At 74.5% G+C, this 56,962-nt stretch carries 58 protein-coding genes (2 of these 58 only partly in view); 53 read left to right on the top strand and 5 right to left on the bottom strand.

Annotation, left to right across the window (positions count from 1 at the left end; translation table 11 throughout):
• The 17 genes from O2W14_RS05075 to O2W14_RS04995 all read left to right on the top strand — a co-directional run.
• Positions 1–144, top strand: the final stretch of a protein-coding gene (locus O2W14_RS05075) for an HIT family protein (RefSeq protein WP_269174993.1). Its footprint begins 453 nt before the window's first position; the window shows 144 of its 597 coding nt (coding positions 454–597); its start codon lies beyond the left edge, outside the window; its stop codon occupies positions 142–144.
• On the top strand, positions 145–798 hold the full coding sequence (gene pgsA, locus O2W14_RS05070; protein WP_269174992.1) for a phosphatidylinositol phosphate synthase: 654 nt from the start codon (positions 145–147) through the stop codon (positions 796–798).
• Entirely contained in the window at positions 795–1,730 is a 936-nt protein-coding gene (locus O2W14_RS05065; protein WP_269174991.1) for a phosphatidylinositol mannoside acyltransferase, read from the top strand. Before pgsA ends, O2W14_RS05065 begins: the two co-directional genes overlap by 4 nt.
• Positions 1,730–2,935, top strand: coding sequence for a glycosyltransferase family 4 protein (locus O2W14_RS05060; protein ID WP_269174990.1), 1,206 nt, complete (start codon positions 1,730–1,732; stop codon positions 2,933–2,935). The genes O2W14_RS05065 and O2W14_RS05060 overlap by 1 nt, the downstream gene beginning before the upstream one ends.
• Positions 2,936–2,996: 61 nt before the next feature.
• On the top strand, positions 2,997–3,521 hold the full coding sequence (locus O2W14_RS05055; protein ID WP_269174989.1) for a hypothetical protein: 525 nt from the start codon (positions 2,997–2,999) through the stop codon (positions 3,519–3,521).
• A 50-nt stretch (positions 3,522–3,571) separates the two neighbouring features.
• Complete coding sequence (pdxS, locus tag O2W14_RS05050; RefSeq protein WP_269174988.1) at positions 3,572–4,483, top strand: pyridoxal 5'-phosphate synthase lyase subunit PdxS; 912 nt, start codon at positions 3,572–3,574, stop codon at positions 4,481–4,483.
• Positions 4,480–5,145 carry a pyridoxal 5'-phosphate synthase glutaminase subunit PdxT gene (gene pdxT, locus O2W14_RS05045; RefSeq protein WP_269174987.1) on the top strand — a complete coding sequence of 222 codons (666 nt, stop codon included), beginning with the start codon at positions 4,480–4,482 and terminating at the stop codon, positions 5,143–5,145. The genes pdxS and pdxT overlap by 4 nt, the downstream gene beginning before the upstream one ends.
• Positions 5,142–5,894, top strand: a complete 753-nt coding sequence (locus tag O2W14_RS05040) for a YebC/PmpR family DNA-binding transcriptional regulator (protein ID WP_269174986.1) — start codon at positions 5,142–5,144, stop codon at positions 5,892–5,894. Before pdxT ends, O2W14_RS05040 begins: the two co-directional genes overlap by 4 nt.
• A 195-nt stretch (positions 5,895–6,089) precedes the next feature.
• Complete coding sequence (ruvC, locus tag O2W14_RS05035) at positions 6,090–6,659, top strand: crossover junction endodeoxyribonuclease RuvC (RefSeq protein ID WP_269174985.1); 570 nt, start codon at positions 6,090–6,092, stop codon at positions 6,657–6,659.
• Positions 6,656–7,285 (top strand): Holliday junction branch migration protein RuvA, encoded by a 630-nt coding sequence (gene ruvA, locus O2W14_RS05030; protein WP_269174984.1) that lies wholly within the window; start codon positions 6,656–6,658, stop codon positions 7,283–7,285. The genes ruvC and ruvA overlap by 4 nt, the downstream gene beginning before the upstream one ends.
• Positions 7,282–8,418 carry a Holliday junction branch migration DNA helicase RuvB gene (ruvB, locus tag O2W14_RS05025; RefSeq protein ID WP_269174983.1) on the top strand — a complete coding sequence of 379 codons (1,137 nt, stop codon included), beginning with the start codon at positions 7,282–7,284 and terminating at the stop codon, positions 8,416–8,418. The genes ruvA and ruvB overlap by 4 nt, the downstream gene beginning before the upstream one ends.
• Positions 8,419–8,563: 145 nt before the next feature.
• Complete coding sequence (gene yajC / locus O2W14_RS05020) at positions 8,564–8,902, top strand: preprotein translocase subunit YajC (RefSeq protein WP_269174982.1); 339 nt, start codon at positions 8,564–8,566, stop codon at positions 8,900–8,902.
• A 14-nt stretch (positions 8,903–8,916) separates the two neighbouring features.
• Positions 8,917–10,578, top strand: a complete 1,662-nt coding sequence (gene secD / locus O2W14_RS05015; RefSeq protein ID WP_269174981.1) for a protein translocase subunit SecD — start codon at positions 8,917–8,919, stop codon at positions 10,576–10,578.
• Positions 10,575–12,041, top strand: a complete 1,467-nt coding sequence (secF, locus tag O2W14_RS05010; RefSeq protein ID WP_269174980.1) for a protein translocase subunit SecF — start codon at positions 10,575–10,577, stop codon at positions 12,039–12,041. The genes secD and secF overlap by 4 nt, the downstream gene beginning before the upstream one ends.
• Positions 12,038–12,616, top strand: a complete 579-nt coding sequence (locus O2W14_RS05005) for an adenine phosphoribosyltransferase (RefSeq protein WP_331253575.1) — start codon at positions 12,038–12,040, stop codon at positions 12,614–12,616. Before secF ends, O2W14_RS05005 begins: the two co-directional genes overlap by 4 nt.
• 94 nt (positions 12,617–12,710) lie before the next feature.
• On the top strand, positions 12,711–15,107 hold the full coding sequence (locus O2W14_RS05000; protein WP_269174979.1) for a RelA/SpoT family protein: 2,397 nt from the start codon (positions 12,711–12,713) through the stop codon (positions 15,105–15,107).
• Positions 15,107–15,388: a hypothetical protein gene (locus O2W14_RS04995; RefSeq protein WP_269174978.1), complete on the top strand. Its 282-nt coding sequence runs from the start codon at positions 15,107–15,109 to the stop codon at positions 15,386–15,388. Before O2W14_RS05000 ends, O2W14_RS04995 begins: the two co-directional genes overlap by 1 nt.
• 19 nt (positions 15,389–15,407) lie before the next feature.
• On the opposite strand, the gene O2W14_RS04990 is transcribed toward O2W14_RS04995, so the two are convergent.
• Positions 15,408–16,052: a class I SAM-dependent methyltransferase gene (locus O2W14_RS04990; protein ID WP_269174977.1), complete on the bottom strand. Its 645-nt coding sequence runs from the start codon at positions 16,050–16,052 to the stop codon at positions 15,408–15,410.
• Between the two features lie 90 nt (positions 16,053–16,142).
• Positions 16,143–16,973: a peptidylprolyl isomerase gene (locus O2W14_RS04985; RefSeq protein ID WP_269174976.1), complete on the bottom strand. Its 831-nt coding sequence runs from the start codon at positions 16,971–16,973 to the stop codon at positions 16,143–16,145.
• A gap of 161 nt (positions 16,974–17,134) precedes the next feature.
• Here O2W14_RS04985 and O2W14_RS04980 point away from each other — a divergent pair, with 161 nt between their 5' ends.
• Genes O2W14_RS04980 through aspS form a run of 4 tightly spaced genes read left to right on the top strand, consistent with a single transcriptional unit; the run spans position 17,135 to position 21,920 of the window.
• On the top strand, positions 17,135–17,818 hold the full coding sequence (locus tag O2W14_RS04980; RefSeq protein ID WP_269174975.1) for an MBL fold metallo-hydrolase: 684 nt from the start codon (positions 17,135–17,137) through the stop codon (positions 17,816–17,818).
• Between the two features lie 37 nt (positions 17,819–17,855).
• Positions 17,856–19,118 (top strand): histidine--tRNA ligase, encoded by a 1,263-nt coding sequence (hisS, locus tag O2W14_RS04975; RefSeq protein WP_269174974.1) that lies wholly within the window; start codon positions 17,856–17,858, stop codon positions 19,116–19,118.
• Positions 19,115–20,140 (top strand): aldo/keto reductase, encoded by a 1,026-nt coding sequence (locus O2W14_RS04970; RefSeq protein WP_269174973.1) that lies wholly within the window; start codon positions 19,115–19,117, stop codon positions 20,138–20,140. The genes hisS and O2W14_RS04970 overlap by 4 nt, the downstream gene beginning before the upstream one ends.
• Positions 20,141–20,165: 25 nt before the next feature.
• Complete coding sequence (aspS, locus tag O2W14_RS04965) at positions 20,166–21,920, top strand: aspartate--tRNA ligase (protein WP_269174972.1); 1,755 nt, start codon at positions 20,166–20,168, stop codon at positions 21,918–21,920.
• Between the two features lie 83 nt (positions 21,921–22,003).
• On the opposite strand, the gene O2W14_RS04960 is transcribed toward aspS, so the two are convergent.
• Both O2W14_RS04960 and O2W14_RS04955 read right to left on the bottom strand, forming a co-directional pair.
• A complete protein-coding gene (locus tag O2W14_RS04960; RefSeq protein WP_269174971.1) occupies positions 22,004–22,567 on the bottom strand; it encodes a DUF559 domain-containing protein in 564 nt (187 codons plus the stop codon).
• 474 nt (positions 22,568–23,041) lie between these two features.
• Positions 23,042–23,917: an aldo/keto reductase gene (locus O2W14_RS04955; protein ID WP_269174970.1), complete on the bottom strand. Its 876-nt coding sequence runs from the start codon at positions 23,915–23,917 to the stop codon at positions 23,042–23,044.
• 66 nt (positions 23,918–23,983) lie between these two features.
• Between O2W14_RS04955 and O2W14_RS04950 the strand changes: the two genes are divergently transcribed.
• The 17 genes from O2W14_RS04950 to O2W14_RS04870 all read left to right on the top strand — a co-directional run bounded on the left by O2W14_RS04950 (position 23,984) and on the right by O2W14_RS04870 (position 39,282).
• Positions 23,984–25,345 carry a replication-associated recombination protein A gene (locus O2W14_RS04950; protein ID WP_269174969.1) on the top strand — a complete coding sequence of 454 codons (1,362 nt, stop codon included), beginning with the start codon at positions 23,984–23,986 and terminating at the stop codon, positions 25,343–25,345.
• A gap of 106 nt (positions 25,346–25,451) precedes the next feature.
• Positions 25,452–25,877 carry a DUF948 domain-containing protein gene (locus O2W14_RS04945; protein ID WP_163612888.1) on the top strand — a complete coding sequence of 142 codons (426 nt, stop codon included), beginning with the start codon at positions 25,452–25,454 and terminating at the stop codon, positions 25,875–25,877.
• On the top strand, positions 25,877–26,167 hold the full coding sequence (locus O2W14_RS04940; protein WP_269174968.1) for a hypothetical protein: 291 nt from the start codon (positions 25,877–25,879) through the stop codon (positions 26,165–26,167). Before O2W14_RS04945 ends, O2W14_RS04940 begins: the two co-directional genes overlap by 1 nt.
• Positions 26,168–26,230: 63 nt before the next feature.
• On the top strand, positions 26,231–28,897 hold the full coding sequence (gene alaS, locus O2W14_RS04935; RefSeq protein WP_269174967.1) for an alanine--tRNA ligase: 2,667 nt from the start codon (positions 26,231–26,233) through the stop codon (positions 28,895–28,897).
• A 65-nt stretch (positions 28,898–28,962) separates the two neighbouring features.
• Positions 28,963–29,256 (top strand): hypothetical protein, encoded by a 294-nt coding sequence (locus tag O2W14_RS04930; RefSeq protein ID WP_269174966.1) that lies wholly within the window; start codon positions 28,963–28,965, stop codon positions 29,254–29,256.
• On the top strand, positions 29,246–29,728 hold the full coding sequence (gene ruvX / locus O2W14_RS04925) for a Holliday junction resolvase RuvX (RefSeq protein ID WP_269174965.1): 483 nt from the start codon (positions 29,246–29,248) through the stop codon (positions 29,726–29,728). The genes O2W14_RS04930 and ruvX overlap by 11 nt, the downstream gene beginning before the upstream one ends.
• Entirely contained in the window at positions 29,725–31,797 is a 2,073-nt protein-coding gene (gene mltG / locus O2W14_RS04920; RefSeq protein ID WP_269174964.1) for an endolytic transglycosylase MltG, read from the top strand. Before ruvX ends, mltG begins: the two co-directional genes overlap by 4 nt.
• A gap of 40 nt (positions 31,798–31,837) precedes the next feature.
• Complete coding sequence (locus O2W14_RS04915) at positions 31,838–32,629, top strand: shikimate dehydrogenase (RefSeq protein ID WP_269174963.1); 792 nt, start codon at positions 31,838–31,840, stop codon at positions 32,627–32,629.
• Between the two features lie 10 nt (positions 32,630–32,639).
• On the top strand, positions 32,640–33,275 hold the full coding sequence (locus O2W14_RS04910) for a prepilin peptidase (protein WP_269174962.1): 636 nt from the start codon (positions 32,640–32,642) through the stop codon (positions 33,273–33,275).
• Between the two features lie 175 nt (positions 33,276–33,450).
• Positions 33,451–34,629: a chorismate synthase gene (gene aroC, locus O2W14_RS04905; protein ID WP_269174961.1), complete on the top strand. Its 1,179-nt coding sequence runs from the start codon at positions 33,451–33,453 to the stop codon at positions 34,627–34,629.
• On the top strand, positions 34,626–35,144 hold the full coding sequence (locus O2W14_RS04900) for a shikimate kinase (protein WP_269174960.1): 519 nt from the start codon (positions 34,626–34,628) through the stop codon (positions 35,142–35,144). Before aroC ends, O2W14_RS04900 begins: the two co-directional genes overlap by 4 nt.
• A complete protein-coding gene (gene aroB / locus O2W14_RS04895) occupies positions 35,141–36,199 on the top strand; it encodes a 3-dehydroquinate synthase (protein WP_269174959.1) in 1,059 nt (352 codons plus the stop codon). Before O2W14_RS04900 ends, aroB begins: the two co-directional genes overlap by 4 nt.
• Entirely contained in the window at positions 36,196–36,630 is a 435-nt protein-coding gene (gene aroQ, locus O2W14_RS04890; protein WP_269174958.1) for a type II 3-dehydroquinate dehydratase, read from the top strand. The genes aroB and aroQ overlap by 4 nt, the downstream gene beginning before the upstream one ends.
• Complete coding sequence (locus tag O2W14_RS04885) at positions 36,627–37,724, top strand: M24 family metallopeptidase (protein WP_269174957.1); 1,098 nt, start codon at positions 36,627–36,629, stop codon at positions 37,722–37,724. Before aroQ ends, O2W14_RS04885 begins: the two co-directional genes overlap by 4 nt.
• Complete coding sequence (efp, locus tag O2W14_RS04880; protein WP_269174956.1) at positions 37,725–38,285, top strand: elongation factor P; 561 nt, start codon at positions 37,725–37,727, stop codon at positions 38,283–38,285.
• 4 nt (positions 38,286–38,289) lie between these two features.
• On the top strand, positions 38,290–38,694 hold the full coding sequence (nusB, locus tag O2W14_RS04875) for a transcription antitermination factor NusB (protein WP_269174955.1): 405 nt from the start codon (positions 38,290–38,292) through the stop codon (positions 38,692–38,694).
• A gap of 252 nt (positions 38,695–38,946) precedes the next feature.
• Complete coding sequence (locus O2W14_RS04870) at positions 38,947–39,282, top strand: hypothetical protein (RefSeq protein ID WP_269174954.1); 336 nt, start codon at positions 38,947–38,949, stop codon at positions 39,280–39,282.
• Positions 39,283–39,453: 171 nt separating this feature from the next.
• On the opposite strand, the gene bldD is transcribed toward O2W14_RS04870, so the two are convergent.
• Entirely contained in the window at positions 39,454–39,999 is a 546-nt protein-coding gene (gene bldD, locus O2W14_RS04865) for a transcriptional regulator BldD (protein WP_269174953.1), read from the bottom strand.
• A 249-nt stretch (positions 40,000–40,248) separates the two neighbouring features.
• Here bldD and pyrR point away from each other — a divergent pair, with 249 nt between their 5' ends.
• The 15 genes from pyrR to O2W14_RS04790 form a co-directional block, all read left to right on the top strand.
• The gene (gene pyrR / locus O2W14_RS04860) at positions 40,249–40,818 is read left to right on the top strand and encodes a bifunctional pyr operon transcriptional regulator/uracil phosphoribosyltransferase PyrR (RefSeq protein WP_269174952.1); all 570 of its coding nucleotides are present in this window, start codon (positions 40,249–40,251) and stop codon (positions 40,816–40,818) included.
• A complete protein-coding gene (locus O2W14_RS04855; protein WP_269174951.1) occupies positions 40,815–41,735 on the top strand; it encodes an aspartate carbamoyltransferase catalytic subunit in 921 nt (306 codons plus the stop codon). The genes pyrR and O2W14_RS04855 overlap by 4 nt, the downstream gene beginning before the upstream one ends.
• Entirely contained in the window at positions 41,732–43,009 is a 1,278-nt protein-coding gene (locus O2W14_RS04850; protein ID WP_269174950.1) for a dihydroorotase, read from the top strand. Before O2W14_RS04855 ends, O2W14_RS04850 begins: the two co-directional genes overlap by 4 nt.
• Positions 43,006–44,166 (top strand): glutamine-hydrolyzing carbamoyl-phosphate synthase small subunit, encoded by a 1,161-nt coding sequence (carA, locus tag O2W14_RS04845; RefSeq protein ID WP_269174949.1) that lies wholly within the window; start codon positions 43,006–43,008, stop codon positions 44,164–44,166. The genes O2W14_RS04850 and carA overlap by 4 nt, the downstream gene beginning before the upstream one ends.
• A complete protein-coding gene (gene carB / locus O2W14_RS04840) occupies positions 44,166–47,477 on the top strand; it encodes a carbamoyl-phosphate synthase large subunit (RefSeq protein WP_269174948.1) in 3,312 nt (1,103 codons plus the stop codon). The genes carA and carB overlap by 1 nt, the downstream gene beginning before the upstream one ends.
• Positions 47,474–48,859, top strand: a complete 1,386-nt coding sequence (locus O2W14_RS04835; protein ID WP_269174947.1) for a dihydroorotate oxidase — start codon at positions 47,474–47,476, stop codon at positions 48,857–48,859. Before carB ends, O2W14_RS04835 begins: the two co-directional genes overlap by 4 nt.
• Positions 48,856–49,731, top strand: a complete 876-nt coding sequence (gene pyrF, locus O2W14_RS04830; protein WP_269174946.1) for an orotidine-5'-phosphate decarboxylase — start codon at positions 48,856–48,858, stop codon at positions 49,729–49,731. Before O2W14_RS04835 ends, pyrF begins: the two co-directional genes overlap by 4 nt.
• Positions 49,728–50,306, top strand: a complete 579-nt coding sequence (locus O2W14_RS04825; protein ID WP_269174945.1) for a hypothetical protein — start codon at positions 49,728–49,730, stop codon at positions 50,304–50,306. Before pyrF ends, O2W14_RS04825 begins: the two co-directional genes overlap by 4 nt.
• On the top strand, positions 50,303–50,806 hold the full coding sequence (locus O2W14_RS04820; RefSeq protein ID WP_269174944.1) for a hypothetical protein: 504 nt from the start codon (positions 50,303–50,305) through the stop codon (positions 50,804–50,806). Before O2W14_RS04825 ends, O2W14_RS04820 begins: the two co-directional genes overlap by 4 nt.
• Positions 50,807–51,022: 216 nt before the next feature.
• Positions 51,023–51,379: an integration host factor, actinobacterial type gene (mihF, locus tag O2W14_RS04815; RefSeq protein ID WP_163612849.1), complete on the top strand. Its 357-nt coding sequence runs from the start codon at positions 51,023–51,025 to the stop codon at positions 51,377–51,379.
• Between the two features lie 46 nt (positions 51,380–51,425).
• Entirely contained in the window at positions 51,426–52,004 is a 579-nt protein-coding gene (gene gmk / locus O2W14_RS04810; RefSeq protein WP_269174943.1) for a guanylate kinase, read from the top strand.
• Positions 52,005–52,087: 83 nt separating this feature from the next.
• Positions 52,088–52,351 (top strand): DNA-directed RNA polymerase subunit omega, encoded by a 264-nt coding sequence (rpoZ, locus tag O2W14_RS04805; RefSeq protein WP_014741310.1) that lies wholly within the window; start codon positions 52,088–52,090, stop codon positions 52,349–52,351.
• Between the two features lie 135 nt (positions 52,352–52,486).
• On the top strand, positions 52,487–53,707 hold the full coding sequence (gene coaBC / locus O2W14_RS04800; protein WP_269174942.1) for a bifunctional phosphopantothenoylcysteine decarboxylase/phosphopantothenate--cysteine ligase CoaBC: 1,221 nt from the start codon (positions 52,487–52,489) through the stop codon (positions 53,705–53,707).
• A gap of 126 nt (positions 53,708–53,833) precedes the next feature.
• Complete coding sequence (gene metK, locus O2W14_RS04795) at positions 53,834–55,057, top strand: methionine adenosyltransferase (RefSeq protein WP_269174941.1); 1,224 nt, start codon at positions 53,834–53,836, stop codon at positions 55,055–55,057.
• A gap of 12 nt (positions 55,058–55,069) precedes the next feature.
• Positions 55,070–56,962, top strand: partial view of a primosomal protein N' gene (locus tag O2W14_RS04790; protein ID WP_269174940.1) — the 5' portion only. Its footprint extends 138 nt past the window's final position; the window shows 1,893 of its 2,031 coding nt (coding positions 1–1,893); its start codon is at positions 55,070–55,072; its stop codon lies off the right edge, out of view.

The raw sequence follows: 56,962 nt of genomic DNA, 5'->3' as shown, positions 1-56,962 counted from the left end.
CTGCACCAGCACGCGGTGCCCCGCTGGGGCGGCGACACCAACTTCATGCCGGTGATCGGGCTGACCCGGGTGCTCCCGCAGGTCCTCGCCGAGACCCGGGCGCTGCTGGCCGCCGCGTGGCCGGCGACCGGCCGGGGGGCCTGAGTGCTCGGGGTCAACCTGCGCCCGGCCGTCGCCCGCTTCTGGGCGCCGGTGGTGCGCGGCCTGCTCAAGGTCGGGGTCACCGCGAACACCGTCACGCTCGTCGGCACGGTCGGGGCCATCGCCTCGGCGGTGTTCGGCATCGGCACCGGCCACCTGTTCTGGGGCGCGCTGGCGGTCACCTTCTTCGTGCTGCTGGACATGCTCGACGGCGCGCTGGCCCGGGCCCGGGGCGGCGGCTCGGTGTTCGGCGCCGTCCTGGACTCCACCGGTGACCGCGCCGCCGACGCCGCGATCTTCGGCGGCCTGGTCTGGTGGTTCTCCGGCGCCGGGGACAACCGGCTGCTGGTGCTGCTCGCCCTGCTGTGCCTGGTCCTGGGCGTGCTCACCTCCTACGTCAAGGCCCGCGCCGAGGGCGTCGGGCTGTCCGCCGACGTCGGGATCGTCGAGCGCACCGAGCGGCTGATCCTGGTGCTGGTCGGCACCGGCTTCAGTGGCCTGGGCATCCCCTACGCGGTGCACGTCGCGCTGTGGGTGCTGCTGGTGGGCAGTGCGGTGACCGTCGCGCAGCGGTTCACCGCCGTCCGGCGGGAGTCCCGGGGCATGCAGCTGCCCAGCCGCCCCGCCGGCGAGTCCACCGGCCGACCCGCGTCGTGAGCCGCGCCGGGCAGCTGCGCGACCGGCTGGCCGACGGCGGCTACGCGGCCGGCTGGCGGGCCGTGCGGGTGCTGCCCGAGCCGGCGGCCCGGGCGCTCTTCGCCGCCGGTGGCGCCCTCGCCGCACGCCGCGGCGGGCGCGGGGTGCAGCAGCTGCGGGCCAACCTCGACGTGGTCACCGGCGGCCGGCTGGACGACGCCGCGCTGGCCGACCTCACCCGGCGCGGCATGCAGTCCTACGCCCGCTACTGGCAGGAGGCCTTCCGGCTGCCCACGCTGGGCACCGCGCGCATCCTCGCCGGCTCGGACCTGCGCGGCCGCGAGCACCTGGAACGCGCGGTCGCCGAGGGCCGCGGCGTCGTCCTCGCCCTGCCCCACAGCGGCAACTGGGACGCCGCCGGGGTCTGGCTGGTGGACTTCCTGGGCGGGGAGTTCCTCACCGTCGCCGAGCGCCTGCGCCCGGAGTCGCTGTACCGCCGCTTCGTGGCCTACCGCGAGCACCTGGGCATGCGGGTGGTGCCGCTGACCGGCGGTGAGCGCCCCAGCGCCACCGTGCTGCGGGAGTGGCTGGCCACCGGTGGGACGACGTGCCTGCTGGTCGACCGCGACCTCTCCGGCAGCGGCGTCCCGGTCACCTTCTTCGGCCGGGCGACGACGATGCCCGGTGGCCCGGCGCTGCTGGCCGCCCAGACCGGGGCGGTGCTGCTGCCGGCGGTGTGCCGGTTCGACGGCGCCGGCTGGCGCTTCACCGTGCACCCGCCGGTGCCGGTCGACGGGCCGGGTCGGCTGCGGGACCGGGTGACCGCGGGGATGCAGCAGGTCGCCGACGCCTTCGCCACCTCGATCGCCGAGGCGCCCGAGGACTGGCACGTGCTCGGCCGGATCTGGCCCGGGGTCGGCCCCGGCGACCGTGCGCCCGCGGAGGCGCCCTGATGCGGATCGGGCTGGTCTGCCCCTACCAGTGGGACGTCCCCGGCGGCGTCCAGTACCACGTGCGCGACCTCGCCGAGACCCTTCGCGGCCTGGGCCACCACGTGGAGGTGCTCACCCCCGCCGAGCACGAGGAGAACCTGCCCGCCGAGCACGTGACCTGGGCCGGGCGGGCGGTGCCGGTGCCCTACAACGGCTCGATGGCGAGCATGCAGATCGGGCTGGTCTCCGCCGCACGGGTGCGCCGCTGGCTGCGCGAGGGCGCCTTCGACGTCGTCCACGTGCACGAGCCCGCCTCGCCGTCGGTGTCGCTGCTGGTCTGCATCGTCGCCAAGGGGCCGATCGTGGCGACCTTCCACGCCGCGACCACCCGGTCGAAGTTCCTCGCTGCGCTGGGACCGTGGGTGCGGCCGTGGCTGGAGAAGATCGGCGGCCGGATCGCGGTGTCCGACTTCGCCCGCCGGGTGCAGGTCGAGCACCTCGGGGGGGACGCGGTCGTGATCCCCAACGGCGTGCACGTGCCCGCCTTCGCCGCGGGCCCCCTGCTGCCGACCGCCGACCCCGCGGTGCCCACGATCGGCTTCCTCGGCCGCTACGACGAGCCGCGCAAGGGGCTGCCGGTGCTGCTGGACGCGCTGCGGCAGGTCGTGCGCGAGCACCCCGGTGCCCGGCTGCTGGTGGCCGGCCGCGGCGACCCCGACGCGCTGGCCGAACTGGTGGGGGAGGACCTCCGCGGGCACGTGACCCTGCTCGGGGAGCTCACCGAGGCGGACAAGGCGGCGTTCCTGCGCTCGGTCGACGTCTACTGCGCACCGAACCTGCTGGGGGAGTCCTTCGGGGTGATCCTGCTGGAGGCGATGGCCGCCGGGGCCCCGGTCGTGGCCAGCGACCTCGACGCCTTCGGCCGGGTGCTGGCCGGCGGCACCGCCGGGGTGCTGGTGCCCCGCGGGGACGCCGACGCACTGGCCGCCGCCGTCAGCGGGCTGCTCGCCGACCCGGCCCGCCGGGCCGAGCTCACCACGGCCGGCCGGGCGGTCGTCGCCGAGTACGACTGGTCGGTGGTCGCCCAGCGGGTCCTCACCGTCTACGAGACCGTCGCCCCGCCCGGGGGTGCTGGGGTCACCGGCTCCGCCGCGGACGACGCGGCGCTGCTCGGCGAGGTCGTGGGCCCACCGCACGGCCCGTTCCGCCGCCGCGTGCGCCGGTGACACGCGGTCGCACGACCAGGAGAGCCCGCAGGCACGGCCGGGCTGGCTAGCCTGGGCGGTCATGACCCCCGGGACCTGGCTGCTGCTCGTCGCCGCGGTCCTGGTCGTGGTCCACCTGCTGTGGACCGGCTGGACGCTGATCCGGCTGCGCCGGCTCGCCGGCCGGGTGCGCCGGGCCGGTGAGGTGCTCGACGCCGCGCTGCTGCGCCGGGCCGAGCTGGCCGCCGCCCTCGCCCGGGAGCGCGCCGACGTCCTGGGCGCACCGCTCGCCGCCGGGCTGGCCGACGCCGCGACCGCCTCGCGCACCCCGGCGGCGGGGGACCGCGAGGCCGCGGAGAACCAGCTGGGCCGGCTGCTGGGCCGGGTGCCGGCCGGGGCGCTGCCCCCCGAGCTCGACGAGGCCGCCGTCCGGGTGGGGCTGGCCCGGCGCTTCTACAACGACGCCGTCCGGGACACCCGGGCGCTGCGCCGCCGCCGGCTGACCCGGGTGTCCCGCCTGCACGCCCGCCGGCCGCTGCCGCGCTACTTCGACATCGACGACGGGCTGGACGCCGTCCTCTCCGGCGGCCCGTCCGCCGGCAGCTGAGCCGGCCGTAGGCTGGGGCGTTCCCGATCGACGACCAGCGAGGCAGCCACGTGTCCCAGCAGCACAGCGAGTCCAGCGACACGTCCACCGGCACCGTCCGGGTCAAGCGCGGCATGGCCGAGCAGCTCAAGGGCGGCGTCATCATGGACGTCGTCAACCCGGAGCAGGCCAAGATCGCCGAGGACGCCGGCGCGGTCGCGGTCATGGCGCTGGAGCGGGTCCCGGCCGACATCCGCGCCCAGGGCGGCATCGCGCGGATGAGCGACCCGGACATGGTCCAGGGCATCATCGACGCGGTCTCCATCCCGGTGATGGCCAAGGCCCGGATCGGCCACTTCGTCGAGGCGCAGGTGCTGCAGGCCCTCGGCGTCGACTACATCGACGAGTCCGAGGTGCTGACCCCGGCCGACGAGGCCCACCACATCGTCAAGACCGACTTCACCGTGCCCTTCGTGTGCGGCGCGACCGACCTGGGCGAGGCGCTGCGCCGCATCTCCGAGGGCGCGGCGATGATCCGCTCCAAGGGCGAGGCCGGCACTGGCAACGTCGTGGAGGCCACCCGGCACATGCGCGCGCTGCGCGCCGGCATCCGGCGGCTGACCACCCTGGACGACACCGAGCTGTTCGTCGCCGCCAAGGAGCTGCGCGCCCCGCACGACCTGGTCGTGGAGGTCGCCCGCACCGGCAAGCTGCCCGTCGTCCTGTTCACCGCCGGTGGCCTGGCCACCCCGGCCGACGCCGCGATGATGATGCAGCTGGGCGCCGAGGGCGTGTTCGTCGGCTCGGGCATCTTCAAGTCCGGCGACCCGGCGCAGCGGGCGGCTGCCATCGTGCAGGCCACCACCTTCTTCGACGACCCGGCCGTGATCGCCAAGGTCTCCCGCGGGCTGGGCGAGCCGATGGTCGGGATCAACGTCGACACCCTGCCGGAGTCCCAGCGCTACGCGGCCCGCGGCTGGTGAGTGCGCCCACCATCGGGGTGCTCGCGCTGCAGGGCGACGTCCGCGAGCACCTGGCGGTGCTGCGTGGGCAGGGCGCGCAGGCGGTGACCGTGCGGCGCCCGGCGGAGCTGGCGGCGGTCGACGGGCTCGTCGTCCCGGGTGGGGAGTCCACCACCATGGCCAACCTGGCGTCCCGGTCCGGGCTGCTCGGGCCGCTGCGCGAGGCGGTCGCGGCCGGGCTGCCCACCTACGGCTCCTGTGCCGGGATGATCATGCTGGCCGACACGGTGCTCGACGCCCCCGCCGGCCAGCAGACCATCGGCGGGCTGGACGTCACGGTGCGCCGCAACGCCTTCGGCCGGCAGGTCGACTCCTTCGAGACCGAGGTCGAGGTGGCCGGCGTCCCCGGGGGTCCCGTGCACGCCGTCTTCATCCGCGCGCCGTGGGTCGAGGCGGTCGGTCCGGGGGTCGAGGTGCTCGGCCGGGTCGTGGGCGGAGCGGCCGACGGTAAGATCGTCGCCGTCCGCCAGGGTCACCTGGTGGCCACCAGCTTCCACCCCGAGCTCACCGGCGACCCCCGGGTGCACGCGATGTTCGTGGAGCTGGTGCGGGCAGCCCGTGCCCGCGGTCTGGGTTCCGACGGCGCCACTGCAGGCGCCGACAGTGAGGGGAGAGCTTCGTGAGCGGCCATTCCAAGTGGGCGACGACCAAGCACAAGAAGGCCGGGATCGACGCCAAGCGCGGCAAGCTCTTCGCCAAGCTGATCAAGAACATCGAGGTCGCGGCCCGCACCGGCGGCGGTGACCTGCAGGGCAACCCGACGCTGTTCGACGCCGTCCAGAAGGCGAAGAAGAGCTCGGTGCCCAACGACAACATCGACCGCGCCGTCAAGCGCGGGTCCGGTGCCGAGGCCGGCGGCGTCGACTACCAGGGCATCACCTACGAGGGCTACGCCGCGGCCGGGGTCGCGGTGCTCATCGAGTGCCTCACCGACAACAAGAACCGGTCGGCGATGGAGGTGCGCACCGCGATGACCCGCAACGGCGGCACCATGGCCGACCCCGGCTCGGTGTCCTACCTGTTCTCCCGCAAGGGCGTCGTCGTCGTGCCGGCTGCCGGCCACACCGAGGACGACGTGCTGATGGCCGTCCTGGACGCCGGTGCCGAGGAGGTGCGCGACCTCGGCGACACCTTCGAGGTCGTCAGCGAGCCCGGCGACATGGTCGCGGTGCGCACCGCCCTGCAGGAGGCCGGCATCGAGTACGACTCCGCCGACATGGGCTTCGTGCCCAGCGTGCAGGTCGAGCTGGACGCCGAGGGCGCGGCCAAGGTGTTCAAGCTCATCGACGCCCTCGAGGACCTCGACGACGTGCAGAACGTCTACGCCAACTACGACGTCTCCGACGAGGTCATGGAGACGATCGACGCCTAGGCCGCGTGCAGGGGCCCAGTGCGAGCTCGCGAGTGCTGGGTGGCACGGGGTCCTTCGTCTCGCCCCCACCCTTCGCAGGCTCAGGGCGGGACCCTGCGAGGGGGCCGGGCCGACGGGCGTGTCGGGGACCGTTTCGTCAGGGACGCCGGTTAGCGTTGGTTCGAACACGTGTTCGCGCTGATCGGTGGAGGTCTCATGCGGGTGCTCGGCATCGACCCGGGACTGACCCGGTGCGGGTGGGGTGTGGTCGACGGGCGTCCCGGCGTCCGGCCCACGGCGATCGGGGTCGGGGTCATCCGCACCCACCCCGACCTGGACCTGGAACTGCGACTGCTGGAGGTGCACACCGCCGTGACCGCCCTGCTGCGGCAGCACCGCCCGGAGGCCGTGGCCATCGAGCGCGTCTTCACCCAGAACAACAAGGGGACGGCGACCGGCACCGCCCAGGCCGCCGGTGTCGCCGCGCTGGCCGCGGCGCAGGCCGACCTGCCGGTCGCCTGGCACACCCCCAGCGAGGTCAAGGCCGCCATCTCCGGCAACGGCCGCGCCGACAAGGACCAGGTCACGATGATGGTCACCCGGGTCCTCGGGCTCACCGAGGCGCCCAAGCCCGCCGACGCCGCCGACGCGCTGGCGCTGGCGGTCTGCCACGTGTGGCGCGCCCCGGCGCAGGCCCGGCTGCGGGTCGCCGCGCTGGCCGGCGGCATCGGCGCACCGGTCCCGGCGTCCCGGACGCTGCCGCGCTGGCAGGGGGTGTCCCGGTGATCGCCAGCGTGAGCGGCCGCGTCGCCGCGGTCTCACCCGACGGCGCCGTGGTCGAGGTCGGCGGGGTGGGCCTGGCCGTGCAGTGCACGCCCGGGACCATCGCCCGGCTGCAGGTCGGCGAGCAGGCCCGGCTGGCGACCAGCCTGGTGGTCCGCGAGGACTCCCTGACCCTCTACGGCTTCGCCGACGACGACGAGCGCCAGCTGTTCGAACTGCTGCAGACCGCCAACGGCGTGGGCCCGCGGGTCGCCCAGGCCGTGCTGGCCATCCACCCGCCGCGCGAGGTGCGCCGGGCGGTGTCGATGGGCGACCTCAAGGCACTGATGCAGGTGCCCGGCATCGGCAAGAAGGGCGCCGAGCGCCTGGTGCTGGAGCTCCGCGACCGCCTGGGCGTCACCACCTCCGACACCTCCCTCGACGGCCCGGCCCTGCCCGGCATCGCACCCGTCCAGCCCTGGCGCGACCAGCTCGGCCAGGCGCTGGTCGGGCTGGGCTGGAGCACCAAGGAGGCCGACATCGCCGTCCTCGAGCTCGTGCCGGCCGCCGACGCGCAGATCGCCGAGACCGGTGGCGTCGAGGTCGGCGTCCTGCTGCGGCAGGCCCTGCGGATGCTGGGCCGCTCATGAGCTCCTTCGACCGGGGGCTGTCGGCCGCCGACGCCGGTCCGGGCCGGTACACCGCTCCCGACTGGGACGACGCCGTCGACCCGCGGGCCGGTGACGAGGAGCGGGTCGTGGAGTCCGCGCTGCGGCCCCACTCGCTCGCGGACTTCATCGGCCAGCCCAAGGTCGCCCGCCAGCTCGACCTGGTCCTCGAGGGCGCCAAGCGCCGCGGCCGGCCGCCGGACCACGTGCTGCTGTCCGGCCCGCCCGGGCTGGGCAAGACCAGCCTCGCGCTGATCATCGGCTCCGAGCTGGGCACCGCGGTCAAGATCACCAGCGGCCCGGCGATCGAGCGCTCCGGCGACCTGGCCGCCATGCTGTCCAACCTGGCGCCCGGCGACGTCCTGTTCATCGACGAGATCCACCGGATCGCCCGGCCCGCCGAAGAGCTGCTGTACATGGCGATGGAGGACTTCCGGGTCGACGTCGTGGTGGGCAAGGGCCCCGGCGCGACGGCGATCCCGCTGGAGATCAACCCGTTCACGCTGGTCGGGGCGACCACCCGCGCGGGCCTGCTCACCGGCCCGCTGCGCGACCGGTTCGGCTTCGTCGGCCAGATGGAGTTCTACGACACCACCGACCTGCAGAAGGTCATCGCGCGCAGCGCGGACCTGCTGGGGGTCGAGCTGACCGCCGACGGCTCGGCCGAGATCGCCGGGCGCTCCCGCGGCACGCCCCGCATCGCCAACCGGCTGCTGCGCCGGGTGCGCGACTTCGCCGAGGTCCGGGCCGACGGGCGGGTCACCCTGGAGGTCGCCCGGGCCGCGCTGGCCCTCTACGACGTCGACGACCTGGGCCTGGACCGGCTGGACCGCTCGGTGCTCGACGCGCTGGTGACGAAGTTCGGCGGCGGGCCGGTGGGCGTCGCGACGCTGGCCGTGGCCGTGGGGGAGGAGCCGCACACCGTCGAGGAGGTGTGCGAGCCCTTCCTGGTGCGCGCCGGGCTGCTGGCCCGCACCCCGCGCGGGCGGGTCGCCACCGAGGCCGCGTTCCGTCACCTGGGGCACGCCGTCCCGCGCGGTGGGGTGCCGCTCAGCGGCGGCACAGGCGACCGGCCGTCGGCCGGGCCTGGCGACTCCACGCTCTTCGACGCCTAGACTCCGACGCGCTGGCGCGCCCGGCTCGCCGGGGCGCTCCGCCCGGCGGAGCCCGTGGACGTGTGCCGGCGCCGATGTACCCGAGCGGCCCGATGACGGGTCGCACCCACCGCGCGACCTGCCGCGGTAGAGAGGCTCACCAGTCGTGGAATACCTGCCGTTGATCGTGCTCGTCCTGCTGTTCGGCCTGCTGATCGTGCTGCCCGCCCGGCAGCGCAAGAAGATCCAGGCCAACGCCGCGGCGATGCAGGCCGCGCTCACCCCGGGCACCCCGGTGATGCTGACCAGCGGCATCCACGGCACCGTCGCCGCGCTCGGCGCGGACACCGTCGACCTCGAGGTCTCCCCGGGGGTCGTCATCACCGTCGCCCGCCCGGCGGTGCTGGAGGTCCGGAAGCCGCTGGACGCGGGCACGACCGGGGGCAGCACCGCGGCCACCGGGTCCACCGACGGCGACGGCGACCCCGCCGACCGCGCCCGCTGAGCCGGGCACCCCTCATGGCAGCCCGACAGATCCCCGCCCGGCGGTACTTCGCCGCCTTCCTGCTCATCGTGGTGGGCCTCTACGCGCTGATCTTCCTCACCGGGGACCGGCGCACCCCGCAGCTCGGCCTGGACCTCCAGGGCGGGACGACGGTCACCCTCACCGCCCGCACCCCCGACGGCCAGCCGCCGGAGTCCGCCGACCTCGAGCTGGCCCGTCAGATCATCGAGCAGCGGGTCAACGGCCTGGGCGTCGCCGAGGCCGAGGTGGTCACCGAGGGCAGCAGCAACATCGTCATCTCCGTGCCCGGTGACAACGGCGACCGCGCCCGCGAGCTCGGCGCCACCGCCCAGCTCCGGTTCCGCCCGGTCGTGGGCGGCCCGGAGGCGGCCGCCCCCGCCGCCGACCCGTCGGCCACGCCCACCGACTCCGCCGCCCCGACGGACCCGGCCGCGCCCACCGACTCCGCCGCCCCGACCGACTCCGCTGCGCCCACGGACACCGCCGCCCCGACCTCGGGTGCCCCGGCGACCGACGGCGGTGCGGTGACCGACCCCTCGGCTCCCGACCCGAACGCGCCCGTGGTGACGCAGGAGCAGGCGCAGGCCGAGTTCGCCACGCTGACGTGTGACACCACGACCACCGAGGTCGACCGGCCCCAGGACCACATCGCGGCCTGCTCCGACGACGGCACCGCCAAGTACCTGCTGGGCCCGGCGGTCATCGAGGGCACCGACGTCTCCAACGCCACCGCCGGCACTGAGCAGGGCACCGGCGAGTGGATCGTCAACCTCGACTTCACCGGCGCCGGCTCGACGGCCTGGGCGGAGTTCACCACCGCCAACGTCGGCAACAACGTGGCCATCACCCTGGACGGCCGGGTCGTCTCCGCGCCGACCATCAACTCCGCGATCAACGGCGGCACCACCCAGATCTCGGGCAGCTTCGACCAGGAGTCGGCCACGGAGCTGGCCAACCAGCTCAAGTACGGCGCCCTGCCGCTGACCTTCAGCCAGGCCACGGCACAGTCGATCTCCACCGAGCTGGGCAGCGAGCAGCTGCGGGCCGGCCTGATCGCCGGCGCCATCGGCGTCGCCCTGGTGTTCGTCTACGCGCTGCTGTACTACCGCCTGCTCGGCCTGGTCATGATCGCCAGCCTGCTGCTGTCGGCGGTGGTCGTCTACGGCTGCCTGGTGCTGCTGGGCCGGGAGATCGGCTTCGCGCTGAGCCTGGCCGGCATCGCCGGGTTCATCGTCTCCATCGGCATCACCGCGGACTCCTTCGTCGTCTACTTCGAGCGGCTCAAGGACGAGGTGCGGGAGGGGCGGACGCTGCGCAGCGCCACCCCGCGGGCCTGGGTGCGGGCGCGCCGGACGATCCTGTCCGCCGACGCCGTCAGCTTCCTGGCCGCGGCGATCCTGTACTGGCTGGCCATCGGTGACGTGAAGGGCTTCGCGTTCACCCTGGGCATGTCCACGGTCCTCGACCTCGTCGTCGTCTTCCTCTTCACCCACCCGCTCATGGCGGTGCTCAGCCGGGTCAAGAGCTTCGGCACCAACCGCTTCTCCGGCCTGGGCCAGGTCGACCACAGCCGCCGTCCGGGGTCACCGACCCGGGGCGACCGGCAGCTGGTCGGTGCCGGCACCGGCAGCAGCACGAACGGGAGCAACCGATGACCACCCCCCGCGAGCCCGGTTCCACCGGGTCCACCGCCTTCGGCGGCGGCGACCTGCCCGCCCCCACCGGCGGGCCCGGCCAGCAGCCGACCGGGACCGAGGAGACGGCGGTCCCGGTCGGGACCGCCGCCGACGAGGTCGTCGACGAGGCCGAGGTGCTGCACGAGGCCGCCGACGAGAGCACCGGCGACCAGGCGCTGGCCGACGCCGGCCTGCCCGCCGAGGGGGAGTCCGGCCGCCGGGCGCCCTCCCGTGCGTCGCTGGCCCACCGGCTCTACAACGGCGAGGCCGGGCTGGACGTCGTCGGCAAGCGGCGCTTCTGGTTCAAGGTGACCGCGGCCGTCGTGGCGCTGTGCGTGCTGCTGATGGTCGTCCGCGGCTTCAACTTCGGCATCGAGTTCGCCGGCGGCAACAGCCTGCGGGTGCCGGCCACCTCCGAGCAGCTCACCGAGGTCCGCGAGGCCGCCGAGGGCGCCGGGGCCGAGGTCTCCAGCGCCCAGGTCGTCGGCGGCAACTCGGTGCTGCTGCGCACCGAGGCCCTCGACCCCGCCACCGAGGAGTCCGTCGTCGCCGCCGTGGCGCAGGCCGCCGGCGTCGCGGAGACCGAGGTCAGCCCGCAGGCGGTCAGCGCCGACTGGGGCGGTGACGTCACCAACAAGGCGCTGCTGGCCCTGGTCGTGTTCCTGGTCGCCGTGGTCGCCTTCCTGGCGATCCGCTTCCGGCCCACCATGGCCGTGGCCGCGATCGTCGCGCTCGTGCACGACATCGTCGTCACCGCCGGCGTCTACGCCCTGATCGGCTTCGAGGTCACCCCCTCGACGGTGATCGGTCTCCTGACCATCCTCGGGTTCTCCCTCTACGACACCGTCGTGGTCTTCGACAAGGTCGACGAGAACACCAAGGACCTCACCAAGAGCGCCCGGTCGACCTACGGTGAGGCGGCCGACCTGGCCGTGAACCAGACGCTGATGCGGTCGATCAACACCTCGGTGATCGCGCTGCTGCCGGTGGCCGGGCTGCTGTTCGTCGGCGCCGGCCTGCTGGGCGCGGGCACGCTCAAGGACCTCGCGCTGGTGCTGTTCATCGGCCTGGCCGCCGGCACCTACAGCTCGATCTTCCTGGCCACCCCGGTCCTGGCCGAGCTCGAGGAGCGCAAGCCGGAGAACATCGCGCTGCGCAAGCGCGTGCTCGCCCGCCGGGCCTCCGAGGCCCGCACCGGTGGCGCCCGCCCGGCCGGTCCGGTCGCCAGCGCCCGCCGTGGTGGCGGGGCCACCGCGGCCCGCCGGTCCGCCGTCCCGGTCGCCGAGCGCCCGGACTCCCTGCCCGAGCGTCCCGAGGCCGACGTCGTGATCGAGTCGCCGTCCTCGGTGCAGCGGGAGACCGGCACCACCCGCGGTGGGACGACGGCGCCCCGGCCCGGGCAGCGTCCTGGCACCCGCCCGTCGGGCCGGAAGCGCCGGTGACGACGGCGGAGCTGCCGGTCGAGGAGCTCATCGCCTCGCTGGCGGTCGACGTCCCGGACTTCCCGGTCCCCGGGGTGGTGTTCCGGGACCTGACCCCGGTGTTCGCCGACGCCGGTGCCTTCCGCCGGGTCGTCGACGCGCTCACCACGCCCGCCGACCTCGACCCGCGGGCCGCCGCGCTCAGCGGGTCCGACGGCGGTCCCGGCTTCGACGTCGTGGCCGGCGTCGAGGCCCGCGGCTTCCTGCTGGCCGCCGCGGTCGCCCTGGACGCCGGCACCGGCGTGGTCCCGGTGCGCAAGGCCGGCAAGCTGCCCCGGGAGGTCGTCTCGGCCGAGTACGACCTGGAGTACGGCACCGCCACGCTGGAGCTGCACACCGACTCCATCCGGCCCGGGCAGCGCGTGCTGGTCGTCGACGACGTGCTGGCCACCGGCGGGACGCTCGAGGCGGCCGTCGCCCTGGTGGAGCGGCTCGGCGGGGTGGTGACCTCGGTCGCGGTGGTGGTCGAGCTGGCCGCCCTCGGCGGGCGCCAGCGGGTCGCCCCGCACCCCGTCCACGCGCTCTGGCGGACCTGACCTGCACCCCCCGCCGGGTGAGCACCCGGCGGGGGGCCGGAGGCCGCGTCTAGCATGGGAGGGAACGACCCTCCTCAACAGTGCAGGAGCACCCGTGGCCTCAGACGTCGTCGTTCCCCGGACGTCGGACGCGCCCCCGACAGCGGAGACCGCGCCCCGGGTGACGCTGCCCGAGCGGCCCGCCGTCCGCCGTCCCGACGACGTCGTGCCGGAGCCGGGCGGGGAGAACGAGACCGTCCCGCGCCGCCGCGTCCGTGACCGGCTCGCCCGCCGGATCGTCGCCGGACAGCGTTCCACCGGCATCCGGCCGGTGCTCGAGCCGCTGGCGGCCCTGCACCGCGCCAGCCACCCCAAGGCCGACCTCGCGCTGCTGCAGCGGGCCTACGACGTCGCCGAGGAGGCGCACGCCGAGCAGAGGCGCAAGAGCGGCGACCCCTACATCACCCACCCGCTCGCGGTGGCCACCGTGCTGGCCGGGCTGGGCATGGACACCACGACGCTGGTCGCCGCGCTGCTGCACGACACCGTCGAGGACACCGGCACCACGCTGGAGTCGATCACCGCCGACTTCGGCCCGGAGGTCGCCCACCTCGTCGACGGCGTCACCAAGATCGACAAGGTCAAGTTCGGCGACGGCGCGCAGGCCGAGACCATCCGCAAGATGATCGTCGCGATGTCCCGCGACCCCCGGGTCCTGGTCATCAAGCTCGCCGACCGGCTGCACAACATGCGCACGCTGCGGTTCCTCCCGCCGGAGAAGCAGGAGAAGAAGGCCCGCGAGACGCTGGAGATCCTCGCGCCGCTGGCCCACCGGCTGGGCATGAACACCATCAAGTGGGAGCTGGAGGACCTCGCGTTCGCCACGCTCTACCCCAAGCGCTACGACGAGATCGTGCGGCTGGTGGCCGAGCGGGCGCCCTCCCGCGACACCTACCTGTCCGAGGTCACCTCGTCGGTCACCGACCAGCTCAAGGCCGCCAACATCCAGGCGACGGTCACCGGCCGGCCCAAGCACTACTACTCGATCTACCAGAAGATGATCGTGCGCGGTCGCGACTTCACCGACATCTGGGACCTGGTCGGCATCCGCATCCTGGTCGAGTCGGTACGCGACGTGTACGCCGCGCTGGGCATCATGCACGCCCACTGGCAGCCGGTGCCCGGCCGCTTCAAGGACTTCGTGGCGATGCCGAAGTTCAACATGTACCAGTCGCTGCACACCACGGTGATCGGCCCGCAGGGCAAGCCCGTCGAGCTGCAGATCCGCACCTTCGACATGCACCGCACCGCCGAGTACGGCATCGCCGCGCACTGGAAGTACAAGGCCAAGGCCGGCGCGAAGACCGAGGTCACGCCCGCGCCCGGTGCCCCCGGCGACGACATGCTGTGGCTGCGCCAGCTGCTGGACTGGCAGCGCGAGGCCCAGGAGCCCGGCGAGTTCCTGGAGACCCTGCGCTACGACCTCGGTCCGCAGGAGGTCTTCGTCTTCACGCCCAAGGGCGACGTGATCAGCCTGCCGGGGGAGTCGACCGCGGTCGACTTCGCCTACGCGGTGCACACCGAGGTCGGGCACCGGTGCATCGGCGCCCGGGTCAACGGCAACCTGGTCTCCCTGGACAGCAAGCTGTCCAACGGCGACGTCGTGGAGGTCTTCACCTCCCGCTCGCCCACGGCCGCCCCGTCGAAGGACTGGCTGGCCTTCGTCGGCAGCTCCCGGGCGCGCACCAAGATCCGCCAGTGGTTCACCAAGGAGCGCCGCGAGGACGCCGTCGAGGCCGGCAAGGACGCGCTGACCAAGGCGATGCGCAAGGCCGGGCTGCCGCTGCAGCGGCTGATGGGCGGGGAGTCCCTGGCCACCCTGGCCGCCGACCTGCACTACCCCGACATCAGCGCGCTCTACGCCGCGGTGGGGGAGAACCAGGTCTCGGCGCACTCGCTGGTGGAGAAGCTGCTCATCGCCCTGGGCGGCACCGAGGGCGCCACCGAGGACATCGCCGAGACCGCGATCCCCACCAAGCGCACGGTCGCCCGTACCGCCGGCGGCGACCCGGGCGTCGTCGTCCACGGCATGACCGACGTCTGGGCCAAGCTCGCCAAGTGCTGCACGCCCGTGCCCGGGGACGACATCCTGGGCTTCGTCACCCGTGGCGGCGGCGTGAGCGTGCACCGCACCGACTGCACCAACGCCGCGGACCTGCAGCGTTCGCCGGAGCGGCTGGTCGAGGTCGACTGGGCGTCCTCGCCGGGCTCGGTCTTCCTGGTCGCCATCCAGGTCGAGGCGCTCGACCGGCACCGGCTGCTGTCCGACGTCACGAAGGCGCTGGCCGACGAGCGGGTCAACATCCTCTCCGCGTCGGTGCAGACCAGCCGGGACCGGGTGGCGATCAGCCGGTTCACCTTCGAGCTGGCCGACCCCGCACACCTGGGCGCGGTGCTGCAGACGGTGCGCAACGTCGACGGCGTCTTCGACGTGGAGCGCGTCACCGCCTGATGGAGGTCCGGCCGGTCGACCCCCGGGACGTGTCCTGGGAGGTCGACCGGCCGCGCTACCGCGTCCACTTCTGGCGGGAGACGGCAGACCCGGCCGGCGGCCCCCCGGGTCGAGCGTGTGACGAGCAGGAGCTCGCCGGTCCGGACGTCGACGCGACCACGGTGCTCGCCTGGGCCGCGGAGCAGGTCGTGGAACGGGGTGCCGACTGGTGCGAGGTGTTCGCCGTCGTCGACCGGACGCCCGGCGGGCGCGGGCTCGTGCGGCTGACGCCGTCCCGCTGACGGTCGGGGCGCCGGTGGGTCAGCCGAGCCGGGTGGCGATGACGGCGTACAGCGGGTCGCCCAGGCCCGGGCGGGTGCGGAGCTGCACGGTCGGCTCGTCGAAGCGGTCGCTGCGGCGGACCAGCTCGGAGATGACGGCGCCGTGCTGCTCGTCGTCGGTGGCCAGCCAACCGCGCACGGCCTTGGTCGGGAAGCAGCGGTTGGAGAAGGTCACCGCCAGGACCCCGCCCGGGCGCAGCACCCGGCCCACCTCGGCCAGCACCTCGACCGGCCGGGTGAGGTAGTCGATCGACACGCAGCACACGGCCGCGTCGACGTCGGCGTCGGGCAGCGGGACGGTCGGGTCGGCGTTCAGGTCGTGCACCAGCCGCTGGGTGGCGGCGGGGTTGGCGGCCAGCTCCTCGGCGTTCATCCCGAGCACGACCAGCTCGGCCGGCGGGGTGCGGAAGTGCGACACCCACGACGACATCAGGTCCAGCACCCGGGTCGGTGCGGGCGCGGACCCGTCGATGCCCAGTTCGGCGTACAGCTCACCGACCGCGGTGATCGCGGCGTCGTCGATGTGGGTCACCAGCCGCGGGCGGTCGTAGAACCGGGTGTCCGGGGTGTCGTCGCTGCGGTCGAAGAAGCCCGGGGGGAAGCCCGCGTACGGGTCGGCGTCCATCCGCCCAGTGTGCGGTCCCGGACGCACGAGGGCCGGACGCGCGAGGGCCCGGCCTCCGGGTGGAGACCGGGCCCTCGGGCGGTGCGTCGGCTACTGCTGGACGGTCATCGTGATGATCGTGACCGGCTCGGCCGGTGCGCCGTCGGCGGCGCCGCCCTCGATGCCCTTGGCCGCGATCGCGTCGAGCACGCCCAGCCCGGCCTCGTCGATGGTGCCGAAGACGGTGTAGTCCGGGGGCAGCTGGCTGTCGGCGTAGACCAGGAAGAACTGGCTGCCGTCGGTGCCCGCGCCGGCGTTGGCCATGGCCAGCGTGCCGCGGCCGTAGGTCTCCCCGCCGGTGACCTGGGTCGGGAAGGAGTAGCCCGGGCCGCCGGTGCCGGTGCCGGTCGGGTCGCCGCACTGCAGCACCTTCAGGCCCTCCGAGGCGGTCTCCCGGTGGCAGGGCGTGCCGTTGAAGAACCCGGTCGTCGCCAGGTGCACGAAGCTCGCCGCGGCGCAGGGGGCGCCTGCCTGGTCCAGGCTCAGCCCGATGTCACCGGCGCTGGTCGCCATCGTGAGCGCGGCGGTGCCGCTGCCGGGCACGTTCGGCGCGGGCGTGCCGGCCGAGGTGCCCGAGTCGTCGGCGGTGAACGTGCAGGCCACCGTGCCGTCGGCGTTGGTGCTCGGTGCGGCCGCGGCGCTGGTCTCCGGGGCCTGCGACGACGGGGCGGCCGACGTCGAGGGGGCCGCGGCCGCGTCGTCGTCGTCCCCGCCGGCGACGCTGGTGATGGCGAAGATCGCCCCGACGACGGCCAGGACGGCGATCACGGACAACGCGGCGAGCAGGTTCCGGTGGCGCTTGCGGGCGAGCTGCTCACGCCGCTCCAGCTGGCGCTGCAGTCGTCGCTGGGCGGCCTCGCGGGCCTGCTTGTTGCTCGGCACGTCTCTCGGGCTCCTCGGGGTGGCGCGCTGGGGAAGGCGCTCGGGGGCGGGCGGTGCGCACCCATGGCGCCCCGCGGTGTCGAGTGCGCAGTGTAGGTCCGCCGCCTGTCCGCTCCCTGGCAGCGCCACCTGCGCCGATGGCGCCCGCGTAGCCTGCACGGGTGCTCATCCGCTCGTTCCCCGCCGGCGCGTTCGGCACCAACTGCTACGCCGTCGCCCCCGGTCCCGGGACCGAGTGCGTCGTCGTCGACCCGGGGATGGACGCGGTCGAGCCGCTGCGGGAGATGCTGGCCGCCGACGGGCTCAAGCCGGTCGCCGTCGTCCTCACCCACGGGCACCTGGACCACACGTTCTCCGTGCTCCCGGTCTGCTCCGGCTACGACATCCCCGCCTACCTGCACCCGGCCGACAGCGGGATGCTGTCCGACCCCGCGCGCTGGCACGGCCCGCAGCTGGCCCCGCTGATCACCGGCGTCGCGCTGCCCGACCCCGACGAGGTGCGCCCGCTCGACGACGGCGCGGTGCTGTCGCTGGCCGGCGTCGAGCTGACCGTCCGGCACGCACCCGGGCACACCCGGGGCTCGGTGGTCTTCTCCCTGGACCTGGGGGAGGCCCCGGGGCTGCTGGCCGGGGACGTGCTGTTCGCCGGCTCCGTGGGCCGGGTCGACCTGCCGGGCGGGTCGTGGGACGACATGCTCGGCTCGCTGCGCGACGTCGTCCTGCCGCTGGACGACGCGACGGTCGTCCTCCCCGGGCACGGGCCGGCCACCACGATCGGGCGCGAGCGCGCCACCAACCCCTACCTGGCGCAGGCCGCCGCGGCCCCGAGGGGCCGGGGCCTGTGACCGGGCCGGACCCACGAGCGAAGCGAGTCATCCCACAGTGAGCACGTTCAGCGCGCCCAAGGGCACGTTCGACACCCTGCCGCCGGCCTCGGCGGAGTTCCTCGCCGTCCGCGACACCCTCGTCGCCCCGCTGCGGCGGGCCGGCTACGGCTACATCGAGACGCCGACGTTCGAGGACACCACCGTCTTCGCCCGCGGGGTGGGGGAGTCGACCGACGTCGTCTCCAAGGAGATGTACACGTTCACCGACCGCGGTGGCCGGTCGCTCACGCTGCGCCCCGAGCTCACCGCCGGGCTGATGCGGGCCTTCATCGAGCACCGGCTGTACTCCGGGGCGCTGCCGGTGAAGCTGTGGAGCGTTGGGTCGGTCTTCCGCTACGAGCGCCCGCAGGCCGGCCGCTACCGGCACTTCACCCAGGTAGACGTCGAGGCCCTGGGCGTCGACGACCCGGCCCTGGACGCCGAGATGGTGGCGCTGGCCGCGCAGGGTTACCGCGACCTGGGGCTGACCGGGTTCGAGCTGCTGCTCACCTCGCTGGGCGACGAGACCTGCCGCCCGCAGTACCGCGAGCTGCTGGTCGCGTTCCTGGCCAAGCTCGACCTGGACGAGGAGACCCGGGCCCGCGCCGCGCTCAACCCGCTGCGGGTGCTCGACGACAAGCGGCCCGAGGTGCAGGCCCAGCTCGCCGACGCCCCGCTGATGGTCGACCACCTGTCGGACTCCACGCGGGCGCACTACGACGCGGTGCGCCAGCACCTCACCGACCTCGGTGTCCCCTGGACCGAGGCGCCGCGGCTGGTGCGCGGGCTGGACTACTACACGAAGACGACGTTCGAGTTCGTCCACGACGGGCTGGGCGCACAGTCCGCGATCGGCGGCGGCGGGCGCTACGACGGGCTGTCGGCGGCGCTCGGCGGGCCGGACCTCTCCGGCATCGGCTACGCCGTCGGCGTCGACCGCACGCTGCTGGCCATCCGCGCCGAGGGGCTCGACGTCGTCACCTCACCCGGGGTGCAGGCGTTCGTCGTCCCGCTGGGTGCTGCGGCCAAGAGCTACGCCGTCCGGCTGGTCGGGCAGCTGCGGGCGGCCGGCGTCTCCGCCGACACCGTCTACGGCGACCGCGGGCTCAAGGGCGCGATGAAGGCCGCCGACCGCTCCGGCGCCACGCACGCGGTGGTCGTCGGTGATCGGGACCTGGCCGAGGGCGTGGCCCAGCTGCGCGACCTGCGCACCCACGAGCAGGTCGCCGTCCCCCTGGGTGAGCTGTTCGACCGCGTGCGTGCGACGGTGGAGGCGTGACAGTCACCGACGGCATCGCCGAGTCCTCGAACACCCCGCTGGAGACCCGGCCGCTCGGCCGCACCGGCGCCGACGTGTCCGTCGTCGGCCTGGGCACCTGGCAGCTGGGCGGCGACTGGGGCGACGTGTCCAGCGAGGACGCCGCCGCCGTGCTGGACGCCGCCCTCGACGCCGGGGTGACCCTGCTCGACACCGCCGACGTCTACGGCGACGGCAAGAGCGAGGAGCGGATCCGCCAGTCGCTGGCCGCCCGCGGCGAGCGCCCGTTCGTGGCCACCAAGGCCGGCCGCCGCGCCGACCCGTTCACCGCCGAGCAGTACACGGCCGAGAACCTGCGCGCCTGGATCGACCGCTCGCGACGCAACCTCGGTGTCGACACCCTGGACCTGGTGCAGCTGCACTGCCCGCCGCCGGCCGTCTACTCCGACCAGCGCGTCTACGACGCCCTCGACGCACTCGTCGCCGAGCAGGTCATCGCCGCCTACGGCGTCTCGGTCGAGACCGTCGAGGAGGGCCTGACCGCCCTGCAGCACCCCGGCGTCCAGTCGATCCAGGTCATCCTGAACATCTTCCGACGCAAGCCGCTGGAGGAGCTGCTGCCCGCCGCCGCGCGCGCCGAGGTCGGCATCCTCGCCCGAGTGCCGCTGGCCAGCGGCCTGCTCACCGGCAAGTACACCGTCGACACCACCTTCGGCGCCGACGACCACCGGAACTACAACCGCAACGGCGAGGCCTTCGACGTCGGTGAGACCTTCTCCGGCGTGCCGTTCGACGTCGGTGTCGCCGCCGCCCGCGAGGTCGCCGAGATCGCCGGTCCGGACGTCGAGACCGCCGCGTTCGCGCTGCGCTGGGTGATCGACCAGCCCGGCGTCACCGCGGTGATCCCGGGGGCCCGCAACGTCAAGCAGGCACTGGGCAACGTGGCCGCGGCCAACCTGCCCTCGCTGACCGACAGCCAGCTGGCCGACCTCGAGCGCGTGTACGACGAGCGCATCCGCGCCTCCGTGCACGACCGCTGGTGACATCCCCTCTCTGAAAGGCACTCCCTTGCTCCGCACCCACGACGCCGGCGCGCTGCGCGCGACCGACGCCGGCACCACGGTCACCCTCGCCGGCTGGGTCGCCCGCCGGCGCGACCACGGCGGGGTCGTCTTCCTCGACCTCCGCGACGCCTCGGGCTACGCCCAGGTCGTCGTCCGCGAGGAGGAGGCACACGCGCTGCGCAACGAGTACTGCGTGCTGGTGACCGGACAGGTGCAGACCCGCCCGGCCGGCAACGAGAACCCCGAGCTGCCCACCGGTGCGATCGAGGTGGTCGCCACCACGCTGGAGGTGCTGTCGGCGTCGGCTCCGCTGCCGTTCCCGATCGAGACGGCGCAGGCCGCCGGTGACGACGTCCGCTACAAGTACCGCTACCTGGACCTGCGCCGGCAGGGCCCGGCGTCGGTGCTGCGGCTGCGCAGCGAGATCAACCGGATCGCGCGGAACGTGATGGCGGAGAAGGGCTTCGTCGAGGTCGAGACCCCGTCGCTGACCCGCTCCACCCCCGAGGGCGCCCGCGACTTCGTCGTCCCGGTGCGGCTGCAGCCGGGGCACTGGTACGCCCTGCCGCAGTCGCCGCAGCTGTTCAAGCAGCTGCTGATGATCGGCGGCCTGGAGCGGTACTACCAGATCGCCCGCGCCTTCCGGGACGAGGACTTCCGCGCCGACCGCCAGCCGGAGTTCACCCAGCTGGACTTCGAGATGAGCTTCGTCGACCGGGACGACGTCCTGGCCGTTGCCGAGGACGTCGTCCGCGCGCTGTGGGCGCAGCTCGCCGACTACGAGTTGCCGGCGATCCCGCGGATGACCTACCGCGAGGCGATGGACCGGTTCGGCTCCGACAAGCCCGACCTGCGCTTCGGCATCGAGCTCACCGAGCTGACGTCCTACTTCGCCGAGACGCCGTTCCGGGTGTTCCAGGCGCCCTACGTCGGGGCGATCGTGATGCCCGGCGGTGGCTCCCAGCCGCGGCGGGCGTTCGACGCGTGGCAGGACTGGGCGCGCTCGCGTGGGCACAAGGGCCTGGCCTACGTCACCATCGCCGAGGACGGCACGCTCGGCGGCCCGGTGTCGAAGAACATCTCCGAGGCCGAGCGCGCCGGGCTGGTCGAGGCCGTGGGCGCGAAGCCCGGTGACTGCGTCTTCTTCGCCGCCGGCGCGCGCCGCGGTGCGCAGGAGCTGCTGGGCGCCGCGCGCAACGAGGTGGCCAAGCGGCTGGAGCTCATCGAGCCGGGCTCGTGGTCGTTCCTGTTCGTCGTCGACTTCCCGATGTTCGAGGAGACCGAGGACGGTGACTGGACGTTCATGCACCACCCGTTCACCTCGCCCACGCCGGAGTTCCGCGACAGCTTCGAGGCCGACAAGGGCGCCGCGCTGTCCGACGCCTACGACCTGGTGTGCAACGGCAACGAGCTGATGAGCGGCTCGGTCCGCATCGCCGACGCCACGCTGCAGGAGCGGGTGTTCGCCGCGATCGGGATGTCGACGGAGGAGGCCCGCGAGCGCTTCGGGTTCTTCCTCGAGGCCTTCGACTACGGCCCGCCGCCGCACGCCGGTGCCGCCCTCGGCTGGGACCGGCTCACCGCGCTGCTGGCCGGCGTCGACTCGATCCGCGAGGTCATCGCCTTCCCGAAGACCGGCGCCGGCTACGACCCGCTGACCGGTGCCCCGACGCCGATCAGCGACGCCCAGCGCACCGAGGCCGGCATCGACTTCGTCCCGGAGACCGAGCCCGAGACCGCAGTCGAGCCCACCGCCTGAGCCGATCGCCCGAGTGGGCAGTTGCTGTCGCCGTCCGCGGCACGTCCGACCGTGTCGGCTGCAGCACCTGCCCACTCGGCGTCTCACCACCGCGCGCCCCGACTGCGTAGGGCGCCTGCGATCCGGTCGAGGACGACGGCGCGCTGCCGCAGATGGCGGTCGGCGAAGCGCAGCACCAGCCAGCCGTCGGCGGCCATGAGCGAGTAGCGGTCGACGTCCCGGCCGAACTGCTCGCGCTCGGCGTGCTGACGGCCCTCGTACTCGACGAGCACCTTCCACCGGCGGTGTCCCAGGTCGCCGTGCGCCACCACGCGACCGTGCCGGTCATGGACCGGCACCTGCGGTTCGAGGTCCGGCAGTTCGCTGTCGAGCACCCACCAGCGGATCAGGCTCTCCGGCCGGGACGCCGCCCGTGGGTCCAGCGCGGGTGCGCACCGGCGAGCGCGGACGATCCCGCGGGGTGAGCACCCGGTGATCCGCTCGCCGAGCCCTGCGGCGTCCAGGTGGCCGGCTCGGTAGAGGGCGTCCCCGACGGCGACCAGTTCGTCGTCGGGGAGCGTGGCCGCGAGGTCGAGCCAGGTCCGGGCGCCGCTGGTCAGCCGCAGCCCGCCACGCTCGACCACGTCACCGGGTCCCAGTTCGCTCATGTGGCTGCGCAGCCGTTGTCGCCGTGGGCGGTGGCTGCCCGGCGGTACGGTCACGTGCACCGGCCACACGTGCGGGACCGGAGCGCCCAGCAGCGCGGCGGCCGTGCCGTGGCTGAACGCAGTGCCCGCCGGCAGCAGGGGGCTGAGAGAGCGAGCGGCGGCGTCCAGGGTGAGCGGCACGGCGCGGGAGACGTACGCACCCCGGCTGACCCGCACACCGTCGTCCCGCAGCTGTGCGCGCGTCAGTCCTGCCGCCCGGGCTGCGTGGACGGTGTACGTGGGTGCGAGCCTGCTGACGACCATCCGCCGACGATCGTTCGTCGCTGACCTGCGGTGGAACCAGGGGCCTCGATCTGTGGATGAGGGTCTCCGCTGTGTAGATCGCCAGCCGAGTGGACAGTTGCAGTCGCTGTAACGAGCGTGTCGTCGCGTATCGACGACTGCAACTGCCCACTCGGCGGCGGGCGGTGCGGGTCAGGCTGCGTTCAGGCGGGCGAGGTGCTCGGCCGACAGCTGGAGGTCGGCGCCCTTCGCGCTGTCGGTGATGGACTCCGGGCGGCTGGCACCGGGGATGGGCAGCACGACGTCGGCCTGGGCCAGGTGCCACGCGATGGTCACCTGGTGCACCGAGACGCCGAGCTCGTCGGCGACGGCACCGAACTCCGCGGCCGTCGAGCCCAGCGACTTGGCGGCACCGACACCGCCGAACGGGCTCCACGGCAGGAACGCCAGGCCGACGGCGGCGCAGTGGGCGAGCTCGTCGGCCGAGGAGCGCCAGCCGGGGGAGAACTGGTTCTGCACGCTCACCAGCGCGTCGCCCACGATCGCCCGGGCGGAGTCGATCTGGCCGATGTCGGCGTTGGAGATGCCGGCCATCCGCACCTTCCCGGCGTCCACCAGCTCGCGCAGCGCGCCCATGGTGTCCTCCCACGGCACGGTGGGGTCGGGCCGGTGGTACTGGTACAGCCCGATCTGCTCCACGCCGAGCCGGCGGAGCGAGCCCTCGCAGGCGCTGCGCAGGTAGGCCGGCGACCCGTCGATCTCCCAGTCGCTGCCCCGGCGGGTGTGCCCGCCCTTGGTCGCCACCAGGACGCTGTCGGTGGAGCCGCCGTAGGAGGCCAGCGCCCGGGCGACGGCCTCTTCGTTGTGGCCGAACTCCCGCTCGTCGGCGGCGTAGGCGTCCGCGGTGTCGATGAGGGTCACCCCGGCGTCGAGGGCCGCGTGCACGACCGCCTCGGCGTCGGCGGGGGAGGGGCGGTCGGACTTCGTGGACAGGGGCATGGCGCCCAGGCCGACCGCGCCGAGGGAGACGGTGCCGACGGTGGCGTTGCCGATCGTGCGCTGCTGCATGGGGAGGCCTTCGCGCTCGGGATCAGGTGGTCGGGGCTGTCGTGCCCCGCGGGTAACTTCGCAACCGTGACCGCAGGGGACGCCGGGCTGTTCGGCGAGGGGCTGTTCGCCGACGCCGAGGCCGACCCGGCGGCGGCACCGGTCGACTGGGGCGCCCCGCTGGCGGTGCGGATGCGCCCGCGCTCGCTGGACGAGGTGGTCGGCCAGACGCACCTGCTCGGCCCGCGCGCCCCGCTGCGCCGGCTGGTCGAGGCCGACGAGCCGATGTCGCTGGTGCTCTACGGCCCGCCCGGCACCGGCAAGACGACCCTGGCGCACGTCATCTCGCTGGCCACCAAGCGCTCCTTCGTGCAGCTCTCGGCACTGGACGCCGGGGTGAAGGAGGTGCGGGCGGTCATCGCCACCGCCAAGCGCGAGCTCACCCACGCCGGCCGGCGCACCGTGCTGTTCATCGACGAGGTCCACCGGTTCTCCAAGACCCAGCAGGACTCGCTGCTGTCCGCCGTCGAGGACCGGATCGTCAGCCTGATCGCCGCGACCACCGAGAACCCGTTCTTCTCCGTGGTCAGCCCGCTGCTGTCCCGCAGCCTGGTGCTGGCCCTGCAGCCGTTGGGCGACGACGACGTCCGGGCGGTGCTGCGCCGGGCGCTGACCAGCGACCGCGGCCTGGCCGGCGCCGTGACGCTCACCGAGGAGGCAGAGGAGCACCTGCTCCGGGTGGCCGGGGGCGACGCCCGCAAGGCGCTGACCGCACTGGAGTCCGGCGCCGGGGCCGCCCGCGCCATCGGCAGCACGGTGCTGGACCTCGCCACGCTGGAGACCGCCGTCGCCCAGGCGGCGGTGCGCTACGACCGCTCCGGTGACCAGCACTACGACATCGCCAGCGCGCTGATCAAGAGCATCCGCGGCAGCGACGTCGACGCCGCCCTGCACTACCTGGCGCGGATGGTCGAGGCGGGGGAGGACCCGCGCTTCATCGCCCGCCGGCTGGTGATCTCGGCGAGTGAGGACATCGGCATGGCCGACCCCACCGCGCTGGTCACCGCGGTCGCCGCCGCCGACGCGGTGGCCTTCATCGGGATGCCCGAGGGGCACTTCCCGCTCGCCCAGGCCGTCGTCCACCTGGCCACCGCCCCGAAGTCCGGGGCGATCACCGTGGCGATCGGGGAGTCGGTGGCCGACGTCCGCGCCGGGCTGGCCGGGCCGGTGCCCCCGGGGCTGCGCGACGCCCACTACGCCGGGGCCAAGAAGCTCGGCCACGGCGCGACCTACGTCTACCCGCACGCCCACCCCGACGGCGTCGTGCCGCAGCAGTACCCGCCGGACGCCCTCGTGGGCCGCGACTACTACCGGCCCACCGGCCGCGGCGCGGAGTCCCAGATCGGTGCGCGGCTGGCCAAGCTCCGGGCGATCGTCCGCCGTCGCTGACCGCCGTCCCCGACGGCGACGCCCGGCCGGGACGTCGGCGGCTAGTGTTGCGCGACCGGTGGACACCCGCCGGGGCCGTGCACGAGACGACGAAGGGGACCCTCGAGTGTCCGCAGGAGAGATCGCTGGGCTGATCGCAGCCATCGCCGTGGTGCTGCTGGTCGTCCTGTTGGCGGTGCCGCTGCTCAAGCTCGGGCGCACGCTGGACGAGACGACGCTGACCATCCGGCAGGTCCGGGAGCAGAGCCAGCCCATCCTCAGCCAGGCGTCGACGACGGTCACCCACGTCAACGCCAACCTCGAGCGCGTGGACGACATCACCGGCAACGCCGCCAACGTCTCCTCCAACGTGGCCGCGCTGACGTCGGTCTTCGCCGCCACGCTGGGCAGCCCGCTGATCAAGGTCGCCGCGTTCAGCTACGGCGTGCGCACCGCGGCCAAGAAGAAGCGCGAGGGTGCGGCCCTGGCGACCGCCCAGCGGTCGGCCAAGGACGAGCGCCGCTCCCGTCGTGAGTCGCGGCGGGCCGCCTGATGCGCCGGCTGTTCTGGCTCGCCATGGGCATCACCATCGGCGCCCTCGTCGTGCGCAAGCTGTCCCGCACCGCGGAGAAGCTGACCCCGCAGGGCATCGCCGGCCAGCTGGCCGAGGGCCTGCGCGACCTGGCCGACGCGATCGGTGACTTCGGCGCCGACGTCCGCGCGGCCGCCGCCGCCCGGGAGGACGAGCTGCGCTCGGGCACCGGGCTCGACGCCCCGCTGCCCGACCGCGACGCGCTGCCCGACGCGCTGCCCCGCCGCGGCGCGCACGCCGCGGACAGCTGAGCCCCTCCACCCACCCCGCGGCCCGGTCCTCGACGGGCCGGGCCGCGCTCGCAGGAGACCCCCATGCAGACCGCTGAGATCCGCCGCCGCTTCCTGGCGCACTTCGAGCAGCGCGGGCACACCGTCGTCCCCAGCGCCTCGCTGGTGTCCCCGGACCCCTCGCTGCTGTTCACCGTCGCCGGGATGGTGCCCTTCATCCCGTACCTGACCGGCCGGGAGCCCGCGCCCTACCCGCGGGCCACCAGCGTGCAGAAGTGCGTGCGCACCCTCGACATCGAGGAGGTGGGCAAGACCACCCGGCACGGCACGTTCTTCCAGATGAACGGCAACTTCTCCTTCGGCGACTACTTCAAGGCCGAGGCGATCGCCTTCGCCTGGGACCTGGTCACCGGCGCCGTCGCCGACGGCGGCCTGGGCCTGGAGGCCGACCGGATCTGGCCGACGGTCTACCTCGACGACGACGAGGCGTTCGAGGCGTGGCGGGCCTACGTGCCGGCCGAGCGGATCCAGCGCCGCGGCAAGGACGACAACTACTGGGACACCGGTGCGGCCGGCCCGGCGGGCCCCTGCTCGGAGATCCACTACGACCGCGGCCCGGCCTACGGCCCGGACGGCGGCCCGGCGGTGGACCCGACCGGTGACCGGTTCCTGGAGATCTGGAACCTCGTCTTCATGCAGTACGAGCGGGGGCCGGGGGAGGGCAAGGACTACCCGATCCTCGGCGAGCTGCCGAAGAAGAACATCGACACCGGCATGGGCCTGGAGCGGGTGGCCTTCCTGCTGCAGGGCGTCGACAACATGTACGAGATCGACCAGGTCGCCCCGGTGCTGCACCGCGCCGCCGACCTCGCCGGCGTGCGCTACGGCGCCGACCACGAGACCGACGTCCGGCTGCGCGTGGTCGCCGACCACGTGCGCAGCGGGCTGATGCTCATCGGCGACGGCGTCACCCCCGGCAACGAGGGCCGTGGCTACATCCTGCGCCGGCTGCTGCGCCGCGCGGTGCGGTCGATGAAGCTGCTCGGCGTCGACGAGCCGACGCTGCCCGAGCTGCTGCCGGTCTCCCGCGACGCGATGGGCGCCAGCTACCCCGAGCTGGTCACCGACTTCGCCCGCATCTCCGGCACCGCGTACGCCGAGGAGGAGGCGTTCCGGCGCACCCTCGTCGCCGGGACGACGCTGTTCGACACCGCGGTGAGCACCGCGAAGAAGGCCGGCACCCCGGCGCTGTCGGGGGAGCAGGCGTTCTCGCTGCACGACACCTACGGCTTCCCGATCGACGTCACCCTGGAGATGGCCGCCGAGCAGGGCGTGACCGTCGACGAGGCCGGCTTCCGCGCCCTGATGAAGGAGCAGCGCGACCGCGCCCGCGCCGACGCCCGCGCCAAGCGCACCGGCTCGGTCGACGTCCTGGCCTACCGCCGGCTGCTGGCCGAGCACGGCCCCACCGACTGGCGGGCCTACGACGCGCTGCACACGCAGTCGCGGGTCCTCGCCGTGGTCGATGAGGACGACGCCGGCGAGCCGGTCGTCGGCCCCGGCGAGCTCACCCGCGTGGTCCTGGACCGCACGCCGTTCTACGCCGAGTCCGGTGGCCAGGTCGCCGACGCAGGCGAGCTGACCTGGGACGGCGGCCGCGCCGAGGTCATCGACGTCCAGCGCCCGGTCAAGGGCCTGGTCGCCCACCAGGTGCGGGTGCTCGAGGGCGAGCTGCGCGCCGGCACCGAGCTGCACGCCCAGGTGGACCGCGAGTGGCGGCTGTCGGCCTGCCAGGCGCACTCGGGCACCCACGTGGTGCACGCCGCGCTGCGCCAGGTGCTCGGCCCGCAGGCCCTGCAGTCCGGCTCCTACAACCGGCCCGGGTACCTGCGGCTGGACTTCGCCTGGCAGGGCGCGCTCACCGCCCAGCAGCGGCTGGACATCGAGGACGTCGCCAACGCCGCCGTCCGCGCCGACCACGGCGTGCGCGCGCTGTACATGACGCTGCCCGAGGCCCGCGAGTTCGGCGCGATCGCGCTGTTCGGCGAGACCTACGGCGAGCAGGTGCGCGTCGTGGAGATCGGCGGCGAGTGGTCGCGTGAGCTCTGTGGTGGCACCCACGTGCGCGGCAGCGCCCAGATCGGCACCCTCGCGCTGACCGCGGAGAGCTCGGTCGGCTCCGGCGCCCGCCGCGTCGAGGCCGCCGTCGGCCTGGAGGGCTTCCGGTACCTGGCCCGCGAGCGCGACCTGGTCCGCCAGCTGGCCGACCTGCTCAAGACACCGCAGGACGGGATCGTCGACCGGGTCAGCGGCATGCTCGGCCGGCTCCGCGACGCCGACCGCGAGCTCGCCGACCTGCGCGGCAAGCAGACGCTGGCCGCCGCCGGTGACCTCGCCGCGTCGGCGGAGGACATCGGCGGGGTCGCCGTCGTCACCGCCTCGCCGGCCGGCCTGTCCGGCGGTGACCTGCGCGGTCTCGCCCTCGACGTCCGCGGCCGCCTCGGTGAGCAGCCCGCCGTCGTCGTGCTGGCCTCGGCCTCCGATGGCAAGGTGGCCCTCATCGCCGCGGTCAACCCCGCGGCGCAGCAGCGCGGACTGTCGGCCAACGACCTGCTGAAGGCGGCCTCCCCGGCCGTCGGCGGTCGTGGCGGTGGCAAGGCGGACGTCGCCCAGGGCGGCGGCACCGAGCCCGACGGCATCCCCGCCGCGCTGGCGGCGGTCGAGCAGACGATCGGAGTGGCCACGACGTGAGCGGTACTGACGGCACGGACGAGGGACCGGCGGAGCAGCGGACCAGGAGGTCCGGGCGGCCACCGGTGCCCGCACCCGTGCCGTCGGCGACCGACGCCGGCGACGGGCAGCACCGCACCGAGCGGGTGCCCTTCCCGCTGCCCCCGATGCAGCTGGGGGGCGCGCAGCGTCCCGGTGAGCCGCGACCGGCCGCGCCGCGCACGGAGCAGCTCCCGGTGCAGCCCGCCCGCGACCCGGGCGCGCCACCGGCGGCACCGGAGACCGGGCAGCTGCGGCTCGGCGCGTACCCGCCCCGCGTGCCCGACGCCGATCGTCCCCGGCCGGCGGCCCTGGACGAGGCCGACGACGATGACCGCTGAGGACGCCGCACCGGCCTGGCTGCCGGGCCGCCGGCTGGGCGTCGACGTCGGCACGGTGCGGGTCGGGGTGGCCGTCTCCGACACCACCGGGATGCTCGCCAGCCCGCTGGTGACCCTGCGTCGCGCCAAGGACCAGAGCGACTTGGACCGCCTCGCTGAGCTGGTTGTGACAGAAGAGGTGGTGGAGGTGGTGGTGGGACTGCCGAAGCACCTGTCCGGTGCGTCGGGCGCGTCGGCAAGAGATGCCAGTGCATACGCTGAAGCCCTGGCCAGTCGCATCGGGGAGGTCCCGGTGCACCTCGTCGACGAGAGGCTCTCCACCGTGACCGCTGCGAGTCACCTGCGCGCCGGGGGCATCACCGCCCGCAACCAGCGCTCGGTCATCGACCAGGCAGCCGCGGTGGTCATCCTGCAGAGCCACCTCGACGGGCGACCACGGACCGGCCACGACGCCAGGGGGCCCCGCTCATGACGGACCCGGAGCAGCCGCGCGCCCGCGGCCGCCACTCCTCAGCCGACGGCGGCCGGTCCGCCGCCGAGCTGCTCGCCACCTGGAACGGCGCCTCGACGGTGCAGCTCACCGACGACCACGCCGACGCCACCCGGCGCCGCCGCCGTGCCCCCGAGACCGAGGGCACCGGAGTCCAGGTGCTCCCCGGACGGTCCGCCGTCGACGTCGCCGACGTCGAGATCACCGGGCTCGACGCCGCGGGCATGGCCGACATCGGCCTGGCCGCCGCCGGCCTGGACGTGAGCTCCTTCGGCCTCGGCCGACCCGGCGCCACCCGCCGTCCGCTGCCGCCGGCCCCCGCGCCCGCGCAGACCTCGGTCGGCTTCGTCCGGGCCGCCGCCCCCCGCACCACCGAGATGTCCGCCGCCGCGCCCGCGGTGCCCGCCGTCGTCGCCGGCGACCCGACCGGTGCCGTCCCCGTCGGTGGCCGCCGCGTCCCCGCCCCCCGCCCGACGACCGAGCGCAACCCTGCCGACCGGTCCGGCGGGGCGCCCGCCCGAGACGCCGCGCCCGCCCACCAGCCCGTCGTGACCGGGGCGGCCTCGCTGGCCGCGCTGTTCGCCGAGACGCACCCGACCGGTGGCCACCCGCGGCAGCGGTTCGACGACCTCGCCACCCAGGCACACCCGGCACCGGCCGGCGACCTGCGCGCGATCGACCCGCACGACGAGCACGACTCGCACGACGACTGGTCACCGGCCGACCTCCGGCACCACGACGACCGCGACCACGGGCACGACGACCACCCGTACGACGACCACCGGTACGACGAGCACGGTCACGACGACCACACCGGTCCGGCGACGGTGTTCGACGAGACCGGTGGCCTCGAGGTCATCGCCGGGGACCACGACGACCACCACCACGACGACCACCACGACGACCACCACGACGACCACCACGACGACGGCTCCTCCGGTGGCCGTGGCGGCCGCGGTGGGCGTGGTGGTCGTGGCGGCAGCGGTGGGCGCGGCTCCGGCCGGCCCCGTCGCCGGCGCCGCGGACCGGTGATCGTGGTCCTGTCGCTGCTGGTGCTCGTCGGGATCATCGCCGGCGCCGTCGTCGGCGGCCGGACGCTGTGGAACACGCTCAACCCGATGGCCGAGGACTACCCGGGCGCCGGTACCGGCACCGTGCAGGTGCGGGTCAACGACGGCGACTCGCTGCGCACCATCGGCACCACGCTGGTCGGCGCCGACGTCATCGCCTCCACCGGGCCGTTCGAGGACGCCGCGGCCGCCAACCCGGCCGCCGCCGGCATCCAGCCCGGCGTCTACGACCTCCGGTCGCAGATGTCCGGCCAGGCCGCGCTGGAGCTGCTGCTCGACCCGACCTCCCGCGTGGTCAGCCGGGTGACCGTCCCCGAGGGGCTGACCGCCACCGCCGTCCTGCAGCGGCTGGCCGACGGCACCGAGATCCCGCTCGCGGACTTCGAGGCCGCGCGCGCGGACACCGCGGCGATCGGCCTGCCTGCCTACGCCAACGGGCTGGTCGAGGGCTTCCTGTTCCCGGCCACCTACGACATCGAGCCCGGCCAGACCGCCGTGCAGGTGCTCAGCCAGATGGTCGCCCGCACCGACCAGGTGCTCACCGGCCTGCAGATCCCCGCCGACCAGCGGCTGCGGGTGCTGACCGAGGCCAGCATCGTGCAGGCCGAGGCCGGCTCCGTCGAGGACATGGGCAAGGTCGCCCGGGTGCTGGACAACCGCATCGCCCAGGGCATGCGGCTGCAGCTGGACACCACGGTCAACTACGCCAACGGCAAGGCCGGCGTGACCACCACGGCCGAGGACCGGGCCAACCCCTCGCCCTACAACACCTACGCCAACGACGGGCTCCCGCCCGGCGCGATCAGCAACCCCGGTGAGGACGCCATCAAGGCGACCCTGAACCCGACGCCGGGCGACTGGCTGTTCTTCGTCGTGACCAACCCGGACACCGGCGAGACCCGGTTCGCCAACACCGGCGAGGAGCACCAGGCCAACGTGCTGCTGTTCCAGCAGTGGCTCCGGGACAACCCGGGCAACTGAGGTCGCACCAGGTGACACCAGCTCCCGCGGGCGGGCCGGCATGAGGGCAGCAGTCCTCGGCCGGCCCGTCGGCCACTCCCTGTCCCCGCTGCTGCACCGGGCGGCCTACGCCGCGCTCGGGCTCGACGACTGGACCTACGACGCCCTCGACGTGGGTGCCGAGGACCTCCCGGTGCTGCTGGCCGGGCTCGGCCCGGAGTGGCGCGGCTTCTCGGTCACCATGCCCTGCAAGCAGGCGGCCGTCGCGGTCGCCGACGAAGTCGAGCTGCTGCCCCGGCTGCTGGGTGCGGCGAACACCCTCGTGCGCGCCGGCACCGGGTGGCGCGCAGAGAACACCGACGTCGCCGGCGTGGGCATGGCGCTGCAGCTCGGTGGCGTCGAGCAGGTCGAGCACGCCGCCGTCCTCGGTGCCGGCGGGACCGCGGCCGCCGCGGTGACCGCGCTGGCGTCGCTGGGGGCGCAGCACGTCGACGTCGTCGTCCGGGAGCCGGCCCGCGCCGCAGACCTGCTGCGGGTGCTCGGCGCGCTCGGGGTGACCGCCGACGTGCAGCGGCTGGACCGCACCGGCACGCTCACCGCCCCGGTCGTGGTGAGCACCGTGCCGGTGTCCGGGCAGCCCGCCGTCGCCGAGCTGGCCTGGTGGCGCGGGCAGACCGTGCTCGACGTCCTCTACGCCGGCTGGCCCACCCCGCTCGCGCAGCGGGTGGCCGAGGCCGGGGGCCGCACCATCAGCGGGCTCGAGGTGCTCTTCTGGCAGGCCACCGCCCAGGTCGAGCTGATGACCGGTCACCCCGCCCCGATCGAGGCCATGCGCGCCGCGCTGGACGCCTGACCCCAGCGCCGTGACCTGGCTGTTCGCGGCCGTGGGGCTGGCGCTGGGCCCGTGGCTGGCCGCCGTCACCGTCCGGCTGGCCACCCGGGACCCGGCGGCGCGGCCCGCACCTGCCCGGGTGCTGCTCACCTGCCTGCTGTCGGCCGCGGCGGTCGGTGCCGCGCCGGTGCTGGCCGGGGACCGTCCCGCGGTGCTGGCGCTGGCCTGGTTCGGGGGAGCGGCCGTCGTCCTGGCCGGGGTCGACCTGGCCAGCCACCGGCTGCCCGACCGGGTCACCTTCCCCGCGGTCGCAGTCTGTGCCGCCGTGCTGGTCGTCGACGCGGCCGTCGTCGGTCCGTGGGGTGCGCTGCTGCGGGCGGTGGCCGCAGGGGCGGGCGCGTACCTGCTGGGCACCGCCGCCCGGCTGGTGCAGCCGCGTGGGTTCGGCGGCGGGGACGTGAAACTGCTCGGCCTGATCGGGCTGGTGCTCGGCCGGTCCGGCTGGGACGTCCTGCTCACCGGGGTGTTCGCCGGCCTGCTGATCGGCGCCCTCGGCTCGCTCCTGCTCATGGCGCTGGGCCGCGCCGGCTGGCGCACTGCGGTCGCCTTCGGCCCACCCCTCCTCGCCGGCACCTACGTCGCCCTGGCCCTCGCCGCACCGTCCTGACCGGCCCCCGGCGGAGGCTCTGGCTCTCGGCCCTCGCGGGCCCGCCGCTGTCGGCCCCTCGCTGGGCGCGCCTGTCTCGGCCCCTTGCAGGCCTGCCGCTGTCGGCCCCCTCGCAGGGGCCCGGCCTGAGCCTGCGAAGGACGGGGGGCGAGGGGGTCCTTCTAGGATCGTGCGCATGTTGCGTTGGCTGACCGCAGGCGAGTCCCACGGGCAGCAGCTCACGGCGATCATGGAGGGGCTGCCCGCCGGTGTGCGGGTGCAGACCACCGACCTCGACGCCCAGCTCGCCCGCCGCCGGCTGGGCCACGGCCGCAGTGCGCGGATGAAGTTCGAGGAGGACGTCGTCACCCTCACCGGCGGCGTCCGGCACGGGGTGACCCAGGGCGGGCCGATCGCGGTCCAGGTCGGCAACACCGAGTGGCCCAAGTGGTCCAGCGTGATGTCCGCGGACCCGGTGGACGCCGAGGTGCTGGCCGGCCAGGCCCGCAACGCCCCGCTCACCCGCCCGCGCCCGGGCCACGCCGACCTGCCCGGCATGCAGAAGTACGGCTTCGACGACGCCCGCCCGGTGCTGGAGCGCGCCAGCGCCCGGGAGACCGCGGCCCGGGTCGCGCTCGGCACGGTCGCCCAGGCGTTCCTGCACCAGGTGCTCGGCGTCCGGGTGGTCAGCCACGTGGTCGGCATCGGCCCGGTGACCGTCCCCGACGGTGTGCTGCCCGGCCCCGAGGACAACCCGCGGCTCGACGAGGACCCGGTGCGCTGCGCCGACCCGGAGACGAGCGCGCGGATGACCGCCGAGATCGACGACGCCCGCAAGTCCGGCGACACCCTGGGCGGCGTGGTCGAGGTCGTCGTCCACGGGCTGCCGCCGGGCCTGGGCAGCCACGTGCACTGGGACCGGCGGCTGGACTCCCGGCTGGCCGGCGCGCTGATGGGCGTGCAGTCGGTGAAGGCCGTCGAGATCGGCGACGGTCTGGGCACGGCCCGCCGCCGCGGCTCGGTCGCCCACGACGAGATCGACGTCGCCGACGGGCAGCTGTCCCGGCGCACCGACCGCGCCGGGGGCATCGAGGGCGGCATGACCAACGGCGAGGTGCTGCGGGTGCGCGCGGCGATGAAGCCGATCAGCACCGTGCCCCGCGCGCTGGCCACCGTCGACACCGCCACCGGCGAGGCCGCGGTGGCGATCAACCAGCGCAGCGACGCCTGCGCCGTCCCGCGCGGCAGCGTGGTGATGGAGGCGATGGTCGCCCTGGTGCTCGCCGACGCGGTGCTGGAGAAGTTCGGCGGCGACTCGGTCCCCGAGACCCGCCGCAACGTGCAGGGCTACCTCGACGCGCTGACCTACCGGTGACCGGCCCGGTGCTCGTGGTCGTCGGCCCGCCGGCGGCGGGCAAGACGACGGTGGGCACGGCCGTCGCCGCCGCGCTCGGCGTCGGCTTCCGGGACACCGACGCCGACGTCGAGGCCGCCACCGGGACGACGGTGGCCGACCTGTTCGTGACCCACGGGGAGCCGCACTTCCGGGAGCTGGAGGCCGCGGCCGTCGCCCGGGCGCTCGCCGAGCACGACGGGGTGCTGGCACTGGGCGGGGGAGCGGTGCTCAGCCCGGCGACCCGGCAGCTGCTCGTCGCGTCCGGCCGCACCGTCGTCTGGCTGGACGTCGACGTCGCCTCCGCCGCCTCCCGGGTGGGCCTGTCCCGGGACCGGCCGCTGCTGGCGGTCAACCCGCGCGCCATGCTGCGCACCATGCTCGAGGCCCGCGCTCCGCTCTACGCCGAGGTGTCCACCGTGACCGTCCCGACCGCCGGCCGCCCCGTCGACGACGTCGTCGCCGACGTGCTCGCCGCCGTGCAGGCCGCCGCGTGACCGCGCACCGGATCACCGTGGCCGGCGACCGGCCCTACGACGTCGTCATCGGCCCCGGTGTGCAGGTCGAGCTCGGGCTGGTGCTCGACGGCACCGCGCGTGCTGCGGTCGTGCACAGCCCTGCGCTGGCCGCCGCCGCGGGCGCGGCGGTGGAGACCCTGCAGCAGTCCGGGATCGCCGCCGAGGCGGTCGTCGTGCCCGACGGCGAGGCGGCCAAGACCGCCGAGGTCGCTGCCCGGACCTGGGAGGAGTTCGGCCGGCTCGGGCTCACCCGCTCCGACGCCGTCGTCGGCATCGGTGGGGGAGCGGTCACCGACCTCGCCGGCTTCCTCGCCGCCACCTGGCTGCGCGGCGTCCGCGTCGTGCAGGTGCCCACCAGCCTGCTGGGCATGGTCGACGCCGCGGTCGGCGGGAAGACCGGCATCAACACCGCGGCCGGCAAGAACCTGGTCGGCGCCTTCCACCCGCCGATCGCCGTCCTGGCCGACACCGACTCCCTCGCCGGCTTGCCCGCGGCCGAGTTCCGCTCCGGTCTGGCCGAGGTCGTCAAGTGCGGCTTCATCGCCGACGGCCGGGTGCTCGACCTGCTGGAGGCCGACCCGACCGGTCGCGCCGACACCGCCGAGCTCATCGCCCGCGCCGTCCAGGTCAAGGCCGACGCGGTCGGCGAGGACCTCTACGACACCGGCCGCCGCGAGTTCCTCAACTACGGCCACACGCTCGCCCACGCCATCGAGCGGGTCGAGGACTTCCGCTGGCGGCACGGCGAGGCGGTCGCGGTGGGCCTGGTGTTCGCCGCCGAGCTCGCCGTCCAGGCCGGGCGGCTGTCCCGCACCGACGCCGACCGGCATCGGGCGCTGGTCGAGGCGATGGGCCTGCCCACCCGCTACGCCGGCGACTGGGCGCAGCTGCAGGCGGTCATGCGGCTGGACAAGAAGGCCCGCGGTGCCTCGCTGCGGTTCGTCGTCCTCGACGGGCTCGGCCGCCCCGGCATCCTGACCGACCCCGACCAGGCCTGGCTCGACGCCGCCTGGGCAGCAGTGGAGGACGCATGACCATCCAGGTGCTCAACGGTGCCAACCTCGGCCGGCTCGGCACCCGCGAGCCGCTGATCTACGGCGACACCACGCATGCGCAGTTGGTGGAGATGATCCAGGCCGCCGCCGCGGAGCTGGGGCTGGACGTCGTCGTCCGGCAGACCGACTCCGAGGCCGAGCTGCTCGGCTGGGTGCACGACGCCGCCGACGCCGGCGACCCGGTGGTGGTCAACCCCGGCGGCTGGTCGCACACGTCGGTCGTGCTGCGCGACGCGCTCGCCGGGCTGACCGCCCCGTTGGTCGAGGTGCACATCAGCAACATCCACGCCCGCGAGGAGTTCCGGCACCACTCCTACGTCTCCGCCGTCGCCGACGGCACGATCGTCGGCCTGGGTGTGCAGGGCTACGAGCTGGCCCTGCGGTACCTGGCCGGGAAGGCAGCCCGATGAGCGAGCGCGAGGCCGGACGCCGGGAGCGGCTGCGGGCGACCGCAGCGGCGAACGGTCTGGACGCCGTCCTGGTGACCAACCTGCTCAACGTGCGGTACCTGACCGGGTTCACCGGCTCCAACGGCGCGCTGCTGGTGCGCACCGACGGCCGCGACCTGCTCGGTACCGACGGCCGGTACACCACCCAGGCCGGCGCCCAGGTGCCCGACGTCGAGCTGCTGATCGACCGGGCCACGATGCCGGCGCTGGCCCGCGCCGCGCTGACCGGCGGGGCGACCCGGCTGGGCTACGAGTCCCACGTGGTCACCGTCGACGAGCTGCGCGGCCTCGAGGGGCTGATCGGCGAGGCCGGCCGCGCCGTCGAGCTGGTGAGCGTCCGGCGCACCGTCGAGACGCTGCGCGCGGTCAAGGACGAGACCGAGGTCGAGGCGCTGCGCCGGGCGTGCGCGGTGGCCGACCAGGCGCTGGCCGAGCTGGCCGCCGAGGGGGCGCTGCGCCCGGGCCGCACCGAGCTGGAGGTGGGTCGCGAGCTCGACGCCCGGATGCTCACCCTCGGCGCGCAGGCGCCCAGCTTCGAGACGATCGTGGCCGCCGGTGCGAACTCCGCGATCCCGCACCACCGCCCGGACTCCACCGAGCTGCGGGACGGCGACTTCCTCAAGCTGGACTTCGGCGCCACCGTCGACGGCTACCACTCCGACATGACCCGCACCCTGGTCCTGGGCCACGCCGCGGACTGGCAGCGCGAGGTGTACGAGCTCGTCGCGGCCTCCCAGGCGGCCGGCCGGGCAGCCCTGGCGGTGGGCGCCGACGTCACCGCGGTGGACGCCGCCGCCCGCGACGTCATCGTCGCCGCCGGGCACGGCGAGCAGTTCACGCACGGCCTCGGGCACGGGGTGGGGCTGGAGATCCACGAGGCTCCGGGCATCTCGGCGCTCGGCGCAGGTAGTCTGGCCGCTGGCATGGCCGTCACCGTGGAGCCCGGGGTGTACCTGCCCGGCCACGGCGGTGTCCGGATCGAGGACACCTTGATCGTCACGGACGACGAGCCCGAGTTGTTGACCCTCACGAGCAAGGAACTCCTGGTCCTCTAGATGGCTACCACCAACGACCTCAAGAACGGCACCGTCCTGAACCTGGACGGCCAGCTGTGGACCGTCACCGACTTCCAGCACGTGAAGCCGGGCAAGGGCGGCGCCTTCGTGCGCACGACCCTGAAGAACGTGCTGTCGGGCAAGGTCGTCGACCGCACGTTCAACGCCGGCCTGAAGATCGAGACGGCCAACGTCGACAAGCGGTCGATGACGTTCCTCTACGCCGACGGCACCGACTACGTCTTCATGGACGGCGACACGTTCGAGCAGATCTACGTGCCCGGCACCACCCTGGGCAGCGGCTCGGACTACCTGCTGGAGAACACCGAGGTCACGGTGGCGGTGCACAACGACACCCCGCTGTACGTCGAGCTGCCGGTCACCATGGAGCTCGTCGTCCAGCACACCGACCCGGGCCTGCAGGGCGACCGCTCCACCGGCGGCACCAAGCCCGCGACGCTGGAGACCGGGGCGGAGGTCCAGGTCCCGCTGTTCATCACCACCGGCGAGAAGCTGAAGATCGACACCCGCGACGGCCGCTACCTCGGCCGGGTCAGCTGACCTCGTGGCAGCCCGCACCAAGGCACGCAAGCGCGCGGTCGACGTCCTCTACGAGGCCGACCTCCGCCGCAGCGACCCGCTCGCCGTCCTGCGCGACCGGGTCGCCGACGGCAACCCGCCCGTGCCCGACCACGCGGTCCGGCTCGTCGAGGGCGTCGTGGAGCAGCAGACCCGGATCGACGAGCTGATCGAGGCCCACGCCTCGGGCTGGTCGCTGGACCGGCTGCCCGACGTCGACCGCGCGATCCTGCGCATGGCGGTCTACGAGCTGCTCTGGGTCGACGACGTCCCCGACGCCGTGGTCATCGACGAGGCGGTCGAGCTGGCCAAGACGCTGTCCACCGACGACAGCCCGTCCTACGTCAACGGCGTCCTCGGCGGCATCGTCCGCGCCGAGATCCCCACGTAGCCCGACCGCTGAACGCCCACGGCCCACTCCGGCTCCCGGAGTGGGCCGTCCGCGTTCACGGGAAGCCGACTGGACAGTTGCTGGCGCCGACACGGGCGGACGCGCCGCAGTCGGCCACGGCAACTGCCCACTCGGCAGGCCCCGTTGGACAGGAACTCGGTGTCGTGGAGGCGACGCCGCTGCCATGATCGGCGGATGGCCAAGCGGCGAGCCCGGTCGCGAGTCCCCGACCCACCGTTCCGTGAGCCGTACGTGGGTCCACCCACGGTGATCGACGTCCAGGTCGACGTCGGGTACTCCTCGATCCTGGTCAACCGGTCGCCCGGCGTCGCCGGCGTGTGGGAGATGACGCCCGAGGAGCTCGGCCTCTCGGAGGAGCTGTCGCAACGGCTCACCGGGTGGCTGGACGGCTGGCACGTCCTCTCCAACCGGTGGATCAACGACCTCCCCGAGACGGAGGGGAGCCGCCGCGCCGAGGAGGAGTCGGGTCGCGAGCTGGTGACGCTCGCCTTCGACGTGCAGCACGCGCTCGCGCCGGATGTGGAGGTGACGCTGTTCGGTCTGCCGCCGGGAGACCATCGGCGCTGAGGCCACCCTCTGCCCGCCGGTCGGTACGCCGGTGAGTTCTGCGATCTCGTGGCCTCGGGGGCCAGGTGGCCACGAGATCGCAGATCTGACGCGTCGACCATCCAGCGGCGGCCTGCAACGCGCGAGAGGCCCCACCCGCGGTGCGGGTGGGGCCTCTCGGGGTCGCTGGGGTCAGCGCGGGGTGCGGCGGCGGTCGCCGTAGCTGGCCGCCTCGTCCTCGTCGGCGTCGGCGTAGATGCTGCCGTCGGCGCCGGGGGACAGCACGCCCCACTCGATGAGCCGGGTGGTCAGCTCGTCGGGGCTCATGTCGTAGATGATCGCCAGCGACTTGAGGTCCTCGGCGCGGATCGACAGCACCTTGCCGTTGTAGTCGTGACGCTGCGCCTGGATGGTGGAGGCGTACCGGGCCAGCGGGCCGGCCTCGTCGGCGGGCAGCGAGCCCAGCGACTCCAGGTTCAGCACGATCTTGGTGCTCTTGGTCACCGCCGAGCTGGGGCGCGGGTCGGGCAGCAGCTCGGAGACCGGGACGCCGTAGAACACGGCGAGCTCGGACAGTCGCTGCACGGTGACCGCGCGGTCGCCGCGCTCGTAGGAGCCGACCACGACGGCCTTCCATCGGCCGTGGGACTTGTCCTCCACGCCCTGCAACGACAGCCCCTGCTGGTTGCGGATGGCTCGCAGGCGGGCGCCCAGCGCCCTGGAGTAGTCGGTGCTCATGACCCTCTGCTCACTGACTGTCGTCGGTTCGGAAGCGTTCTGGTCACGGAGAGTACGTGGATTCCGGGAGCGGCGACAGTCAGGCGACCCGAACGGGGGATCCCGCTACACAGAGCGCCCGCATCCGGCGGATTGGGAGCCTCCGGGCGGGGTGCAGTACGGTCGTTGCCGGTCCCACCCGCCGTCGGCCCAGGCCGGGGGCGGGATCTCCTTTAACGACCCGTCCCGTGAGGCGGGGAAGGAGGCTTGATGACCATGTCATCAGAGCTGCCCGCACCACCCGTCCCGCCGCTGCTGAGCGCCGAGGACGTCGCCCGCGTCGTCGACCGCGTGGCCCACCAGCTCATCGAGAAGGCCGCGAGCCACCTGGCCGACCTGGTCCTGGTCGGCATCCCGACCCGCGGCGCCCCGCTGGCCCGCCGGCTCGCCGCCCGGATCGAGGCCTTCTCCGGCACCCCCGTCGACGTCGGCACCGTCGACATCACCCTCTACCGCGACGACCTGCGGCTGCGCGGCGTCCGCGCGCTGGAGGACACCCGCCTCCCGGATTCCGGCATCGACGGCCGGCTCGTCGTCCTCGTCGACGACGTGCTGTTCTCCGGCCGCTCGGTCCGCGCGGCGCTGGACGCGCTGCGGGACCTCGGCCGGCCCCGCGCGGTGCAGCTCGCCGTCCTGGTCGACCGCGGCCACCGCGAGCTGCCCATCCGGGCCGACTACGTCGGCAAGAACGTGCCCACCTCGCGCACCCAGAAGGTCGAGGTCCACCTGGCCGAGATCGACGGGCTGGACGAGGTCCTGCTCACCGGGGGCGAGGCGTGAGGAAGCACCTGCTGGAGGTCGCCGACCTCGACCGCGCCGACGCCACCCTGGTGCTGGACACCACCGCCCAGATCGAGCAGGCACTGGCCGGCCGCGAGGTCAAGAAGCTCCCGACGCTGCGCGGCCGCACGGTGGTCAACCTGTTCTTCGAGGACTCCACCCGCACCCGGATCAGCTTCGAGCTGGCCGCCAAGCGCCTGTCCGCCGACGTCATCAACTTCTCCGCCAAGGGCAGCAGCGTCTCCAAGGGCGAGAGCCTCAAGGACACCGCGCTGACCCTGGAGGCGATGGGCGCCGACGGCATCGTCGTCCGGCACTCGGCGTCGGGTGCCCCGCACCGGCTCGCCCAGTGGGTGCAGGGCAGCGTGGTCAACGCCGGCGACGGCACCCACGAACACCCCACCCAGGCGCTGCTCGACGCCTACACGATCCGCCAGCGGCTGGGCCGCCTCGACGGCGTGCGGGTGGCTGTCGTCGGCGACGTGCTGCACTCCCGGGTCGCCCGCTCCAACGTCGGCCTGCTCACCACGCTGGGCGCCGAGGTCACCCTGGTCGCCCCGCCGACCCTGCTCCCGGTCGGCGTCGAGACCTGGCCGGTGACGGTCAGCTACGACCTGGACGCCGTCCTGCCCAAGGCCGACGTGGTGATGATGCTGCGCGTGCAGGCCGAGCGGATGAACGCCTCGTTCTTCCCCAGCGCGCGGGAGTACAGCCGCCGCTACGGCCTGGACGGACGCCGGATGGCCGTGCTGCCCGACGACGCGATCGTCATGCACCCGGGCCCGATGAACCGCGGGATGGAGATCGCCGCCGAGGTGGCCGACTCGCCCCGCTCCACGATCGTCGCGCAGGTCGGCAACGGCGTCAGCGTGCGCATGGCCGTCCTGTACCTGCTGCTGGGAGGCGCACCCGAGTGACGCTCATCAAGAACGTGAAGCCCTACGGCGAGGAGGCCGTCGACATCCGCATCACCGACGGCCGGATCACCGAGATGGCCCCCGGGCTGGACGGCGATGACGTCCTGGACGGCGCTGGCCTCATCGCGCTGCCGGGCCTGGTCGACCTGCACACCCACCTGCGCGAGCCGGGCCGGGAGGACGCCGAGACGGTGGAGACCGGCTCCCGCGCCGCTGCCCTCGGCGGGTTCACCGCGGTCCACGCGATGGCCAACACCGACCCGGTCGCCGACACCGCCGGCGTGGTCGAGCAGGTGTGGCGGCTGGGCCAGGAGGCCGGGCTGGTCGACGTCGTCCCGGTGGGCGCGGTGACCGTGGGCCTGGGCGGCACGCAGCTGGCCGAGCTCGGCGCGATGGCGGACTCCGCCGCCCGGGTGCGGGTGTTCTCCGACGACGGGCACTGCGTCGCCGACCCCGCGCTGATGCGCCGCGCGCTGGAGTACGTCAAGGCCCTGGACGGCGTCGTCGCCCAGCACGCCGAGGAGCCGCGGCTCACCGTCGGCGCGCAGATGAACGAGGGTGAGCGCTCCGCCCGGCTCGGCCTCACCGGCTGGCCGGCCGCGGCCGAGGAGGCGGTCATCGCCCGCGACGTCCTGCTGGCCCAGCACGTGGGGGCCCGGCTGCACGTCTGCCACGTCTCCACCGCCGGCTCGGTCGACATCCTGCGCTGGGCGAAGGCCCGTGGTGTGCAGGTGACCGCCGAGGTCACCCCGCACCACCTGCTGCTGACCGACGAGCTCGCCGAGACCTACGACCCGGTCTACAAGGTCAACCCGCCGCTGCGCACCGACGCTGACGTCCAAGCGCTGCGGGCCGGGCTGGCCGACGGCACGATCGACGCCGTCGCCACCGACCACGCCCCGCACGCGGTGGAGGACAAGGAGAGCGAGTGGGCCGCCGCCCGCCCGGGGATGCTCGGGCTGGAGCAGGCGCTGTCGATCGTGGTGCAGACCATGGTCGAGCCCGGGCTCCTGAACTGGCGCGGGGTGGCCGACCGGATGTCGGTCCGCCCCGCCGCGATCGGCCGGCTCGAGACCCACGGCCGCCCGCTCGCCGTCGGCGAGCCGGCCAACCTGCTGCTGCTGGACCCCGCGCACTCCGCGGTCGTCGACCCGGCCGCGCTGGCCAGCCGCAGCCGCAACAGCCCCTATGCCGGCCGGGAGCTCCCCGGCCGGGTGGTCGCCACGTTCCTCCGGGGCGTGCCGACCGTGCTCGACGGAAAGGCACAGAAGTGACTGAGGCACTGCTCGTCCTGGAGGACGGGCGCACGTTCCGCGGCGAGTCCTACGGCGCGACCGGCACCACGGTCGGCGAGGCGGTGTTCTCCACCGGGATGACCGGTTACCAGGAGACGCTCACCGACCCCAGCTACGCCGGCCAGATCATCACGATGACGGCGCCGCACGTGGGCAACACCGGTGTCAACGGCGAGGACGACGAGAGCCGCCGCATGTGGGTGGCCGGCTTCGTCGTCCGCGACCCCGCGCGACGCCCGGCGAACTGGCGCGCCACCGGCAGCCTGGACGACGAGCTCGTGGCCCAGGGCGTGGTCGGCATCAGCGGCATCGACACCCGCGCGCTGACCCGGCACCTGCGCGACCGCGGCGCCATGCGCGCGGGCATCAGCACAGAGCTGGACCAGGCGGAGCTGCTGGCCCGGGTGACGGCGAGCGACTCGATGACCGGCGCGGACCTGGCCCCCGGCGTCAGCGCGAGCGAGCCCTACGTCGTCCCGGCGGTGGGGGAGAAGCGGTTCACCATCGCCGCCCTCGACCTCGGCATCAAGACCGCCACCCCGCGCTACCTGGCCGAGCTCGGCGTGGAGACCCACGTCCTGCCGGCCACCGCGACGGCCGAGCAGCTGCTCGAGGCCGGCATCGACGGCGTCTTCGTCTCCAACGGCCCCGGCGACCCGGCGGCCGCCGACTACGCGGTCGCGGCGGTGCGCGGGGTCCTGGAGGCCCGGCGTCCGCTGTTCGGCATCTGCTTCGGCAACCAGATCCTCGGCCGCGCGCTGGGCCTGGGCACCTACAAGCTGCGCTTCGGCCACCGCGGGCTCAACCAGCCGGTGCTCGACCGGGTCAGCGGCACCGTGCGGGTCACCAGCCACAACCACGGCTTCGCCGTCGACGCCCCGCTCGACCGGCCCACCGACACCCCGTTCGGGCCGGTCGAGGTCAGCCACGTGGGCCTCAACGACCAGGTGGTCGAGGGCCTGCGGCTGCTGGAGACCCCGGCGTTCAGCGTGCAGTTCCACCCCGAGGCGGCGGCCGGTCCGCACGACGCCAACCCGCTGTTCGGTCGCTTCGTCGACCTGATGGAAGCCAACAAGGAGGGCAGCGCGGTGACGCCTGCACCCGTCGTCGAGTCGAGCACGGGGGAGAAGGCCTGATGCCCAAGCGCGCCGACCTGCAGCACGTCCTGGTCATCGGCTCCGGCCCGATCGTCATCGGCCAGGCCAGCGAGTTCGACTACTCCGGCACCCAGGCCTGCCGGGTGCTCAAGGCCGAGGGGCTGCGGGTCAGCCTGGTCAACAGCAACCCGGCGACGATCATGACCGACCCCGAGGTCGCCGACGCCACCTACATCGAGCCGCTGACCCCGGAGTTCGTCGAGCGGGTCATCGCCAAGGAGCGCCCGGACGCGGTCCTCGCGACCCTCGGTGGGCAGACCGCGCTGAACATCGCCATCGGCCTGTTCGAGAACGGCGTGCTGGACAAGTACGGCGTCCAGCTCATCGGCGCCGACGTCGAGGCGATCAACCGCGGTGAGGACCGGCAGCGGTTCAAGGACATCGTGCGCTCGATCGGCGCCGACGCCCCGCGCTCCACCGTGTGCGGCACGGTCGAGGAGGCGCTGGCCACCGCCGAGGAGGTCGGCTACCCGGTCGTCATCCGGCCCAGCTTCACCATGGGCGGGCTGGGCTCGGGCATCGCCACCGACGAGCCGATGCTGCGCCGGATGGCCGGCCACGGCCTCGCCGACTCCCCGGTCCACACCGTCCTGATCGAGGAGTCGGTGCTGGGCTGGAAGGAGTACGAGCTCGAGCTGATGCGTGACCGCAGCGACAACGTGGTGGTCATCTGCTCGATCGAGAACATCGACGCGATGGGCGTGCACACCGGTGACTCGGTGACCGTCGCCCCGGCAATGACCCTCACCGACCGCGAGTACCAGCAGATGCGCGACGTCGGCATCGCCGTGCTGCGCGAGGTCGGCGTGGAGACCGGCGGCTGCAACATCCAGTTCGCCGTGCACCCCGAGACCGGCCGCCTCGTCGTCATCGAGATGAACCCGCGGGTCTCCCGGTCGAGCGCGCTGGCGTCGAAGGCCACCGGCTTCCCGATCGCGAAGATCGCGGCCAAGCTGGCCATCGGCTACACCCTCGACGAGATCACCAACGACATCACCGGGGTCACCCCCGCGTCGTTCGAGCCGTCGCTGGACTACGTCGTGGTGAAGATCCCGCGGTTCGCCTTCGAGAAGTTCCCGGGTGCTGACCCGCGGCTGACCACCACCATGAAGAGCGTCGGTGAGGTCATGGCCATGGGCCGCAACTTCACCGAGGCCCTCGGCAAGGCGATGCGCTCCACCGAGACGACGGCCGCCGGGTTCTGGACCGACGCGGCCGAGCCCGCCGACGCCGCTGCGCTGGTCGACAAGCTGCGCACCCCGGTCGACGGCCGGCTCTACACCGCGCAGCGGGCGCTGGCCGCCGGGGCGACGGTCGCCGAGGTGTCGGCGGCCAGCGGTTACGACGAGTGGTTCGTCGACCAGATCGCCATGGTCAACGAGATCGGCGAGCAGGTCCGTGCGGCTCCCTCGCTGACCCCGGAGCTGCTGCGGCTGGCCAAGCGGCACGGCCTGTCCGACCGGCAGGTCGCCGCGCTGCGGCCCGAGCTGGCCGGTGAGGACGGCGTCCGGGTGCTGCGCTGGCGCCTCGGGATCCGGCCGGTCTACAAGACCGTCGACACCTGCGCCGCGGAGTTCGCCGCCCGCACGCCGTACCACTACTCCTCCTACGACGAGGAGAACGAGGTCGAGCCGCGCACCAAGGCGGCGGTGCTGATCCTGGGCTCCGGGCCCAACCGGATCGGGCAGGGCGTGGAGTTCGACTACTCCTGCGTGCACGCCGTCATGGCCCTGCAGGACGCCGGCTACGAGGCGGTGATGGTCAACTGCAACCCCGAGACCGTCTCCACCGACTACGACACCGCCGACCGGCTGTACTTCGAGCCGTTGACGTTCGAGGACGTGCTGGAGGTCGTCGAGGCCGAGCGCGCCGCCGGCCCGGTCGCCGGGGTCATCTGCACCCTCGGTGGGCAGACGCCGCTGGCGCTGGCGCAGCGGCTCAAGGACGCCGGCGTGCCGGTGCTGGGCACCTCGCCGGAGGCCATCGACGCCGCCGAGGACCGCGGCGAGTTCTCCCGGGTGCTGTCCGACACCGGGCTGCTCGCGCCCAAGCACGGCATGGCCACCACGTTCGCCCAGGCGCAGGACATCGCCGCCACCATCGGCTACCCGGTGCTGGTGCGCCCCTCCTACGTGCTCGGCGGGCGCGGCATGGAGATCGTCTACGACGACGCCACGCTCGAGTCCTACATCCGCAAGGCCACCGACGTCAGCACCGACCACCCGGTGCTGGTCGACCGGTTCCTCGAGGACGCCATCGAGATCGACGTCGACGCGCTCTACGACGGCACCGACCTGTACCTGGGCGGGGTCATGGAGCACATCGAGGAGGCCGGCATCCACTCCGGCGACTCGGCGTGCGCGCTGCCCCCGATCACCCTGGGCGGGGCCGACCTGCGCGGCATCCGGGCCGCCACCGAGGCGCTCGCCGCCCGGATCGGCGTCCGCGGGCTGATGAACGTGCAGTACGCGCTCAAGGACGACGTCCTGTACGTGCTGGAGGCCAACCCCCGCGCCAGCCGCACGGTGCCGTTCGTGTCCAAGGCGACCGCCGTCCAGCTGGCCAAGGCCGCGGCCCGGATCGCGGTGGGGGAGACCATCGCCTCGCTGCGCACCGCAGGCGTGCTCCCGGCGACCGGCGACGGCACCGACCTGCCCGTCGACGGGCCGATCTCGGTGAAGGAGGCCGTGCTGCCCTTCCACCGGTTCCGCACCGTCGAGGGCCAGGGCGTCGACACGATCCTGGGGCCGGAGATGAAGTCCACCGGCGAGGTGATGGGCATCGACGCCGAGTTCGGCACCGCCTTCGCCAAGTCCCAGGCCGCCGCCTACGGCGACCTGCCCACCTCCGGCACGGTGTTCGTGTCGCTGGCCAACCGGGACAAGCGGGCGGCGATCTTCCCGGTCAAGCGGCTGGCCGACCTGGGCTTCCGGGTGCTGGCCACCGAGGGCACCGCGCAGGTGCTGCGCCGCAACGGCGTGGCCTGCGAGGTCGTCGGCAAGTTCTCCGACGGCCCGGGCAACTGCGTGGAGCGGATCCAGTCCGGCGAGGTCGACCTGGTCGTCAACACCCCGTTCGGGACGCCGGGCAACGGCGGCCCGCGGCTGGACGGCTACGAGATCCGCGCGGCCGCGGTGGGCATGGGCATCCCGTGCATCACCACCGTGCAGGGCATGGCCGCCACCGTGCAGGGCGTGGAGGCGCTGCGCCGGGGTGACCTCGGCGTGCGCAGCCTGCAGGAGCTCCACCAGGTGCTGGCCGACGCGCAGGCCGCCAAGGCGCGCGGATGACCGATCCCTCCGCCTCGGGGGCGGGAGTGGCCACTCCCGTCCCCGAGAGGACGGCGGTGGTGGCGGAGCTGCAGCGGGAGCTGCGGGCCGCCGGGCTGACCGGCTCGGTGCTCCGCGGTCTGGCCGCTGCCGCCGTCGCCCGGCTGGACGGCGCGGTCGAGCCGGCTCCGCCGTCCTGGGCGGACGAGGTGACCACCCGGCTGGACTCCGGCGCGCTGGACGACGGCGACCTGCCCGCGCTGGTGCGGCTGCTGGCCACCACGGGCCAGCACCGGCTGCTGGCCCGCACCGGCGTGCGCTTCCCGGCCTACGCGCTCACCGACGACGTGGCCGCCGCGCGCGTCGGCCCGCCCGGCCCCCGGCTGCCGGTCCGCCCGCGGGCCACCGGCAGCTGGGAGGTGCTGGGCCGGCGGGTCGGCTTCCCGATCGGGGTGCCGGCCTGCCCGATGACCGGCACCGCGGCGTGGGTGCAGTACCTGGCCGGGAACGGCTTCAACGTGCTCACCTACAAGACCGTCCGCAGCCGCGCGCACGCCGCCAACGCCTTCCCCAACTGGGCGTTCGTGCCCGGGGTGCGGGAGCCGTTCGGGCCCGGTGCGCCGCCGGTGGTGCGCGCCGACCCCTCGGACTGGGTGACGCCCGGCGACCCGGCGGTGACCAGCACCAACTCCTTCGGCGTGCCCTCACCGGACCCCGGGGTGTGGACCGAGGACGTCGCCGCCGCCGTCCGCTGCCTGGCCGAGGACCAGTTGCTGCTGGTCAGCGTCATGGGGGAGGACGACGGCGAGGGGCCGGCGCAGCTGCAGGCGGTCGCCGACGACTTCGCCCGCACCGCGGTGCTGGCCGAGGCCGCCGGCGCCCCGGTCGTGGAGCTGAACCTGTCCTGCCCGAACACCCTGGGCTCCGGCGGCGGCGTGCGGCCGCCGATCTGCCGGGACGCCGAGCTGACCACCGCCATCGTCGAGACCACCCGGCGGGCGCTGTCGTCCAGTACCGGCCTGGTCGCCAAGCTGTCCTGGCTCGACGGCCCGGCGCTGGCCGGCCTGCTGCCGCGGATCGCGCCGCACCTGGACGGGGTGGCGGCGATCAACACCGTGCAGTGCGCGGTGCAGCGCGCCGACGGGACGCCCACCTTCCCCGGCCGCCCGCTCGCCGGGGTGTCCGGCCGGGCGGTGCGCGACCTGGCGCTGGAGTTCACCGCCCGGCTGCTGGAGCTGCGTGCGGCCGGCGGCCACCGCTTCGACGTCCTGGCGATGGGCGGGGTGACCGACCCGGCGAGTGCCGCGGCGCTGCTGGAGCTGGGCGCGGCCGGCGTGCAGAGCGCCACCGGCGCCTGGGCCGACCCCTACCTCGCCCGGGCCTGCGTCGAGGAGCTGGCATGACCGACCCCTTCGGCACGCGCCTGGCCGCCGCCGTGGCCGCCCGGGGCCCGCTGTGCGTCGGCATCGACCCGCACCGGGAGCTGCTGCTGGAGTGGGGCCTGAGCGACGACGTCGACGGCCTGCGCCGGTTCACCGACCTCGTGGTCGAGGCCCTGGCCGGGCACGTCGCCGTGCTCAAGCCGCAGCTGGCCTTCTACGAGCGGCACGGGTCGCGCGGCCTGGCCGTGCTCGAGGACGCCGTCGCGTGGGCCCGGACGGCCGGTGCGCTCGTGCTGCTGGACGCCAAGCGCGGCGACATCGGCTCGACGATGGCCGGCTACGCCGACTACCTGCGCCCGGACCACCCGCTCGCGGCCGACGCGCTCACCGTCAGTCCCTACCTCGGCCCCGACTCCCTGGAGCCGGCCCGCCGGACAGCCGAGTCGCACGGTGGCGGGCTGTTCGTGCTCGCCCGCACGTCCAACGCCGATGCGGCGACCTTCCAGTCCGCGATGGTGGGGGAGCGCAGCGTGGCCCAGACCGTGGTCGACACCGTCGGCCGGTGGAACGCCCCGGGCTGGCTCGTGGGCGACCCGGCGCCGGACCCGGCCGCGTTCGCCGACCAGCAGGGCCGGTGGGGGGCGTTCACCGGCTCGCACGGCGTCGTCGTCGGCGCCACGCTGCCCGAACTGGACGTCGACCTGTCCGGCCTCCGCGGCCCGGTGCTCGCCCCCGGGCTCGGTGCCCAGGGCGGGTCGGCGGCCGACCTGCGCCGGTTGTTCGGCGACCGGGCCGTCGTCCCGTCGGTCTCCCGGGACGTGCTGCGGGCCGGACCGGACGTCGCCGCCCTGCGCACGGCCGCCGACCGCTGGACGGCCGAGCTCGCCGCATGAGCCGCGCCGCGCGGTGGCTGGTACCGGGCCTCGGTGCGGTGCTGTGCCTGACCGGCGTGGCGGTCTTCTGGAGGACGAACGTCTCCTCCTCCGCGGTCGACGCCGCCGGCTGGTTCGCCTACGCCCCGCTCGGGGTGGACCTGCCGCCGATCGACGGTGCGTACCGGAGTGAGCTGTCGATCGCCTTCGACGACGCCCCCTGGTCGTTGCTCTGGACCCCCGGGCACCTGGTGGGCGTCGCGCTGACGGTCCTCGGGCTGCTGGTGCTCAGCGGCTGGGCCGGTCGGTGGCTGGGCCGCCGGCACGGTGTCCGGCGCGCCCTGCCGTCCCTCGGGGTCCTGGCGGGGCTGCTCGTGGTCGCCGGCGTCGTCCTCGTGGTGACCCGGGCCGCGGTGCCCGTGGTCAGCTACGGCGGCAGCTACGAGCCGCTGGCGTGCGCCGAGCTGCTGGGCTGCCGCACCGGGCTGAGGCAGGTGCAGCTGGGGGCCGCGCAGCTGGCCGGGCTCGGCACCGCCGTGCTCGGGGCGGTGCTGGCGGCCGCGGTGGGGGCCGCGACGGGAGGGTCGCGGCGGTGACCGGCGCCCCTGCCCGTCCGGGTGCGCCCCGACCGGGGCGGGTGGTGGCCGTCGCAGCCGTGGTGGCGGGGGCGCTGCTGGCCGCGGCGGGCCTGGTGCTGGCCACGCGCCCACCCGCGGTCGCCCCGGAGCTGGTGTTCCTGTCCCCGGAGCAGTACGACCAGCTCGTCACCGCGGGCTGGCTCGCCGACGCCGGCCGGCTCCTCGTCGCCGTGGGCGCCCTGCTGGTCGCGGGGACCGCCCCGTGGCTCCTGGGCCCCGGCCGCGCGGCACGGGGCCGGTGGGCGGCCGGTGCGGCCCTCGGCGCGGGCGCGGGCCTCGCCGTCCTCGGTGCCGCCCTGCTCGGGGCGGCCCGCGCGGCCGGCGGCGCCGTCGAGGGCGCCGCCCCGGTCCCGCTGGCCGGAGCCGGGCAGTGGGCCGGCCTGGCCCTCGTGCTGGCCGGGGGCGCCCTGCTGGGCACCGGTGTCCGGCAGGTGGCCGGGCGGCGACCGGTGCGCTGACCAGGGGTGACGGGACGGTCACCGGACCGATCGGTCCGCCGCGCGTCCGGTGAAGCACACGGTCCTGCCCGGATGCGCACGGGGTCCAGCGTGACCAGCCGGTTCAGGGTGACTAGGTTGGCGCCCAGGCTCATCAGCAGGGCCGCCTGCAGGCTGACCCAGACCTCGAACACCCCGCCGGTCGCAGGGCCGGCACGAACACGATTGGGTTGCTCCGTGCCCCTTCCCGAGTTGTCCCCCGAACAGCGCGCCGCTGCCCTGGAGAAGGCCGCCGCGGCCCGCAAGGCCCGCGCCGAGCTCCGCGAGAAGCTCAAGGCCAAGGGCACCACGGTCGGTGACGTCCTCAAGCAGGGCGAGACCGACGAGGTCATCGGCAAGATGCGCGTCTCCGCCGTCCTGGAGTCCCTCCCGGGCGTCGGCAAGGCCCGCGCCGCCAAGATCATGGAGCGGCTGGAGATCTCCCCGACCCGCCGCGTGCGTGGCCTGGGTGCCAACCAGCGCAAGGCGCTGGAGGCCGAGTTCGCCGGCGAGCAGGTCCAGCCCGACCAGATCCCGGCCGAGGGCGCACTCTGAGCGGACCCCGCGGTGGCCTCCGGCCGCCCCGGACCCAGGACGACGAGTGGCTGACCTGAACCGTGCGCGGCTGACCGTGCTCTCCGGCCCCTCCGGGGTCGGCAAGGGCACGGTCGTCGCAGAGGTCCGGCGCCGGCACCCCGAGGTCTGGGTGTCGGTGTCGGTCACCACCCGTGCCCCGCGTCCTGGTGAGGTCGACGGTGAGCACTACTGGTTCGTCGACGGGGACTTCTTCGACAACCTGGTCGCCACCGACGGGCTGCTGGAGTGGGCGGAGTACGCCGGCAACCGCTACGGCACGCCCCGCGCCCCCGTCGAGGAGCAGCTGCGTGCCGGGTCGCCGGCGCTGCTGGAGATCGAGCTGCAGGGCGCCCGGCAGGTGCGTGAGCGCGCGCCGGAGGCCCAGCTGGTCTTCCTGGCCCCGCCGTCGTGGGCGGCGCTGGTCAGCCGGCTGGCCGGCCGGGGCACCGAGCACCCCGAGGTGCAGGAGCGCCGGCTGGCCCTCGCGCAGGCCGAGCTGGACGCCTCAGGCGAGTTCGACGTGGTGGTCGTCAACGACGACGTGGCCAGAGCGGCGGACGAGTTGGTAGGCTTGCTGACTGCGCCTCCGCCCGCTGGTCCCTGACCGCAGCGGGGACGCACCCGAGGCGACCGTGCGGAGCACATCCGCCGCCCGCCCGCACACCGAGTTGAGGAGCACGCCCGCCCGTGTCCGGAGTCGCACCCGCCCCTGAGGGCATCACCAACCCGCCGATCGACGAGCTGCTCGAGCGCACCAGCAGCAAGTACGGCCTGGTCATCTACGCCGCCAAGCGCGCGCGTCAGATCAACGCCTACTACAGCCAGCTCTCCGAGGGCCTGCTGGAGTACGTCGGCCCGCTGGTCGACACCGCTCCCCAGGAGAAGCCGCTGTCGATCGCGCTGCGCGAGATCAACGAGGGCCTGCTCACCCACACCGCCGGCGAGAACTGACGAAGGACCCCCTCGCCCCCCACCGCTCGCACGCTCGCGGCGGGCCCCTGCGAGGGGGCCGAACGTCACTCGCACAGATGAAGTCCCCGGCACCTGGTGCCGGGGACTTCGTCGTGTCTGGCGGAGGATGAGGGCATGAGCCGGATCGTGCTGGGCGTCGGTGGCGGCGTCGCGGCCTACAAGTCCGCCCTGCTGCTGCGGGCCCTCACCGAGCGCGGCCACGACGTGCGCGTCGTCCCGACCGCCTCGGCGCTGCGGTTCGTCGGCGCCGCGACCTTCGAGGCGCTCAGCGGCAACCCGGTCTCCACCGAGGTGTGGGACGACGTCCCCGAGGTCGCCCACGTGCGCATCGGGCAGACCGCGGACCTGGTGCTGGTCAACCCGGCCACCGCCGACCTGCTCGCCCGCGCCGCCGCCGGCCGGGCCGACGACCTGCTCACCGCCACGCTGCTCGCCGCGCACGCACCCGTCGTGTTCGTGCCGGCCATGCACACCGAGATGTGGCTGCACCCGGCCACCCAGGACAACGTGGCCACGCTGCGCCGGCGCGGGTCGGTCGTGCTGCCCCCGGCCGTCGGCCGGCTCACCGGCCCGGACTCCGGGCCCGGGCGGCTGCCCGAGCCCGCCGACGTCGCCGCCCTCGCCGAGCTGGTGCTCGCCGCCGGCCCGGGTGCGCTGGCCCAGGACCTCACCGGCCGCCGGGTCGTGATCAGCGCCGGGGGCACCCGCGAGGCGCTGGACCCGGTCCGCTTCCTGGGCAACCGGTCCTCGGGGAAGCAGGGCTGGGCGCTGGCCCGGGTCGCCGCCGCCCGGGGTGCCGACGTCGTCCTGGTCGCGGCCAACGTCGAGGCCCCGGCGCCCTTCGGCGTCCGCGTCGTCCCGGTGGAGTCGACCGAGCAGCTGCGCACCGCCGTGCACGCCGAGGCCGCCGGCGCCGACGTCGTGGTGATGGCCGCCGCCGTCGCGGACTTCCGGCCGGTCACCGTCGCCGGCACCAAGCTGAAGAAGGGCAGCGCCGGCGAACCGGACTCCGTCCAGCTGGTGCGCAACCCCGACGTCCTGGTCGAGCTGGTCGCCGCCCGCCCGGCCGGTCAGCGGGTGGTCGGCTTCGCCGCCGAGACCGGGGACGACGAGGGCGACGTGCTCACCCACGCCCGCGCGAAGCTGGCCCGCAAGGGCGTCGACCTGCTGGTGGTCAACGACGTCTCCGCCGGGCGGGTGTTCGGCCGCGCGGACAACGAGGTGACGCTGCTGGACGCCGACGGCACGGCCACCGCCGTCCCCGCCGCGGGCAAGGACGTCGTGGCCGCCGCCATCTGGGACCGGGTGGTGGCCGGGCTCCCTCCGCGGGGCTGACCGACTGCCGCCGACGACGGCTGTCGGCACCCGCCGGTACCCTCGCACCGCCAGGGTCCCGACCATCGCCGGAGGCCCTCCCGACCGCGATGCACGCGCTCGGCAGCCGACTGCAGGGAGAACCCAGTGTCACGCCGCCTCTTCACGTCCGAGTCGGTGACCGAGGGCCACCCGGACAAGATCGCCGACCAGATCAGCGACGCGATCCTCGACGAGATGCTCGCCCAGGACCCCCGTAGCCGGGTGGCCGTCGAGACGATGATCACCACCGGTCAGGTGCACATCGCCGGTGAGGTGACCACCTCCGGCTACGTCGACATCGCCGAGATCGTCCGCAGGACGATCCTGCGGATCGGTTACGACTCCTCGCGCAAGGGCTTCGACGGCGCCTCGTGCGGGGTCAGCGTCTCCATCGGCGCGCAGTCCCCGGACATCGCCCAGGGCGTGGACACCGCCTACGAGGCCCGCCGGGCCGAGCTCAGCGGCGCCGAGCACCGCGCCGCGGTGGCCGACGACATGATCGAGCGCCAGGGCGCCGGCGACCAGGGCCTGATGTTCGGCTACGCCAGCGACGAGACCCCCGAGCTGATGCCGCTGCCCATCGCGCTGGCGCACCGGTTGTCCCGCCGGCTGTCCGCGGTGCGCAAGGACGGCTCGGTGCCCTACCTGCGGCCCGACGGCAAGACCCAGGTCACCGTCGTCTACGAGGACGACCGCCCGGTCGCCGTGGACACCGTGGTCGTGTCCTCCCAGCACGCCGAGGACATCTCCATCGACACGCTGCTGGCCCCCGACATCGAGGAGCTGGTGGTCGTCCCCGCGCTCGCCGAGCTCGGGCTGCCCACCACCGGCCACCGGCTGCTGGTCAACCCCACCGGCAAGTTCGTCATCGGCGGCCCGATGGGCGACGCCGGGCTCACCGGCCGCAAGATCATCGTCGACACCTACGGCGGCATGGCCCGGCACGGTGGCGGCGCCTTCTCCGGCAAGGACCCGTCGAAGGTCGACCGCTCCGGTGCCTACGCGATGCGCTGGGTGGCCAAGAACGTCGTCGCCGCGGGCCTGGCGCGACGCTGCGAGGTGCAGGTGGCCTACGCGATCGGCGCCGCGCACCCGGTCGGCCTGTTCGTGGAGACCTTCGGCACCAACGCCGTCCCGGAGGACGTGCTGGAGAAGGCGATCACCTCGGTGTTCGACCTGCGCCCGGGCGCGATCGTCCGCGACCTGGACCTGCTCCGCCCGATCTACGGCCCCACCGCCGCCTACGGCCACTTCGGGCGCACCGACATCGAGCTGCCCTGGGAGCGGCTGGACCGCGTCGACGCCCTCCGCGCGGCCACGGGCGTCTGACGAAGGACCCACTTGCCCCCCACCACTCGCACGCTCGTGGCGGGCCCCTCCAAGGGGGCCGAGACAGTCGGTGACCCGGGCACCCGCGCACAGCGGGTGGCCCGGGTCGTCGTCGATGTGCCGCTGGCCCACCTGGACCGGCCCTTCGACTACGCGGTGCCCGAGGAGCTGGCCGAGCAGGTCGTGGCCGGCTGCCGGGTGCGCGTGCGGTTCGCCGGCAAGCTCGTCGACGGCGTGGTCGTCGAGCTCGCCGGGAGCACCGACCACACCGGCAAGCTGGCCCCGCTGGCCAAGGTCGTCTCGCCCGAGCCGGTGCTCACCCCCGAGGTCGCCGAGCTGACCCGCTCGGTCGCCGACCGCTACGCAGGCTCCATGACCGACGTCCTGCGGCTGGCGCTGCCGCCCCGCCGGGGCGCGCCGGAGAAGCGGCCCCGGCAGGACCCGCCGCCGCCCCCGTCGGCGCCGGACCCGGCCGGGTTCGCCCGCTACCCGACCGGGCCGCTGCTGCTGGAGGCCGTCGCCCAGGGGCACCCGGCCCGCGCGGTGTGGACGGCGCTGCCGGGGGAGGACTGGCCGACCCGGCTGGTCGAGCTGTGCCAGGCGGCGCTGTCCGGCGGGCGGGGTGCCCTCGTCGTGGTCCCCGACGGCAAGGACCTCGACCGGCTGGCCGCCGCGGCCGAGCGGCTGCTGCCGGCCGGCTCGGTCGCCGTGCTGCGCGCCGACTCCACGCCCGACACCCGCTACGGCCGGTTCCTCACCGCCTCCCGCGGCACCGCCCAGGTGGTGCTGGGCACCCGCGGGGCGGTGTTCGCCCCGGTGCGCGACCTGGGCCTGGTGGTCATCTGGGACGACGGTGACGACCTGCACGCCGAGCCCCGCGCCCCCTACCCGCACGCCCGCGACGTGCTGGTGCACCGGGCGCACCTGGCCTCCTGCGCCGCGGTCGTCGCCGCCACCGCGCGCACCGCCGAGGCCGCGCTGCTGGTGGAGTCCGGCTGGGCGCACGAGCTGGTCGCCGACCGCGCCACGCTGCGCACGGCCGCGCCGCGGGTCGAGGCGCTGGGCAGCGACTTCGAGCTGGCCCGCGACCCCGCGGCACGCTCCGCCCGGCTGCCCACCCTCGGCTTCGACGTCGCCCGCAAGGCCCTGCAGGCCGGCCGGCCGGTGCTGATCCAGGTGCCCCGCTCGGGCTACGTGCCCTCGCTGGTCTGCGACCGCTGCCGCGCCCCGGCGCGGTGCGCGCACTGTGCCGGGCCGCTGGGCATCGCCCCCTCGCCCGGGCCGAACGGGGTCCGCATCGCCGCCTGCCGGTGGTGCGCGCGGCCGGCGGCCACGTTCGACTGCCCGCACTGCCACGGCACCAAGCTGCGCGCCGCCGTCATCGGGGCCTCCCGCACGGCCGAGGAGCTGGGCCGGGCGTTCCCCGGGGCGGCGGTGCGGGTGTCCGGCCGCAGCTCCGGCGTGCTGGCCACCGTCCCCGGCGACCCGGCGATCGTCGTCGCCACCCCCGGGGCCGAGCCGGTCGCCGAGGGCGGCTACGGCGCCGCCCTGCTGCTGGACTCCTGGGCGCTGCTGGGCCGGGCGGACCTGCGGGCGGGGGAGGAGACGATGCGGCGCTGGATGAACGCCGCGGCGCTCGTGCAGGCCGGCGGGCGGGTCGTGGTGTCCGCCGACGCCGCGCACCCGGTCGTACAGGCGCTGGTGCGCTGGGACCCGGCCGGGCTGGCCACCCGTGAGCTCGCCGACCGCCGCGAGCTCGGCTTCCCGCCGGTCACCCGGATGGCCTCGCTGTCGGCGTCCCCGGCCGCGCTGGCGGAGTTCCTGGCCGCCCTGCGGCTGCCCGAGGGCGCCGACGTCCTGGGGCCGGTCCCGGAGCCGCCGCGGCCGGGGCAGGAGGGCGAGCGG

It is taken from the genome of Modestobacter sp. VKM Ac-2986 (genome assembly GCF_026967795.1).
GTDB lineage: Bacteria > Actinomycetota > Actinomycetes > Mycobacteriales > Geodermatophilaceae > Modestobacter.
Note: the sequence above shows the minus strand (reverse complement) of the source record. Positions and strands in the feature narration are given on the sequence as shown.

Coding starts and splice junctions, on each gene's coding strand:
- O2W14_RS05060 (WP_269174990.1), top strand. CDS start 1,730: ATGCGGATCGGGCTGGTCTGCCCCTACCAGTGGGACGTCCCCGGCGGC.
- O2W14_RS05055 (WP_269174989.1), top strand. CDS start 2,997: ATGACCCCCGGGACCTGGCTGCTGCTCGTCGCCGCGGTCCTGGTCGTG.
- ruvC (WP_269174985.1), top strand. CDS start 6,090: ATGCGGGTGCTCGGCATCGACCCGGGACTGACCCGGTGCGGGTGGGGT.
- ruvB (WP_269174983.1), top strand. CDS start 7,282: ATGAGCTCCTTCGACCGGGGGCTGTCGGCCGCCGACGCCGGTCCGGGC.
- secD (WP_269174981.1), top strand. CDS start 8,917: ATGGCAGCCCGACAGATCCCCGCCCGGCGGTACTTCGCCGCCTTCCTG.
- secF (WP_269174980.1), top strand. CDS start 10,575: ATGACCACCCCCCGCGAGCCCGGTTCCACCGGGTCCACCGCCTTCGGC.
- O2W14_RS04995 (WP_269174978.1), top strand. CDS start 15,107: ATGGAGGTCCGGCCGGTCGACCCCCGGGACGTGTCCTGGGAGGTCGAC.
- O2W14_RS04990 (WP_269174977.1), bottom strand. CDS start 16,052: ATGGACGCCGACCCGTACGCGGGCTTCCCCCCGGGCTTCTTCGACCGC.
- O2W14_RS04960 (WP_269174971.1), bottom strand. CDS start 22,567: ATGAGCGAACTGGGACCCGGTGACGTGGTCGAGCGTGGCGGGCTGCGG.
- O2W14_RS04955 (WP_269174970.1), bottom strand. CDS start 23,917: ATGCAGCAGCGCACGATCGGCAACGCCACCGTCGGCACCGTCTCCCTC.
- O2W14_RS04940 (WP_269174968.1), top strand. CDS start 25,877: ATGCGCCGGCTGTTCTGGCTCGCCATGGGCATCACCATCGGCGCCCTC.
- alaS (WP_269174967.1), top strand. CDS start 26,231: ATGCAGACCGCTGAGATCCGCCGCCGCTTCCTGGCGCACTTCGAGCAG.
- ruvX (WP_269174965.1), top strand. CDS start 29,246: ATGACCGCTGAGGACGCCGCACCGGCCTGGCTGCCGGGCCGCCGGCTG.
- mltG (WP_269174964.1), top strand. CDS start 29,725: ATGACGGACCCGGAGCAGCCGCGCGCCCGCGGCCGCCACTCCTCAGCC.
- O2W14_RS04915 (WP_269174963.1), top strand. CDS start 31,838: ATGAGGGCAGCAGTCCTCGGCCGGCCCGTCGGCCACTCCCTGTCCCCG.
- aroC (WP_269174961.1), top strand. CDS start 33,451: ATGTTGCGTTGGCTGACCGCAGGCGAGTCCCACGGGCAGCAGCTCACG.
- aroQ (WP_269174958.1), top strand. CDS start 36,196: ATGACCATCCAGGTGCTCAACGGTGCCAACCTCGGCCGGCTCGGCACC.
- O2W14_RS04885 (WP_269174957.1), top strand. CDS start 36,627: ATGAGCGAGCGCGAGGCCGGACGCCGGGAGCGGCTGCGGGCGACCGCA.
- efp (WP_269174956.1), top strand. CDS start 37,725: ATGGCTACCACCAACGACCTCAAGAACGGCACCGTCCTGAACCTGGAC.
- bldD (WP_269174953.1), bottom strand. CDS start 39,999: ATGAGCACCGACTACTCCAGGGCGCTGGGCGCCCGCCTGCGAGCCATC.
- pyrR (WP_269174952.1), top strand. CDS start 40,249: ATGACCATGTCATCAGAGCTGCCCGCACCACCCGTCCCGCCGCTGCTG.
- carB (WP_269174948.1), top strand. CDS start 44,166: ATGCCCAAGCGCGCCGACCTGCAGCACGTCCTGGTCATCGGCTCCGGC.
- O2W14_RS04835 (WP_269174947.1), top strand. CDS start 47,474: ATGACCGATCCCTCCGCCTCGGGGGCGGGAGTGGCCACTCCCGTCCCC.
- pyrF (WP_269174946.1), top strand. CDS start 48,856: ATGACCGACCCCTTCGGCACGCGCCTGGCCGCCGCCGTGGCCGCCCGG.
- O2W14_RS04825 (WP_269174945.1), top strand. CDS start 49,728: ATGAGCCGCGCCGCGCGGTGGCTGGTACCGGGCCTCGGTGCGGTGCTG.
- coaBC (WP_269174942.1), top strand. CDS start 52,487: ATGAGCCGGATCGTGCTGGGCGTCGGTGGCGGCGTCGCGGCCTACAAG.